The 54,831-nt window shown below is 72.1% G+C and carries 56 protein-coding genes (2 of these 56 only partly in view); 34 read left to right on the forward strand and 22 right to left on the reverse strand.

All coding sequences use genetic code 11. From position 1 onward, the window contains the following. The 3 genes from ABZX61_RS28200 to ABZX61_RS28210 all read left to right on the forward strand — a co-directional run. Window positions 1-149, forward strand: the 3' portion of a protein-coding gene (locus ABZX61_RS28200) for a pyridoxal-dependent decarboxylase (protein WP_355199055.1). 1,258 nt of this gene lie to the left of the window's left edge; only the last 149 of its 1,407 coding nucleotides appear in the window; its start codon lies beyond the left edge, outside the window; it ends in the stop codon at window positions 147-149. A gap of 85 nt (window positions 150-234) precedes the next feature. After that, window positions 235-651: a CBS domain-containing protein gene (locus ABZX61_RS28205; protein ID WP_350734769.1), complete on the forward strand. Its 417-nt coding sequence runs from the start codon at window positions 235-237 to the stop codon at window positions 649-651. Window positions 652-661: 10 nt separating this feature from the next. Further along, a complete protein-coding gene (locus tag ABZX61_RS28210; RefSeq protein ID WP_355199057.1) occupies window positions 662-1,009 on the forward strand; it encodes an MmcQ/YjbR family DNA-binding protein in 348 nt (115 codons plus the stop codon). Window positions 1,010-1,024: 15 nt separating this feature from the next. Here the strand turns inward: ABZX61_RS28210 and ABZX61_RS28215 are convergent, their stop codons facing one another. From ABZX61_RS28215 to ABZX61_RS28225, 3 genes are read right to left on the reverse strand one after another with little or no spacing between them, the layout of a single operon-like run. Beyond that, window positions 1,025-1,252, reverse strand: coding sequence for a 4-oxalocrotonate tautomerase family protein (locus ABZX61_RS28215; RefSeq protein ID WP_355199059.1), 228 nt, complete (start codon window positions 1,250-1,252; stop codon window positions 1,025-1,027). A 33-nt stretch (window positions 1,253-1,285) separates the two neighbouring features. Then, window positions 1,286-2,227, reverse strand: a complete 942-nt coding sequence (locus tag ABZX61_RS28220) for a phosphotransferase (RefSeq protein WP_355199061.1) — start codon at window positions 2,225-2,227, stop codon at window positions 1,286-1,288. Next, window positions 2,227-3,081 (reverse strand): hypothetical protein, encoded by an 855-nt coding sequence (locus ABZX61_RS28225; RefSeq protein ID WP_350734776.1) that lies wholly within the window; start codon window positions 3,079-3,081, stop codon window positions 2,227-2,229. Before ABZX61_RS28225 ends, ABZX61_RS28220 begins: the two co-directional genes overlap by 1 nt. A gap of 88 nt (window positions 3,082-3,169) precedes the next feature. On the opposite strand from ABZX61_RS28225, the gene ABZX61_RS28230 reads away from it, so the two are divergent. Genes ABZX61_RS28230 through ptsP form a run of 8 tightly spaced genes read left to right on the forward strand, consistent with a single transcriptional unit; the run spans window position 3,170 to window position 9,655 of the window. Beyond that, window positions 3,170-3,931, forward strand: a complete 762-nt coding sequence (locus ABZX61_RS28230) for a DeoR/GlpR family DNA-binding transcription regulator (protein WP_350734778.1) — start codon at window positions 3,170-3,172, stop codon at window positions 3,929-3,931. Next, on the forward strand, window positions 3,928-4,884 hold the full coding sequence (gene pfkB, locus ABZX61_RS28235) for a 1-phosphofructokinase (protein WP_350734780.1): 957 nt from the start codon (window positions 3,928-3,930) through the stop codon (window positions 4,882-4,884). Before ABZX61_RS28230 ends, pfkB begins: the two co-directional genes overlap by 4 nt. A gap of 32 nt (window positions 4,885-4,916) precedes the next feature. Then, the gene (locus tag ABZX61_RS28240) at window positions 4,917-6,026 is read left to right on the forward strand and encodes a PTS mannitol transporter subunit IICB (RefSeq protein ID WP_355199064.1); all 1,110 of its coding nucleotides are present in this window, start codon (window positions 4,917-4,919) and stop codon (window positions 6,024-6,026) included. Window positions 6,027-6,029: 3 nt separating this feature from the next. Further along, window positions 6,030-6,338: a PTS lactose transporter subunit IIB gene (locus ABZX61_RS28245; protein ID WP_225963163.1), complete on the forward strand. Its 309-nt coding sequence runs from the start codon at window positions 6,030-6,032 to the stop codon at window positions 6,336-6,338. Next, window positions 6,331-6,759, forward strand: coding sequence for a PTS sugar transporter subunit IIA (locus tag ABZX61_RS28250; protein WP_355199066.1), 429 nt, complete (start codon window positions 6,331-6,333; stop codon window positions 6,757-6,759). Before ABZX61_RS28245 ends, ABZX61_RS28250 begins: the two co-directional genes overlap by 8 nt. Next, entirely contained in the window at window positions 6,756-7,760 is a 1,005-nt protein-coding gene (locus ABZX61_RS28255) for a zinc-dependent dehydrogenase (RefSeq protein WP_355199068.1), read from the forward strand. The genes ABZX61_RS28250 and ABZX61_RS28255 overlap by 4 nt, the downstream gene beginning before the upstream one ends. A gap of 10 nt (window positions 7,761-7,770) precedes the next feature. Beyond that, window positions 7,771-8,052 (forward strand): HPr family phosphocarrier protein, encoded by a 282-nt coding sequence (locus ABZX61_RS28260; RefSeq protein ID WP_350734787.1) that lies wholly within the window; start codon window positions 7,771-7,773, stop codon window positions 8,050-8,052. After that, a complete protein-coding gene (gene ptsP, locus ABZX61_RS28265; RefSeq protein WP_355199070.1) occupies window positions 8,045-9,655 on the forward strand; it encodes a phosphoenolpyruvate--protein phosphotransferase in 1,611 nt (536 codons plus the stop codon). The genes ABZX61_RS28260 and ptsP overlap by 8 nt, the downstream gene beginning before the upstream one ends. A 132-nt stretch (window positions 9,656-9,787) precedes the next feature. On the opposite strand, the gene ABZX61_RS28270 is transcribed toward ptsP, so the two are convergent. The 3 genes from ABZX61_RS28270 to ABZX61_RS28280 form a co-directional block, all read right to left on the reverse strand. Next, window positions 9,788-12,271, reverse strand: coding sequence for an ATP-dependent Clp protease ATP-binding subunit (locus ABZX61_RS28270; RefSeq protein WP_355199072.1), 2,484 nt, complete (start codon window positions 12,269-12,271; stop codon window positions 9,788-9,790). A gap of 82 nt (window positions 12,272-12,353) precedes the next feature. Next, on the reverse strand, window positions 12,354-13,397 hold the full coding sequence (locus ABZX61_RS28275; RefSeq protein WP_350734792.1) for an aldo/keto reductase: 1,044 nt from the start codon (window positions 13,395-13,397) through the stop codon (window positions 12,354-12,356). Continuing rightward, the gene (locus ABZX61_RS28280) at window positions 13,394-14,032 is read right to left on the reverse strand and encodes an SDR family oxidoreductase (RefSeq protein WP_355199075.1); all 639 of its coding nucleotides are present in this window, start codon (window positions 14,030-14,032) and stop codon (window positions 13,394-13,396) included. Before ABZX61_RS28280 ends, ABZX61_RS28275 begins: the two co-directional genes overlap by 4 nt. A gap of 24 nt (window positions 14,033-14,056) precedes the next feature. On the opposite strand from ABZX61_RS28280, the gene ABZX61_RS28285 reads away from it, so the two are divergent. The 3 genes from ABZX61_RS28285 (at window position 14,057) to ABZX61_RS28295 (ending at window position 16,899) form a co-directional block, all read left to right on the forward strand. Beyond that, window positions 14,057-14,749, forward strand: coding sequence for an HAD family hydrolase (locus ABZX61_RS28285; protein ID WP_350734796.1), 693 nt, complete (start codon window positions 14,057-14,059; stop codon window positions 14,747-14,749). 63 nt (window positions 14,750-14,812) lie between these two features. Beyond that, window positions 14,813-16,237 carry an NADP-dependent phosphogluconate dehydrogenase gene (gndA, locus tag ABZX61_RS28290; protein ID WP_355199077.1) on the forward strand — a complete coding sequence of 475 codons (1,425 nt, stop codon included), beginning with the start codon at window positions 14,813-14,815 and terminating at the stop codon, window positions 16,235-16,237. A gap of 311 nt (window positions 16,238-16,548) precedes the next feature. Next, window positions 16,549-16,899 carry a VOC family protein gene (locus ABZX61_RS28295; protein ID WP_355199079.1) on the forward strand — a complete coding sequence of 117 codons (351 nt, stop codon included), beginning with the start codon at window positions 16,549-16,551 and terminating at the stop codon, window positions 16,897-16,899. Window positions 16,900-16,926: 27 nt separating this feature from the next. Here the strand turns inward: ABZX61_RS28295 and ABZX61_RS28300 are convergent, their stop codons facing one another. From ABZX61_RS28300 to ABZX61_RS28310, 3 genes are read right to left on the reverse strand one after another with little or no spacing between them, the layout of a single operon-like run. Then, complete coding sequence (locus ABZX61_RS28300) at window positions 16,927-18,060, reverse strand: helix-turn-helix domain-containing protein (RefSeq protein WP_355199081.1); 1,134 nt, start codon at window positions 18,058-18,060, stop codon at window positions 16,927-16,929. A 42-nt stretch (window positions 18,061-18,102) separates the two neighbouring features. After that, on the reverse strand, window positions 18,103-18,876 hold the full coding sequence (locus ABZX61_RS28305) for an acyl-CoA thioesterase domain-containing protein (RefSeq protein ID WP_355199083.1): 774 nt from the start codon (window positions 18,874-18,876) through the stop codon (window positions 18,103-18,105). Window positions 18,877-18,880: 4 nt separating this feature from the next. Then, window positions 18,881-19,825 carry a YafY family protein gene (locus ABZX61_RS28310; RefSeq protein ID WP_355199085.1) on the reverse strand — a complete coding sequence of 315 codons (945 nt, stop codon included), beginning with the start codon at window positions 19,823-19,825 and terminating at the stop codon, window positions 18,881-18,883. A gap of 51 nt (window positions 19,826-19,876) precedes the next feature. On the opposite strand from ABZX61_RS28310, the gene ABZX61_RS28315 reads away from it, so the two are divergent. Next, the gene (locus ABZX61_RS28315; RefSeq protein WP_355199087.1) at window positions 19,877-20,953 is read left to right on the forward strand and encodes an epoxide hydrolase family protein; all 1,077 of its coding nucleotides are present in this window, start codon (window positions 19,877-19,879) and stop codon (window positions 20,951-20,953) included. A gap of 13 nt (window positions 20,954-20,966) precedes the next feature. Here the strand turns inward: ABZX61_RS28315 and ABZX61_RS28320 are convergent, their stop codons facing one another. Continuing rightward, window positions 20,967-21,224: a hypothetical protein gene (locus tag ABZX61_RS28320; RefSeq protein WP_355199089.1), complete on the reverse strand. Its 258-nt coding sequence runs from the start codon at window positions 21,222-21,224 to the stop codon at window positions 20,967-20,969. Between the two features lie 13 nt (window positions 21,225-21,237). After that, entirely contained in the window at window positions 21,238-22,350 is a 1,113-nt protein-coding gene (locus ABZX61_RS28325; protein WP_350734809.1) for an inorganic phosphate transporter, read from the reverse strand. 179 nt (window positions 22,351-22,529) lie between these two features. On the opposite strand from ABZX61_RS28325, the gene ABZX61_RS28330 reads away from it, so the two are divergent. Genes ABZX61_RS28330 through ABZX61_RS28345 form a run of 4 tightly spaced genes read left to right on the forward strand, consistent with a single transcriptional unit; the run spans window position 22,530 to window position 26,010 of the window. Next, window positions 22,530-23,639, forward strand: coding sequence for a glycosyltransferase (locus ABZX61_RS28330; protein WP_355199091.1), 1,110 nt, complete (start codon window positions 22,530-22,532; stop codon window positions 23,637-23,639). Next, the gene (locus ABZX61_RS28335) at window positions 23,636-24,505 is read left to right on the forward strand and encodes an SGNH/GDSL hydrolase family protein (RefSeq protein WP_350734813.1); all 870 of its coding nucleotides are present in this window, start codon (window positions 23,636-23,638) and stop codon (window positions 24,503-24,505) included. Before ABZX61_RS28330 ends, ABZX61_RS28335 begins: the two co-directional genes overlap by 4 nt. After that, window positions 24,429-25,595 carry a glycosyltransferase family 1 protein gene (locus tag ABZX61_RS28340; RefSeq protein ID WP_355199093.1) on the forward strand — a complete coding sequence of 389 codons (1,167 nt, stop codon included), beginning with the start codon at window positions 24,429-24,431 and terminating at the stop codon, window positions 25,593-25,595. Before ABZX61_RS28335 ends, ABZX61_RS28340 begins: the two co-directional genes overlap by 77 nt. After that, on the forward strand, window positions 25,579-26,010 hold the full coding sequence (locus ABZX61_RS28345) for a type II toxin-antitoxin system PemK/MazF family toxin (RefSeq protein ID WP_350734816.1): 432 nt from the start codon (window positions 25,579-25,581) through the stop codon (window positions 26,008-26,010). Before ABZX61_RS28340 ends, ABZX61_RS28345 begins: the two co-directional genes overlap by 17 nt. Before the next feature lie 16 nt (window positions 26,011-26,026). Here ABZX61_RS28345 and ABZX61_RS28350 read toward each other — a convergent pair whose 3' ends face one another. Both ABZX61_RS28350 and ABZX61_RS28355 read right to left on the reverse strand, forming a co-directional pair. Continuing rightward, a complete protein-coding gene (locus ABZX61_RS28350; protein WP_355199095.1) occupies window positions 26,027-26,791 on the reverse strand; it encodes a PEP-utilizing enzyme in 765 nt (254 codons plus the stop codon). Between the two features lie 49 nt (window positions 26,792-26,840). Beyond that, window positions 26,841-27,839, reverse strand: coding sequence for a LacI family DNA-binding transcriptional regulator (locus tag ABZX61_RS28355; protein ID WP_355199097.1), 999 nt, complete (start codon window positions 27,837-27,839; stop codon window positions 26,841-26,843). A 378-nt stretch (window positions 27,840-28,217) separates the two neighbouring features. On the opposite strand from ABZX61_RS28355, the gene ABZX61_RS28360 reads away from it, so the two are divergent. Continuing rightward, window positions 28,218-28,799, forward strand: a complete 582-nt coding sequence (locus tag ABZX61_RS28360; protein ID WP_355199099.1) for a peptidase — start codon at window positions 28,218-28,220, stop codon at window positions 28,797-28,799. A 93-nt stretch (window positions 28,800-28,892) separates the two neighbouring features. Here ABZX61_RS28360 and ABZX61_RS28365 read toward each other — a convergent pair whose 3' ends face one another. Next, window positions 28,893-29,195 carry a hypothetical protein gene (locus ABZX61_RS28365; protein ID WP_355199101.1) on the reverse strand — a complete coding sequence of 101 codons (303 nt, stop codon included), beginning with the start codon at window positions 29,193-29,195 and terminating at the stop codon, window positions 28,893-28,895. A 528-nt stretch (window positions 29,196-29,723) separates the two neighbouring features. Next, window positions 29,724-30,056, reverse strand: a complete 333-nt coding sequence (locus ABZX61_RS28370; RefSeq protein WP_355199103.1) for a hypothetical protein — start codon at window positions 30,054-30,056, stop codon at window positions 29,724-29,726. Between ABZX61_RS28370 and ABZX61_RS28375 the strand changes: the two genes are divergently transcribed. Next, window positions 30,055-30,330 carry a hypothetical protein gene (locus ABZX61_RS28375; protein WP_355199105.1) on the forward strand — a complete coding sequence of 92 codons (276 nt, stop codon included), beginning with the start codon at window positions 30,055-30,057 and terminating at the stop codon, window positions 30,328-30,330. The genes ABZX61_RS28370 and ABZX61_RS28375 overlap by 2 nt on opposite strands. 617 nt (window positions 30,331-30,947) lie before the next feature. On the opposite strand, the gene ABZX61_RS28380 is transcribed toward ABZX61_RS28375, so the two are convergent. Both ABZX61_RS28380 and ABZX61_RS28385 read right to left on the reverse strand, forming a co-directional pair. Then, on the reverse strand, window positions 30,948-32,246 hold the full coding sequence (locus tag ABZX61_RS28380) for a UDP-glucose/GDP-mannose dehydrogenase family protein (RefSeq protein ID WP_355199107.1): 1,299 nt from the start codon (window positions 32,244-32,246) through the stop codon (window positions 30,948-30,950). Window positions 32,247-32,445: 199 nt separating this feature from the next. Further along, window positions 32,446-35,046, reverse strand: a complete 2,601-nt coding sequence (locus tag ABZX61_RS28385) for an NACHT domain-containing protein (protein WP_355199109.1) — start codon at window positions 35,044-35,046, stop codon at window positions 32,446-32,448. Between the two features lie 221 nt (window positions 35,047-35,267). Here ABZX61_RS28385 and ABZX61_RS28390 point away from each other — a divergent pair, with 221 nt between their 5' ends. Further along, window positions 35,268-35,864, forward strand: coding sequence for a hypothetical protein (locus ABZX61_RS28390; protein ID WP_355199111.1), 597 nt, complete (start codon window positions 35,268-35,270; stop codon window positions 35,862-35,864). A 6-nt stretch (window positions 35,865-35,870) separates the two neighbouring features. Next, window positions 35,871-36,296 carry a hypothetical protein gene (locus ABZX61_RS28395; protein WP_355199113.1) on the forward strand — a complete coding sequence of 142 codons (426 nt, stop codon included), beginning with the start codon at window positions 35,871-35,873 and terminating at the stop codon, window positions 36,294-36,296. A 59-nt stretch (window positions 36,297-36,355) separates the two neighbouring features. Here the strand turns inward: ABZX61_RS28395 and ABZX61_RS28400 are convergent, their stop codons facing one another. Next, a complete protein-coding gene (locus ABZX61_RS28400; protein ID WP_355199115.1) occupies window positions 36,356-37,399 on the reverse strand; it encodes a LacI family DNA-binding transcriptional regulator in 1,044 nt (347 codons plus the stop codon). Between the two features lie 124 nt (window positions 37,400-37,523). On the opposite strand from ABZX61_RS28400, the gene ABZX61_RS28405 reads away from it, so the two are divergent. From ABZX61_RS28405 to ABZX61_RS28425, 5 genes are read left to right on the forward strand one after another with little or no spacing between them, the layout of a single operon-like run. Beyond that, on the forward strand, window positions 37,524-38,864 hold the full coding sequence (locus ABZX61_RS28405; RefSeq protein ID WP_355199117.1) for an ABC transporter substrate-binding protein: 1,341 nt from the start codon (window positions 37,524-37,526) through the stop codon (window positions 38,862-38,864). After that, entirely contained in the window at window positions 38,864-39,775 is a 912-nt protein-coding gene (locus tag ABZX61_RS28410) for a sugar ABC transporter permease (protein WP_355199119.1), read from the forward strand. Before ABZX61_RS28405 ends, ABZX61_RS28410 begins: the two co-directional genes overlap by 1 nt. Beyond that, window positions 39,772-40,581 (forward strand): carbohydrate ABC transporter permease, encoded by an 810-nt coding sequence (locus ABZX61_RS28415; RefSeq protein WP_355199121.1) that lies wholly within the window; start codon window positions 39,772-39,774, stop codon window positions 40,579-40,581. The genes ABZX61_RS28410 and ABZX61_RS28415 overlap by 4 nt, the downstream gene beginning before the upstream one ends. Window positions 40,582-40,584: 3 nt before the next feature. Further along, window positions 40,585-42,708, forward strand: coding sequence for a family 43 glycosylhydrolase (locus ABZX61_RS28420; RefSeq protein ID WP_355199123.1), 2,124 nt, complete (start codon window positions 40,585-40,587; stop codon window positions 42,706-42,708). A 3-nt stretch (window positions 42,709-42,711) separates the two neighbouring features. After that, the gene (locus tag ABZX61_RS28425) at window positions 42,712-44,178 is read left to right on the forward strand and encodes an alpha-N-arabinofuranosidase (protein WP_355199125.1); all 1,467 of its coding nucleotides are present in this window, start codon (window positions 42,712-42,714) and stop codon (window positions 44,176-44,178) included. 104 nt (window positions 44,179-44,282) lie between these two features. Here the strand turns inward: ABZX61_RS28425 and ABZX61_RS28430 are convergent, their stop codons facing one another. Then, window positions 44,283-45,266 carry an alpha/beta hydrolase gene (locus tag ABZX61_RS28430; RefSeq protein ID WP_355199127.1) on the reverse strand — a complete coding sequence of 328 codons (984 nt, stop codon included), beginning with the start codon at window positions 45,264-45,266 and terminating at the stop codon, window positions 44,283-44,285. A 328-nt stretch (window positions 45,267-45,594) separates the two neighbouring features. On the opposite strand from ABZX61_RS28430, the gene ABZX61_RS28435 reads away from it, so the two are divergent. Next, window positions 45,595-47,127: a serine hydrolase domain-containing protein gene (locus tag ABZX61_RS28435; RefSeq protein ID WP_355199129.1), complete on the forward strand. Its 1,533-nt coding sequence runs from the start codon at window positions 45,595-45,597 to the stop codon at window positions 47,125-47,127. Window positions 47,128-47,137: 10 nt separating this feature from the next. Here ABZX61_RS28435 and ABZX61_RS28440 read toward each other — a convergent pair whose 3' ends face one another. Both ABZX61_RS28440 and ABZX61_RS28445 read right to left on the reverse strand, forming a co-directional pair. After that, window positions 47,138-47,389 carry a hypothetical protein gene (locus tag ABZX61_RS28440; protein WP_355199131.1) on the reverse strand — a complete coding sequence of 84 codons (252 nt, stop codon included), beginning with the start codon at window positions 47,387-47,389 and terminating at the stop codon, window positions 47,138-47,140. Between the two features lie 30 nt (window positions 47,390-47,419). Then, window positions 47,420-48,253: an oxidoreductase gene (locus ABZX61_RS28445; RefSeq protein ID WP_355199133.1), complete on the reverse strand. Its 834-nt coding sequence runs from the start codon at window positions 48,251-48,253 to the stop codon at window positions 47,420-47,422. Between the two features lie 251 nt (window positions 48,254-48,504). Here ABZX61_RS28445 and ABZX61_RS28450 point away from each other — a divergent pair, with 251 nt between their 5' ends. Further along, a complete protein-coding gene (locus ABZX61_RS28450; protein WP_355199135.1) occupies window positions 48,505-49,503 on the forward strand; it encodes an AraC family transcriptional regulator ligand-binding domain-containing protein in 999 nt (332 codons plus the stop codon). Between the two features lie 58 nt (window positions 49,504-49,561). Here the strand turns inward: ABZX61_RS28450 and ABZX61_RS28455 are convergent, their stop codons facing one another. After that, window positions 49,562-50,458 carry a hypothetical protein gene (locus ABZX61_RS28455; RefSeq protein ID WP_355199137.1) on the reverse strand — a complete coding sequence of 299 codons (897 nt, stop codon included), beginning with the start codon at window positions 50,456-50,458 and terminating at the stop codon, window positions 49,562-49,564. A gap of 149 nt (window positions 50,459-50,607) precedes the next feature. Here ABZX61_RS28455 and ABZX61_RS28460 point away from each other — a divergent pair, with 149 nt between their 5' ends. From ABZX61_RS28460 to ABZX61_RS28475, 4 genes are all read left to right on the forward strand, one after another. Then, the gene (locus ABZX61_RS28460; protein ID WP_355199139.1) at window positions 50,608-51,846 is read left to right on the forward strand and encodes an FAD-dependent oxidoreductase; all 1,239 of its coding nucleotides are present in this window, start codon (window positions 50,608-50,610) and stop codon (window positions 51,844-51,846) included. A 62-nt stretch (window positions 51,847-51,908) separates the two neighbouring features. Beyond that, complete coding sequence (locus tag ABZX61_RS28465) at window positions 51,909-52,643, forward strand: DUF3152 domain-containing protein (protein ID WP_355199141.1); 735 nt, start codon at window positions 51,909-51,911, stop codon at window positions 52,641-52,643. A 162-nt stretch (window positions 52,644-52,805) separates the two neighbouring features. After that, window positions 52,806-53,927 carry an MBL fold metallo-hydrolase gene (locus ABZX61_RS28470; RefSeq protein ID WP_355199142.1) on the forward strand — a complete coding sequence of 374 codons (1,122 nt, stop codon included), beginning with the start codon at window positions 52,806-52,808 and terminating at the stop codon, window positions 53,925-53,927. A gap of 45 nt (window positions 53,928-53,972) precedes the next feature. Beyond that, window positions 53,973-54,831, forward strand: the 5' portion of a protein-coding gene (locus ABZX61_RS28475; protein ID WP_355199144.1) for a pirin family protein. 56 nt of this gene lie beyond the right edge of the window; only the first 859 of its 915 coding nucleotides appear in the window; the start codon lies at window positions 53,973-53,975; its stop codon lies off the right edge, out of view.

Below are 54,831 nucleotides of genomic sequence, written 5' to 3' on the forward strand. Positions count from 1 at the left end.
CGGTTCAGGCGCGCGGGAACGCGTTCATCACCGGCACCCGACTGGGCGGCCGCGACGCGCTGCGCGCCTGCTTCCTGCACCCGGACACCACCGAGCGGGACCTGACCGTCCTGCTGGAGGAGATCCGCCTGGCGGCCAAGACGTTCTAGCCGAACGCAGAGACCCGGCAAAGGCCGGTGAGCCGCGCATCCGCCCGGGTAGGGGGTCGGGGACCGATCAGGCAGGAGGATCCCCATGGCCGACACCGTGGCAGAGGTCATGACGTCCCACCCGGCGGCGGTCGAGGCCGACCAGCCGGTGTCCGTCGCGGCCGCGCTGATGCGCGACCACGACACCGGTGCCGTGATCGTCAACGAGAACGGCCGGATCCAGGGCATCATCACCGACCGCGACATCGCCGTGCGCGTCGTCGCGGCCGAGAAGTCCTCCCAGACGCCGGTACGCGAGGCGTGCAGCCCGTACGTCGAGGCCATCGACCCCGACACCACCATCGACCAGGCGGTGCGGATCATGCGCTCGCACGCCGTCCGCCGCCTGCCGGTGCTGGAGGACGGCCGCGCGGTCGGCATCGTCAGCCTCGGCGACCTGGCCCTGGAGCGCGACCCGCATTCCGCGCTCGCCGACATTTCGGCCGCGGAGGGCAACCAGTAACGTTTGCCCCGTGTTCACAGTCGACGATGTACGGCAGTTCGCCCGCACGCTCCCCCGCTCGTCGGAGCACCTCATCCGGGACCGGGTCAAGTTCCGCGTAGGCAAGATCGTCTACGTGGCGTTCTCGCGCGACGAGACGCTGATGGGCTTCGGGTTCCCGAAGGAGGAGCGCGCCGCGCTGGTGGCGGCCGAGCCGGACAAGTTCCTCATGCCCGGAGAGTCCGACCTGCGCTTCAACTGGGTGGTGGCGCGCATGGACGCCCTCGACCCGGCCGAGATGCGGGAGCTGGTCCTCGAGGCGTGGCGGATGTGCGTGCCGAAGAAGGTGCGCCTGGAACAGCAGGCCCAGGCCCTGTGACGCGCCCGCGGCGGCTCATCGGGGCCGCAGGCCCGCGGCCATCGCCTTCACCTCGGCGGTCGTCATCGGCTTCCCGCCGACGCCCCAGTCGCCGCTCTTGACCTCCTCCACGATGACCAGGGTCAGCGGGCGCATGTTCTCGCCCTCGATGGCGACCATCACGTCGGTCAGCTTCTCCACCATCTCGGCCTTCTGAGCGGCGCTGAAAACGCCCTCGATGACCTTCACGTTGATGAGCGGCATGGCTTCCCCCCTCCAGCGGACCTGCCCCCGCGCCTAAGGGGCAAACCCGGCCAGCCGCCGTCGCAGCCAGTGCAGCGACGCCTTGCCCAGCGCGGTGGCCATGTCGATCAGGTGGCGATCGGCGCCCGGCCCGGCGCCGGCCGCCAGCCGCAGCAGGAAGCCGGCGTGCGTGGCGAGGAAGGCGTCGATCGCCTCCGGGGGAAGGTCGCGGGTCAGCGGATGTTCCTGGGCGAACGGCTGCGGGTCCACCCCGCTCAGTGAGGCGCTCGACAGCAGGGTGAGCACGTCGCAGTGCGCGGCCCCGACCCACGCGTGGGGCCAGTCGACGACGAGGACGCGGTCCGGGGTGAGCATGATGTTGAACGGATAGAGATCTCCGTGCAGGAGCGTCTCACCCGCCAGGGACGGTGCGGCCGCCTCCTCCAGCGCGACCAGTTCGTCCAGATGATCGCCGGCCCACCGCGACAGCATGGCGCCGCCCTCGTCCGCCAGCGCGCGCCACCCGCCGAGCCGTGGCCGGGCGAGCAGGGCCGGGTCGATCGGCGACGGTGTCAGCACCCGCGCCAGCCCGGTCGCGGCGGCGAGCACCCGGTCGAGCTCGTCGCGTACCCACGGCTGGGCCGGCAGCCGTCCCTCGACGTCCTCGAACACCAGGGCCACCCACGTGCCGTCGTCATGGGCGTGGAGCAGCCGCGGCGCGGGCACCCCGGCGGGCAGCCGCCGGGAGACCTCGATCTCCCGGCGGTGGAACCGGGCCACCCCCGGCGCCACGAGCGAGCTCGCCGCCTTGACGAACGCCCGCCCGCCGTCGGCGAGGCGCAGCCGGGCGGCCACGCCTTCGGAGAAGCCGCCCGGCTGGCCGGCCGCGCCGACCACCTTGCTTCCGAGCAGCTTCTCGATCGCCGTCCGCACCTCGGCGGGCACCTCGGCCCAGGTGATGCGCCGGCCGCCGGTGGCGTGCGGCAGGCCCGTCATCAGGAAAGGCCGCGATACAGGTCGCCCGTCAGCTTGGTGACGCGGGTGACCGAGGAGGCCCACGTGCCGCCCGCCGGGTGCGCCGTCAGCACCGCCATGACGTACCGCTCGTTCTTGCCCACCAGTCCCGTCGTGTGCAGCACCGGGCGGCCGTAGTCGGGCACGCCCGAGCCGGTGGCGCGCTGGGCGATCCACGAGATGGGCGCCCCGACCGCCCGGGCGCCGGAGCACCGCGTGGGCGGCGTGTCGCCGAACCCCGACCAGCCCTGCTTGACCGCCCACGGCCGGGGCACCGCGCCGGGGATGCCGAACGTCTGGTCGAAGCCGTCGGTCCCGCACGGCGTGGACTGCCGCAGGTGCCCCAGGATCGTGTCGCGGACCCTGGGCTCGGCCCTGTCGAGCAGGTAGCGGTACGTGCGCACGATGTCGTACGCGCTCAGCGAGGTGTAGCCCCAGAAGCCGGGCTTGGAGGCGGGCGGCGGCGCGGTGTCGGACAGGCCGAGCTTGCGCGCCATCCGCACGATGATCTGCCCCTTTCCGGCGCGGTCCCAGAACGCCGAGGCCGCGTCGTCGTCGCTGGAGCGCAGCATGATCTTCAACAGCCGCGCGTCGGCGGCCGGCACGCTCTTGCGCCGCTCCAGGTAGTCGATCGCGATGAGGATCTTGACGACCGAGGCCGAGCGGAACTTCCGGTGCGCGTTACGCGTGGCCACGAACTTGCCCGCCTGCCGGTCGAACACCAGCCACGACGCCGTGGTGCCCGCGGGCACCCGCGGGGCCGCCTGGGCGGGCGTGGCGAGCCCGACGACAAGGGGGACGGCCGCCATCGCGGCGGCCAGGGGCTTGCTTCGCATTCGCCTATACCTACCAAGCCTTGACCCGGCCAACAAAGCGGGTATAAACAAAGATGAAACCAACACGAAACGGCGGTGAACCAACATCATGTACGCCGAGGAGCGGCACCAGGAGATCCTGCGGAGGGCGCGCGCCGCGGGCCGCGTCGACGTGGTGACGCTGGCCGCCGAGCTCGACGTGACCACCGAGACGATCCGCCGCGACCTGACGTCGCTGGAGCGGGCGGGCGTGCTGCGCCGGGTGCACGGGGGCGCGATCCCCGTCGAGCGCCTGGGGTTCGAGCCCGCGCTGGCCGCCCGCGACGAGGTGATGACGGCCGAGAAGGAGCGCATCGCCAAGGCCGCGCTGGCCGAGCTGCCCGAGGACGGTTCCGTGATCATCGACGCGGGCACCACGACGGGCCGGCTGGTCAAGGTGCTGCCCGCCGACCGCGAGCTCACCGTCGTGGTGAACTCGCCGCCGCTGGCCACCGCCCTGGCCGCCCGCCCCAACCTGCACGTGATCATGCTGGGCGGCCGGGTGCGCGGCAAGACGCTCGCCACGGTCGACGACTGGGCGCTGCGCCCGCTGGCCGACCTCAACGTGGACGTGGCCTTCATGGCGGCCAACGGCTGCTCGCTCGCCAGGGGCCTGACCACGCCCGACCCGGCCGAGGCGGCGATCAAGCGGGCCATGGTCAAGGCCGCCCAGCGCAGCGTGCTGCTGGCCGACCACACGAAGTTCACGAACACGTACCTGGCCAGGTTCGCCGGCCTGGACGAGATCGACGTGCTCATCACCGACACCGGGCTGGACGTCGCCCTCGCCGCCGACCTGGCGGCGGCGGGCCCGGAGGTGATCCGGGCGTGATCCTCACCCTGACCCTGAACCCCAGCCTCGACCGCACCATCGAGATCGCCGCGCTCGACCGCGGCGCCGTCATCCGGGCCGCCGCCGCGCACCTCGACCCGGGCGGCAAGGGCGTCAACGTCTCACGCGCCCTGCTGGCCAACGCCGTGGCGAGCCGGGCGGTGGTGCCGTTCGGCGGCGACGAGGGCAGACAGCTCGTACGGCTCCTCGCGGCCGAGGGGCTCGACATGGTCACCGTCCCGGTGGCCGGCCCGACCAGGTCGAACGTCACCCTGGCCGAGCCCGACGGCACCATCACCAAGATCAACGAGCCCGGCACGGCGCTGTCGGCCGAGGAGCTGGACACGATCGCCGACGCCGTGCTCGACGCCGCCCACGAGGCCGACTGGGTGGTCGCCTCGGGCAGCCTGCCGCCCGAGGTCCCGGCCGACGTCTACGCCCGGCTGTGCCGCAGGTTCGCCGGGGCGGGCATCCACATGGCCGTCGACACCAGCGGCCCGGCGCTGGCCAGCGCGCTCGGCGCCGCGCCCGCGCTGGTCAAGCCCAACCTCGAGGAGCTGTCCGCCGCCACCGGCATGCTCATCCGCCGCCTGGGCGACGTGGTCGAGGCGGCCGGCAAGCTGCGGGCCGCGGGCGCGCGTGCCGTGCTGGCCAGCCTGGGCGCCGACGGCGCGGTGCTCGTCGAGGAGCAGGGCATCTGGTACGGCGAGGCCGCCGTCACCGAGCCGCGCAGCTCCGTCGGCGCCGGCGACGCGATGCTGGCCGGTTTCCTGGCCGGCGGCGGGCGTGGCCCCGACGCGCTGGCGCGGGCGCTGGCCTGGGGCGCCGCGGCGGTCCGCCTGCCCGGCAGCCGCATGCCCGGCCCCGCCGACATCGACCCCGTCGTCGTCGCCGTCCACCCGCCCGACCCGTCCCGCCCCCTCACCTCTCCCCTTGTCCCGCACAGCGGCTGATCAACTGCTCATCCCCCCGAAGGAGCAAGTCCATGGCCGACAGTTACACTCCCCCGGTCACCGGAACCGGTGTCAAGGCCACCATCCAGCGCATCGGCGGCCACCTGGCCGGCATGATCATGCCGAACATCGGCGCGTTCATCGCCTGGGGCCTGATCACCGCGCTGTTCATCCCGACCGGCTGGCTGCCCAACGAGACGCTCGCGAAGATGGTCGGCCCGATCATCTCGACCCTGCTGCCGATCCTCATCGCCTACACCGGTGGCCGGATGGTGCACGGGCAGCGCGGCGCGGTCGTGGGCGCGGTGGCGGTGATGGGCGTCGTGGTGGGCACGGACTCTCCGATGTTCCTCGGCGCCATGATCATCGGCCCGCTCACCGCCTTGATCCTGAAATATGTGGACAAGTTCACGGAGCAGCGGACCAAGGCCGGCTTCGAGATGCTCGTGGACAACTTCTCCGCCGGCATCGTGGGCGGCGCGATGGCCGTGGTCGGGATGTTCGGCATCGGCCCGATCGTCCAGACGGTCACCACGGCCGCGGGCAACGCGGTGAGCTGGCTCATCGGCCACAACCTGCTCCCCGTCGCCTCCGTGCTGATCGAGCCGGCCAAGGTCCTGTTCCTGAACAACGCCATCAACCACGGCGTGCTCGGCCCGCTCGGCGTCGCCCAGGCGGCGGAGACGGGCAAGTCGATCCTGTTCATGCTGGAGTCGAACCCGGGACCCGGCCTCGGGCTGCTGCTGGCGTACCTGCTGTTCGGCCCGCGCGAGCTGCGCCCGAGCACGCCCGCCGCCATGATCATCCACTTCTTCGGCGGCATCCACGAGATCTACTTCCCGTACGTGCTCATGAAGCCCCGCCTCATCCTCGCGGTCATCGCGGGCGGCGCGGCCGGCGTGTTCACGTTCATGGTCACCGGGGCGGGCCTGGTCGCCACGCCGTCCCCGGGCAGCATCTTCGCCTACATCGCGGTCACGCCGAAGGGCGGTTGGCTCGGCTCCAGCCTGGGGATCCTCGTGGCCACGGGCGTGTCGTTCGCCGTCGCCGCGATCCTGCTCGGCTTCGGCCGCGGCGAGAAGAAGGACGAGTCCACGGACTCGCAGGAAACCGTCACCGAACCCGCCACCAAGGAGGCGTGAGCCATGGCCGGCATCGACAGCAAGGACATCCACAAGATCATCGTGGCCTGCGACGCGGGCATGGGCAGCAGCGTGATGCTCGCCTCCACGCTGCGCAAGCAGCTCAAGGACACCGGCGTCAGCGTCGAGCACACGCCCGTCAACTCCATCCCCGACGATGCCGACGTGGTCCTGTGCCACGCCGGGCTGGCCGCCCGCGCCAGGGCCGCCGCCCCCGGGAAGGTCCTGGTCTCGTTCCAGATCTTCCTCGGTGACCCGGCGGTGACCCGGCTGGTCAACACCATCAAGAACGGCGGCACGGTCGATGCGTGACGGCCTGCTCGACCCGCGGGCCGTGCTGCTGAACGAGAGCGCCACCGACCGCGCCGCGGCCATCCGCCGGTGCGGGCGGGCGCTGGTCGAGGTGGGGGCGGTCGCGGAGCCGTACATCGAGGCGATGCTCGAACGGGAGCGGACGATCTCCACGTACGTCGGCGAGGGCGTGGCCATCCCCCACGGGACCAACGCCTCCAAGGAGGACGTCAAGCGCGACGCCATCTGCGTGGTGCGCTTCCCCGGCGGCATCGACTGGGACGGCGAGCAGGTCACGCTCTGCGTCGGCATCGCGGCCAAGGACGACGGGCACGTGCCGCTGCTGGCGGCGCTGGCCGAGATCCTGCTCGACCCCGACCGCGCCAGGACGCTGCGCGAGGCCACCGAAGTCTCACAAGTGATGAAGGAGCTCACAGCGTGAAAGTCGCCAGATTCCATGCTCCCGGCGACATCCGGATCGAGGACGCGCCGGAGCCCGTCGCCGGGCCCGGCGAGCTGAAGATCCGCGTACGGAACTGCTCGACGTGCGGCACGGACGCCAAGATCCTCAAGTTCGGGCACCACCACATCAGGCCGCCGCGCGTGATGGGCCACGAGATCGCCGGCGAGATCGTGGACACGGGCGAGCGGGTGCAGGTGATCGCCGCGATCCCGTGCGGCGCCTGCCCGGAGTGCCTGCGCGGCCGCCTGACCGTCTGCCCGAACCAGGAGTCGATGGGCTACCACTACGACGGCGGCTTCGCCGAGTACATGGTGATCCCGGCCAAGGTGCTGGCCGTGAACGGCGTCAACGCCATCCCGACGGGCGTCGGCTTCGCGGAGGCGTCGGTGGCCGAGCCCCTCGCCTGCGTGCTCAACGGGCAGTCGCTGGCGCGCGTGGGGGCGGGCGACGACGTGGTGGTGATGGGCGCGGGCCCGATCGGCTGCCTGCACGTACGCCTCGCGCGGGCCCGCGGCGCCGCCCGCGTCTTCCTCGTGGACGTCAACCCGCAGCGCCTGGCGATGGCCGCCGAGCTGGTGCGCCCGGACGCGGCGATCGACGCGGACCCGGTCGAGCAGGTGTTCAAGCTGACCGGCGGGCGCGGCGCCGACGTGGTGATCACGGCGGCGGCCTCGGGTGCGGCGCAGGAGCAGGCGGTACGGATGGCGGCCCGGCAGGGGCGCATCAGCTTCTTCGGCGGCCTGCCCAAGGACGACCCGCTCGTCACCCTGGACTCCAACCTCGTGCACTACCGCGAGCTGACCATCGTCGGCGCGAACGGCTCCAGCCCGGCCCACAACGCCGAGGCGCTGCGGCTCGTAGCCTCGGGGGACGTGGTGGTGTCCGACCTCATCACCCACCGGCTGCCGCTGCCCCGGGTGCTCGACGGGATCGACCTCGTCAGCAGGGGCGCGGCCATCAAGGTCACTATTGAGCCCTAGGAGGTTCGGGATGGCACAGCGAACGGTGATCGTGGCCTCTGCCAGCGGCCTGCACGCCCGGCCCGCCAAGCTGTTCGTGCAGGCGGCGGCGCGGCTGGGGGTGCCGGTGACGGTGCGGCTCGGGGAGAAGGCGGTCCCGGCGAAGAGCATGCTCGGCGTGCTGTCGCTGGGGGCCGTGCGCGGCACGGAGGTGACGCTGGAGGCGGACGGGCCGGGGGCGGAGGAGGCGCTGGACTCGCTGGCGGCGCTGCTCGCGCGCGACCTCGACGCGGAAGAGGCCCTCGATGCCTGACCGGCCCGCCTTCTCCGGTTCGGGCGGGCTGCTGACCGGCCTCGGGGTCAGCCAGGGGCGGGCGGCGGGGCCGACGATGCGGATGGCCGCCCCTCCGACGCTGCCCCCGCCGCGGCCGGTCGCCGACCCCGCCGCCGAGTCGGCCGCCGTCGCCGCCGCCCTGGAGGCGGTCGCCGCGGACCTCACCCGGCGCGCCGCCGGCGCCTCAGGCGAGGCGGCGGACATCCTCGAGGCGCTGGCCATGATCGCCGACGACCCGATGCTGCTGGAGGACGCCCAGGGACGGGCCCAGGAGGGCATGGACGCCGCCCACGCGCTGGACGCGGCCTTCGCGCAGCACCGGGACACGCTGGCCGCGCTCGGCGGCTACCTGGCCGAGCGGGCCGCCGACCTCGACGACCTCAAGCACCGGGCCGTGGCGTTCGCGCTCGGCCTCCCCATGCCGGGGCTCCCCTCCCCCGGCCACCCGTACGTGCTGGTGGCCGAGGACCTCTCCCCCGCCGACACCGCGGGCCTGGGCCCGGACGTGCTGGCGCTGGTGACCGAGCGGGGCGGGCCGACGAGCCACACCGCGATCCTGGCCCGCGGCCGGGGCCTGCCCGCCGTGGTGGCCTGCAAGGGGATCATGGACGTCCCGGACGGCACCATGGTCGGCGTGGACGGCCGCACCGGCGAGCTCGCCGTCGGCCTCACCGAGCAGCAGGCGGCCGAGGTCCAGGAGGCCGACCGCGCGGAGCGGGCCAGGCTGGCGGCCGGCCGGGGCCCGGGCCGGACGGCGGACGGCCACCCGGTGAAGCTGCTGCTCAACATCGGCTCGGCCGGGGACCTGCGGCCGGGCGCCGAGGGGGTCGGGCTGTTCAGGACGGAGTTCCTGTTCCTGGACCGTACGACGGCGCCGTCGTTCGAGGAGCAGGTGGCCGCGTACGCCGAGGTGTTCGCCCAGGCGGAGAGCGTGATCGTGCGGACGCTCGACGCGGGCACCGACAAACCCCTGCCCTTCCTCGGCCTGCCCGGCGAGCCGAACCCGGCCCTCGGCGTGCGCGGCCTGCGCGTCGACCGGCTGCTGCCGGACGTCCTGGACACCCAGCTCGACGCCATCGCCGAGGCCGCCCGCAAGACGGGCGCCGAGGCGTGGGTGATGGCGCCCATGGTCACCACGACGGCGGAGGCGACCGGGTTCGCGCGGCGCGCCCGCGCCAGGGGCATCGCCAGGGTGGGCGCGATGATCGAGGTCCCGGCGGCGGCGCTGCGGGCCGGGCGGCTGCTGCGGGAGATGGACTTCCTCAGCATCGGCACCAACGACCTGGCCCAGTACACCTTCGCCGCCGACCGCCAGCACTCCGCCCTCGCCGACCTGCTCGACCCGCGCCAGCCCGCGCTGCTGGAGCTGATCGCCATGTGCGCCACCGCGGGGCGGGAGGCGGGCAAGCCGGTCGGGGTGTGCGGGGAGGCGGCCGGAGACCCGCTGCTCGCGCCCCTGCTGGTGGGGCTCGGCGTGACCAGCCTGTCCATGGCCCCCGTGTGCGTCCCCGCCGTGCGCGAGGCCCTGGCGGACCTCACGCTGGCCGACTGCCGCGAACGCGCCGCGGCCGCCCTCGCCTGACCGCGCCCCGGCTCCCCCAGGGTCCCTCGGCGCGCGTTCGCATGATGCCGCGATGCGCGTGCGGCCGCCCGCCTCCTTTCGTCTCCCTCAAAGGACACCAGCCACGTGCGGCGGGCCGCGGGATCGCGGCGGTCAGGGGGTCGGCTGCGCGGCGGTGGCGCGGAAGGCGAGATGGTCGCCCTCGACGTCCGCCGTCACCCGGCCCCCCTCCTCGATCTCCCCGGTCAGCAGCATCGTGGCCAGCCGGTTGTCCACCTCCCGCTGCACCGTGCGGCGCAGCGGCCGGGCCCCGAACTCCGGCTGGTAGCCGCGCTCGGCCAGCCAGTCCTTGGCCGCGTCCGTGACCTCCAGCGTGACGCCCTGCCCGCGCAGCCGCTGCCGGGTGCGCTCCAGCATCAGGTCCACGATCTGGCGCAGCTGTTCCTTCTCCAGCCGCTTGAAGATGATCGTCTCGTCGATGCGGTTGAGCAGCTCCGGCCGGAGCGAGTGCCGCAGCAGGTCCATGAGCCGGTCCTCGAGCTCCTTGACGTCGCCCGGCGAGTCCAGGATGAGCTGGGCGCCGATGTTGCTGGTCATGATGACGATCGTGTTGGTGAAGTCCACCGTGCGGCCCTGGCCGTCGGTGAGGCGGCCGTCGTCGAGCATCTGCAGCAGGATGTTCATGACGTCCGGGTGGGCCTTCTCGATCTCGTCCAGCAGGATCACGCCGTGCGGGCGGCGACGGACGGCCTCGGTGAGCTGACCCGCCTCCTCGTACCCGACGTATCCGGGCGGCGCGCCGATGAGGCGGGAGACCGTGTGCCGCTCCTGGAACTCGCTCATGTCGATGCGCACCATGTGGTCCTCGCCGCCGAACAGCGCCGCGGCGAGCGCCCGGGCCAGCTCCGTCTTGCCGACCCCCGTCGGGCCGAGGAACAGGAAGCTGCCGATCGGGCGGTTCGGGTCCTTCAGGCCCGCCCGCGCCCGGCGTACTGCCTCGGCGATGGCGGTGACGGCCTCCTCCTGGCCGATCACGCGCTCGTGCAGGTGCTCCTCCAGGCGCATCAGGCGCTCGCGCTCCTGCTGGGTGAGCTGGGTGACCGGGATGCCGGTGCGGCGGGAGACGATCTCGGCGATGTCCTCGACCGTGACCAGGGGCACGCTGTCCGTGCCGTGCCGGGCGCGTTCGACCTCCGGTCTGATCTTGTCGATCTGCGTGGTGAGATCCTTGGCGCGGTCGAAGTCCTCGGCGGAGACGGCCTGGTCCTTGTCGCGGCGCAGCGCGTCGAGCCGTTCCTCCAGCTCCCGTACGTCGGCGCCGGGCGTGCGCGAGCGCAGCCGCACCCGGGCGGAGGCCTGGTCCATGAGGTCGATGGCCTTGTCGGGCAGGAACCGGTCGGAGATGTAGCGGTCGGACAGGGTCGCGGCCGCGTCGAGCGCCTCGTCGGTGATGCGGACCTGGTGGTGCGCCTCGTACGCGTCCCGCAGCCCGGCCAGGATCTCGACCGTCTCCTCCACGCTCGGCTCGGCGACCAGGATGGGCTGGAAGCGGCGTTCGAGCGCGGCGTCCTTCTCGATGTTCTTGCGGTACTCGTCGATCGTGGTGGCCGCGATGACGTGCAGCTCGCCGCGGGCCAGGGCGGGCTTGAGGATGTTGGCCGCGTCCATGGCGCCTTCGGCGGCGCCCGCGCCGACCAGGTTGTGGACCTCGTCGATGAAGACGATGATCTCGTCGGAGTGCGCGCGCACCTCGTCGATGACCTTCTTGATGCGCTCCTCGAACTCGCCGCGGTACTTCGTCCCGGCCACCATGCCGGTCAGGTCGAGGCCGACGACGCGCCGGTCCTTCAGCGTGTCGGGGACGCTGTTGTTCACGATGCGCTGGGCGATGCCCTCGACGATCGCGGTCTTGCCGACGCCCGGCTCGCCGATCAGGCACGGGTTGTTCTTGGTGCGGCGCGAGAGCACCTCGATGGCCTGCTCGATCTCCTCCTCACGGCCGACGACCGGGTCGAGTCTGCCCTGCCTGGCCTCCTCGGTCATGTCCCTGCCGTACTCGTCGAGCGTCGGCGTGTCGCTCTGGCGGCGCGGCTCGCCGTCGGTCCGGCGCGGGACGGCCGTCATGGCCTCCTGCAGCTCGTTCGCGGAGACGCCCTGGTCCTGCAGGATCTGGGCGGCGACGGAGTCGGTGCGCGCGGCGATCGCGAGCAGCAGGTGCTCGGGCCCGATGTACGACGACCGCAGCGCACGCGAGATCCGCTGGGCGTCGAGGATGGCCCTCTTGGCGGCCGGTGAGAGCGTGGCGGGCGGCTCGCCGGCCTCGCCCGGCCCGGCCACCTCGTCGATGCGGTCGCGCACCCGGCCCACGTCCACCCCGGCCGTCCGCAGCGTGTTGCGGATGGCGTCGTCCTCCGTCAGGGCGTCGAGGATGTCGAGCACGTCCAGGTCGGGGGCGCCGCGCTGACCGGCGGCGTCCATGGCCCGCGCCAGGACCTCCCTCGCCGAGGCGGACAGCAGCCGGCCGACGTCCACCCGCTGCACGCCGGGCCGGGTCGGCGGCCAGGATTCCATGCCGCCGAACACCCGGCCCGTGAGCTCTTCGAACCCTCTGAACGGGTCCCCACCGAAAAACGACATCGCATGTCCCCCCTCGATTCGGGGGACCCCTACCGCGTACGCCGAACGTCACACCCAGCGTCAGGCAAAGCCTCGGGCCAGGTCAGGGACGTCGGCGCAGGCCCGCGTCGCCCAGCTCCGGCGGCTGCCAGCCCCGGTCGGCGGGGTTGAGCGTGACGCCCGGCGGGACGATCTCGTCGATCCTGTCGAGCACGTCGTCCGTCAGCCGCACATCGGCGGCCGTGAGCTGGCCCTCCAGGTGTTCCATGGTGCGCGGCCCGATGATGGCCGACGTCACCGCCCGGTGCCTGATCGTGAACGCGATCGCCAGCTCGACCAGCGTGACGCCCGCCTCCTCGGCCAGCACGGCGAGCTGCTCGACGGCGTCCAGCTTGCGCTGGTTGACCTCCTTGGTCAGGTCGTACCGCTCGGGCAGCCGGGACGCCCTGCGCGTCTGCGGCTGCTCCTGCCCCTTGCGGTAGCGGCCGCTCAGCCAGCCGCCGGCCAGCGGGCTCCACACGATGACGCCCATGCCGTACTTCTCGGCCACGGGCAGCATGTCGGCCTCGATGCCGCGGGCGAGCAGCGAGTACGGCGGCTGCTCGCACACGAACCGCTCGAGCGAGCGCCGCTCCGCCGCCCACTGGGCCTCGACGATCTGGTGGGCGGGGAAGGTGGAGCTGCCGATGTAGCGGACCTTGCCCTGCCGTACGAGGTCGGTGAGCGCGCCGAGGGTCTCCTCGATGTCGGTGGCCGGGTCGGGCCGGTGGATCTGGTAGAGGTCGATCCAGTCGGTGCCGAGGCGGCGCAGGCTGTTCTCGACCTCCTGGATGATCCAGCGGCGGGAGTTGCCCCGCTGGTTGGGGCCCTCGCCCATGGCGCCGTGGACCTTGGTGGCCAGCACCACGTCGTCGCGTCTGCCCGACTTGGCGAGCGCCTGGCCGACGAACTCCTCCGACTGGCCCTGGGCGTAGACGTCGGCGGTGTCGATGAAGTTGATCCCCGAGTCGAGCGCGCGGTCGATGATCCTGGCGCACTCCGCGGGGTCGGATTCACCCCACCCGCCGAACATCATCGCTCCCAGGCAGAGCGGGCTTACCTTGAGTCCAGTACGTCCAAGTACGCGATATTCAGTCACAGAAGTCACTCTGTCCCAACGGCGGTCTTGATGGGAGTGTCCCCGGAGACGAGTTCCAGGGTCCTGCGGGCCGTACCGGGGGCTTCGAGCAGGGCCGCGATGACGGCGGCCACGTCGTCGCGCGGCACCGCCCCCGGCGGGACCTCGGGGGCCAGCCGCACCAGGCCCGTGCCGGGCTCGTCGGTCAGCCGTCCGGGCCGCAGGATCGTCCAGTCGAGGTCGCGGGCGCGCAGGTCCTCCTCGGCCTCGGTCTTGGCCGTGATGTACGCGGCCCAGACCTCGTCGCCACCCTGCGGCGCTCTGCCCGCGCCCATGGAGGAGACCTGGATGAACCGCCGCACACCCGCGCGCTCGGCGGCGTCGGCCAGCAGCACGGACGCGGCCCGGTCCACGGTGTCCTTGCGGGCCGCGCCGCTGCCGGGACCGGCTCCGGCCGCGAAGACCACCGCGTCGGCGCCCTCGGCGATCGCCGCCACCTCTTCGACGGTCGCCCGCTCCAGGTCGCACACCACGGCCTCGGCTCCGGTGGCCTCGATGTCGGCGACATGCGCGGGATTGCGCACGATGCCGACCGCGCCGGACTTGAGCCGCTCCTCCAGAAGCAGGGCGATCTTCCCGTGACCACCCGCGATGATGATCCGCATAATCCCTCATGGTGTCATGGACCCATGAGCGAGTTTCCGGAGGCCCCGACGCCGGCATTCCTGTTCGACCTGGACGGCACCCTGATAGACAGCGTTTACCAACACGTCATCGCATGGCGGCAGGCGTTGTCGAGCATGGGGATCGACCTGTCGGTGTGGCGGATCCACCGGCGCATCGGCATGAGCGGCGGGCTGTTCGTCAGCGCCCTGCTGCGCGAGACCGGGCTGAAGCTGACGCGGGAGCAGATCGAACAGTTGCAGACCACGCACATGGAGGCGTACGAGCAGCAGGTCCACTCCGTACGGCCGCTGCCCGGCGCGGCGGAGCTGCTGTCGGAGCTCTCCTCGCGCGGCGTGCCGTGGGCGATCGCCACCAGCGGGTACGCCCGCACGGCGCGGCTCGCGCTGGGCATGCTGGGCCTGCCGGACGACACCCCGATGATCACGCGCGACATGGTGCGCCGGGCGAAGCCGGACCCCGACCTGTTCCTGGCCGGTGCGGCACTGGTCCGGGTGGACCCCGCGCATGCCATGGTGGTGGGCGACAGCGTCTGGGACCTGCTCGCCGCCCGCCGGGCCGGCGCGCTGGGCATCGGGCTGCAGTCCGGTGGGTACGGCAGGGACGAGCTCGAACGCGCCGGCGCCTTCAGGGTCTACGCCGATCCGGCTGACATGCTGGACAGGCTCGACGAGCTGGGCGTCCGACAGTCCGACTGATGCTGGAATATCCCCTGGAACCACCGAGCTGGATCATGCGTATCCCCCACAAAGGAGCTTGAGATGGACTTGGCAGACATCGGCGTCACCGGCCTGGCCACCATGGGGCGCAACCTGGCCCGCAACCTGGCCAGGCACGGATACGCGGTTGCCGTGCACAACCGCACATATGGGCGCACGCAGCAGCTGGTCAAGGAGTTCGGCGGGGAGGGCACGTTCGTCCCGTCCGAGGACCTGGCCGCCTTCGTGGCCTCGCTGAAGCGGCCACGCCGGGCGATCATCATGGTGAAGGCGGGGGCGGGCACCGACGCGGTGATCGACCAGCTCGCCGACCTGATGGAGCCCGGCGACATGATCGTCGACGGCGGCAACGCGCACTTCGACGACACCCGCCGGCGCGAGGCGGCGCTGCGCGAGCGCGGCCTGCACTTCGTCGGCACCGGCATCTCGGGCGGCGAGGAAGGCGCGCTGAACGGGCCCAGCATCATGCCGGGCGGCTCCAAGGAGTCGTGGGAGGCGCTCGGCCCGATCCTGCAGGACATCTCGGCCAAGGTGGACGGGGTGCCGTGCTGCGTCCACGTCGGCCCCGACGGTGCCGGACATTTCGTGAAAATGGTCCACAACGGCATCGAGTATTCGGACATGCAGCTCATCGCCGAGTCGTACGACCTGCTGCGCCAGGCCCTGGGCGCGACTCCGGCGGAGCTGGCCTCGGTGTTCCGCGAGTGGAACCGGGGTGAGCTGGACTCGTACCTGATCGAGATCACCGCCGAGGTGCTCGACCAGGTTGACGCCGAGACGGGCCGGCCGTTCGTGGACGTCGTGGTGGACCAGGCCGAGCAGAAGGGCACCGGCCGGTGGACCGTGCAGAGCGCGCTCGACCTGGGCGTGCCGGTGACGGGCATCGCCGAGGCGACCTTCGCCCGCGCCCTGTCCGGCCACCCGGAGCAGCGCGCCGCCGCCGCGTCCCTGCAGGGTCCCGGCCTTTCCGGGGTCGGGGGGAGCGAGCTGGTGGAGGACGTCCGGCAGGCCCTGTACGCGTCCAAGATCGTCGCGTACGCGCAGGGCTTCGACCAGATGGCCGCCGCCTCCCGTGAGTACGGCTGGGACGTCGACCTGGGGGCCATGGCCACGATCTGGCGCGGCGGGTGCATCATCCGGGCCAAGTTCCTGGACCGGATCCGGGCCGCGTACGACGCCAACCCGGCCCTGCCGACGCTCCTGGCCGACCCGACCTTCGCGGCCGCGCTGGACGCGGGGCAGGAGGCCTGGCGGCGCGTGGTGACGACGGCGGTGCAGATCGGCGTGCCCACGCCCGGCTTCTCGTCGGCGCTGGCCTACTACGACGGCCTGCGGCGCGACCGGCTCCCGGCCGCGCTGATCCAGGGGCTGCGCGACTTCTTCGGCGCGCACACCTACCGCCGGGTGGACAAGGAGGGCTCCTTCCACACGGACTGGTCCGGCGACCGCACCGAACACCCGGCCTGACCCACACCCACCACCACCCACGCCGGACCGCCGCCCCGGAGCCCCGGCGGCCACGCCACCCGCCGGCCCAACGATCCGCCCTCCGGCCGCACCGCCACCGGCACGCGGCGACCGTGCCGGTGGGCGGCGGCCGTCTCGGGGGGCGCCTCGGGGGTGTGGCAGCCGTCTCAGGGAGCGTCTCGGGGGTCTGGCGGTCGTGTCAGGGGCGGTCGGTGCGGTTTCGGCCAGATGCGGTGGCGGTCGATGTGCGGGTGGCGGGTGGTGCAAGGATGTTCAAGACCCGGCCGCCCGGTCCCCGGGAGGCTGAGCGCATGACAGCGACACTTACCTCCATCGTCATCGACTGCGCCGACCCCGCCGCCCTGGCGTCCTTCTACGCCCAGGCCACCGGCTGGCGGATCACCCCGGGTGACCCCGACTTCGTCAGCCTCGAGGGCGGCCCGGTCTCGGTCGGATTCCAGCGGATCGACGGCTACCGCGGCCCGGCCTGGCCGGACAGCGGCAAGCACGTACACCTCGACCTCACGGTCCCCGACGTCGAGGCCGCCATGAAGGAACTGGCCGATCTCGGCGCCACCGTGCCCGACTTCCAGCCGGGCGGCGGCGACTGGACGGTGCTCCTCGACCCCGAAGGCCACCCCTTCTGCGTCATGGGCGGCTGACTCGTTGGGTGTCCCTCGCGCTCTCGTTCAGGGAGTGCGGGGGGCGAGCAGGCGGCGCAGGGCGGTCGGGGTGTGGCCGACGTGGTGGCGGATCGTACGGGTGAGGTGGGCCTGGTCGGCGAACCCGAGGTCGGCGGCCAGCCCGGCCAGGCTCGGCTCGCCGTCCTCCAGCCGGTCGAGCGCCCGGCCCACGCGCACGCGGTTGCGGAAGTGGGTCAGGGAGACGCCCAGCTCCCGGGTGAACGCCCGGCTGAGCTGGTACGGCGAGACGGCCAGGAGCTCGGCCAGCGACATCAGCCCACCGGCCGCCGGATGACCGGCGGCGATGGCCTCCCGGGCGGCGTCGGCGATCACCGCCCCGGACCTCGGCCCACCGCCGCCCCGGGAGGCGCTCCCCTTGGCTGCATACGCCTTCGCGACACCCCGCCCCCTGGTGTCGGCTTCTCCCACGCCACCGACCCCGGCGTCGTCCGTCCGAGAGGCGGCGGCGTCGGTAACCAGCCGAGGGCCGGGCATCACGCCGGCGGTGCCCGGCCGAGAAGCGAGGGCCGCGGCGGCGGTTGCCTCGGTGCCGCGCGACCCAGGAGCCGGCGCTTCGATGCTTTCCGGCCCAAGGGCGGGCGCCGTGGTCTTGGGGACGGACGCCTCGGTGGTGCTCGTTCCGGGGCGGGGCGCATCCATGGCGCCCGAGCCGGAAGAGGCCGGTGTTGGGCTTGGGGTCAGTTGGGCGAGGCTGGTGGCGACGAGGGAGAGCAGGGACTCGGCCAGCTCGAAAGCCGTGTCCCCGCCCCGCGCCGCCACCAGGAACCGCCGATGGGCGAGGTCGAGGCGGGCGTCCACGTACAGGGTCGGCCGGCCCGGCGGGCCCTCCCCCGCGAGCGTGTGCCACAGCTCCGGGGTCAGGGACACCGAGGTGCACACGTCGCCGCCCGCCGGGTGGGCGAAGTGCTCCTCCTCGCCGGGCACCCCGAGGTAGGCCATCGTCGGGTCGATCACGGCGGCCCGGCCGTCCGCCTTGCGCCGGAACAGGCCGCGGCGCACCAGCACCAGGCGGTGCGCGGAGCCCAGCTCCGCCGCCGACCACCCGCGATGGTCGTCGGCGCAGGTCACGGCATCGAGGTGGAACCCGTCCCCGGCAGCGAGACGCACAGCTGAACGCACCCGCGGAACATTACGCCGCGGGTACGACATTCTCCTGCGGCACTAGCGGCCGCCGATGCCGATCGTGTTGGCGACCGCCGTCACCACGCAGAACCCGAACGGCCCGCTCGCGTCATGCATGGTGACCTGCCCCGTGGCGACCCCGGCGGCGGACAGGTGGCCGGTGGCCTCGACCCCGATCAGCTCCGCGGACGGGAGCCGGGCGAGCGTCAGCGTGTAGTCGGCGTTGATGAAGCGCAGCCCCTCCACCCCGGAGTTGCTCAGCGGGCTGGCGAAGTCGGCGGCCAGCGCCGCGCGTACGAACGGCGTCAAAGGCTCCTCGTCCACCAGCGGATACGACTCCCGCATCCACACCCGCCCCGGCCCGGGCGCCCCCCACTCGGTCACCCGCCACAGGTCGAACGGCGGCTTCCACGTGGCCTGCCCGTCCACCGGCGGCTCGGAGGGCGCGGGCGTGTCCCACGGGGGCGTGACGAACGTCTGCTCCCCCTCCGGCTGCTCCCCCTGCCGCAGCAGGACCGCGCCGGCCCGCCCGATCACCCCCTGCTCGGTGATGATCACCGCGTCGGCCACGAGGATCCTGCGCCCGGCCCTGACCAGCGAGGTCTCCACCGTGACCGGCACCATCGGGCTGTTGCGGAACAGGTCGACCGTCAGGCGGGCGAAGTGCAGCCCCGGCTGGGCGTAGCGGCGCTCGATGGCGCGGGCGGCGAGCCCGCCGAGCAGGCGGCCGTGGAGCATGTCGGGGGACCAGGGACCTCGGGCGTGCGGCGCGGGGACCAGCTCGCCCTTCTTCTGGGTGAAGAACGCTGACACAGAATCAGATTCTAGAGGAGAGCAGCCGTTCACCGAGAGCACGCAGGTGTTCCTTCAGCTCCAGGGGCTCCAGCACCTCGAAGTCCACGTCCAGGAAGGCCACCACCATGGCCATCATGCGCAGGTCGTCGCCGCGCAGGGTGAGCAGGCAGGTGTGCTCGTCCACCGGCTCGACGGCGCCCGCCGTCCGGCCCTCGATCCGCTCGGCGGGCGCGCGCAGCAGGAAGCGGCTCTCGTATGGCCACATCTCGTGCGCCAGGCGGTGCTGCACCCAGGCGGCCACGTCGGGGGCGGGCGGCTCGCGCGGCGTGAAGCGGGGGCCGTTCGGGGTCCGCAGACGCATCCGGTCGGCCCGGTACGTGCGCCAGTCGCCACGATCGGCGTCCCAGCCGACCAGGTACCAGCGGTTGCCCTGGGTGACGAGGCTGTGCGGCTCGGCCCTCCTGAGCGCGCTCTCGCCCCGGTGGCCGGTGTAGTCGAAGCGGAGCTGCTCGTGGTCGCGGCAGGCGGCGGCCACGCCGGTGAGCACGTCGGGGTCCACGGTGGGGCCCGCGCGGTCGATGCGTACGGTGTGCCGCTGCAGCGTGTTGACCCGCTGCCGCAGGCGGGCGGGCAGGACCTGTTCGAGCTTGGCCAGCGCGCGCAGGGAGGTCTCCTCGATGCCGGTCACGGTGCCGTTCGCGGCGGTGCGCAGGCCGACCGCGACCGCCACGGCCTCCTCGTCGTCGAGCAGCAGCGGCGGCAGCTGCGCGCCCGCGCCCAGCCGGTAGCCGCCGGAGACGCCGGGCGTCGAATGGACCGGGTAGCCGAGGCTGCGCAGCCGGTCGACGTCGCGGCGCATCGTCCGGGGGGCGACGCCGAGCCGCTCCGCCAGGTCGGCGCCGGGCCACTCGCGCCGGGCCTGCAGGAGGGCCAGCAGGCGCAGCAATCTCGCCGAGGTGTCCAACACGGACACCATTGTGGCCCGAATCTGACCGCAATGGTTCTTAGCGTTGCGGGCATGGACAAATTCGTCATCGACATATCCCAGGACCGGCTCGACGACCTGCGTGAGCGGCTGGAGCGCACCCGCCGGCCCGACGCCCTCGACGGGGTCGGCTGGTCGTACGGGGTGCCGCCCGAAGCGGTCGGCGAGCTGGCCGCGTACTGGCTCGACGGCTACTCCTGGCGCGCGCACGAGGCCAGGCTCAACGCGTTCCCGCAGTACACGACCGTGATCGACGGGCAGCGCGTGCACTTCGCGCACGTGCGCTCGCCCCGGCCCGACGCGCTGCCACTGCTGCTGACGCACGGCTGGCCCAGCACGTTCGCGGACTTCTCGCGCGTCGCCGGGCCGCTCAGCCGGGACTTCCACCTGGTCATCCCGTCCATCCCGGGGTTCGCGTTCTCGGGCCCCACGACGGAGCCGGGCTGGGGCGTGCGGCGGGTCGCCGCCGCCTGGGTGGAGCTGATGGCGCGGCTCGGCTACGAGCGCTACGGCACGCAGGGCGGCGACTTCGGCGCCCTGGTCTCCCCCGCCGTCGCGCGACTGGCCCCCGAACGGGTGGTCGGCGTGCACGTGAACGCCCTCACCGCGTTCGTCACGGACGACATGTCGGGCCTGACCGAGGCCGAGACGGAGCGGGCCCGGGGCGTCGAGCGGTGGCGGAAGGAGTTCTCCGGGTACGCCGCCATCCAGAGCACCAGGCCGCAGACGCTCGCCTACGCCCTGGCGGACTCGCCGGCCGGGCTGCTCGGCTGGACCCTCGACGCGTTCGCCTCCTGGGGGCGGGACGTGGGCGGAGTGCCCGCCGACGACGTCCTCACCGACGTCTCCATCCTCTGGCTCACCGGCACCGCCGGATCCTCCACCCGCATCTACCGGGAGAGCGGCGGCGACTGGGCGGTACCGGACGCGCCGGGCAAGACCCCGACGGGCGTGGCGGTCTTCCCCGGCGACAGCACGGTCCGGCGGTACGCCGAGCAGGTGCACAACGTGGTGCACTGGTCGGAGTTCGCGACGGGCGGCCACTACGCCGCCCTGGAGGCCCCCGACCTGCTGGCCGCCGACATCAGGACCTTCTTCGCAGGGCTGTGAACGCCCCCGGAGGTCAGTGGAACTGCGGGACGATCAGGTAGATGCCGTACAGCACGACCGCGGCGCAGGCGGTGAAGCACAGGACGGCCGCGGCCAGGCCGCCCGCGCCGGTGCCGGTCCCCCGCTCCTGCGCCGACTGACGGGCCGACTGACGGGCCGACTGACGGGCCGCGAGCGCCAGCGCGCCGAGCGAGAAGACCGCGACGACGACCACGCTGACGGCCAGGCTGATGACGAAGACCTGTCCGAGGGCGTCCCATTTGATGTCCATCGGCGTCCGCCCTTCAGACCGGGGCGGGCACGTCGTTGACGTTGCCCGCGTGAACGGGTTCGCGGCGGCTGGCCGCGTACAGGCCGCCCGCCGCCGCGATCGCCACCAGCGCGGTGACGGCGACGCCGAGGGTGCCGGTGGTGGCCACTGCCGCCACGACCGCGCCCACCGCGGCGGCGGACGGCAGGGTCAGCAGCCAGGCCAGCGCCATCCGGCCCGCCACGCTCCAGCGCACCTTGGCCAGCCGGCGGCCCAGCCCGGTGCCGAGGATCGCGCCGGACACCACCTGCGTGGTCGACAGCGCGAACCCCAGGTGCGAGGAGGCGAGGATGACCGTGGTCGCGCTGGCCTCGGCGGCGAAGCCCTGCGGCGACTCGATCTCGGTGAGCCCCTTGCCCATGGTGCGGATGATCCGCCAGCCCCCGAGATACGTGCCCAGCCCGATGGCCAGCCCGGCGGTGGCGATCACCCACAGCGGCGGGTTCGAGCCGGAGGCCAGCGCCCCGGACGAGATCAGCGTGAGCGTGATGACGCCCATGGTCTTCTGGGCGTCGTTGGTGCCGTGCGCCAGCGACACCAGCGAGGCCGAGACGATCTGCCCGAACCGGAACGTGCCCGTCACCGACTCGTGCCGGGCCCTGGCGGTGAGCGAGTACGCCAGGAAGGTGGCGGTCATCGCGACGAACCCGGCGATCAGCGGCGAGGCCACCGCCGGGATGAGGATCTTCTGCACCACCGTGCCGAAGTTCACGCCCTGGATGCCGGCGCCCACCCACACCGCGCCGATGAGCCCTCCGAACAGCGCGTGCGAGGAACTGGAGGGCAGCCCCAGAAGCCAGGTGAGCAGGTTCCACAGGATCGCGCCGATCAGCCCGGCGAAGATCATCGGTGGGGTCACCAGGGTGTCGTCCACGATCCCGCCCGAGATCGTTTTGGCCACCTCGACCGACAGGAACGCGCCCACCACGTTCAGCACGCCCGAGATCGCCACCGCCACCTTCGGCCGCAGCGCGCCGGTCGCGATCGAGGTGGCCATCGCGTTGGCCGTGTCGTGGAAGCCGTTCGTGAAGTCGAACACCAGCGCCGTGATGATCACCACGACGACCAGGAACGTCACATGCTCCATGAGGGTTTCCCCATCGTCTCGACGTCACAAGAACGGTAGACCGGGGCGATGAACCGGCCGTGAACTCCTGTCGGCCATCATGCCTACCCACGGCACCGCCAAATACCGGCCAAGGAGGGTTACGGAGTGGTTCATGGTTAATTAGCCGATTAGGACATATCTCCGGCCATCATCCAGACGTGCGTATCGTTCGGTTAGCGAACTTCGTCACTCCCACGTCGGGCGGGCTGCGTACCGCCCTGCATGAGCTCGGCGCCGGCTACGCGGCGGCGGGGCACGAGCCCGTCCTGGTCGTCCCCGGCGCGGCGGCCCGCGACGAGCGGACCCCGGCCGGACGGGTCGTCACCCTGCCGGGCCCGGTGGTCCCCGGTCTCGGCGGCTACCGGGTCATCGCCGCCCGCGGCACGCTGAGACGCCTCCTGGAGGAGCTGGCACCCGACCGGATCGAGGTGTCGGACCGCACCACCCTGCGCTGGCTCGGCCCCTGGGCCAGGGCCGCGGGCGTCCGCTCGGTCATGGTCTCGCACGAGAGCCTGTCGGCGTTGCTGCGCCTGTACGGTCCCCTCGGCCGGCTGGCCGACCCCGTCAACCGCGCCACCGCGGCCCGGTTCGACACCGTGGTGTGCACGACCGCCTGGGCCGCGGCCGAGTTCGCCAGGCTGGGCGTGCCGAACCTGGTCCGGGTGCCGCTCGGGGTGGACCTCGCCACGTTCTCCCCCGAGCGCTTCGACCCCGGCCTGCGCTCCCGCCTGGCCGCGCGGGGCGAGGCGCTGCTGGTGCACTGCGGCCGCCTGTCTCCCGAGAAGCGGCCCGACCGCTCCATCCGCGCCCTCGCCGAGCTGCGCCGCAGGGGTGTCCCGGCCGTGCTGGTGGTGGCCGGCGACGGGCCGCTGCGGCCCAGGCTCACCCGGCTGGCGGACGGACTGCCGGTCCGCTTCCTCGGCCACCTCGCCGACCGGGACGCGCTGGCCGCGCTGCTCGCGACCGCGGACGTGGCCCTCGCCCCCGGCCCGGTGGAGACGTTCGGCCTGGCGGCGCTGGAGGCGCTGGCCAGTGGCACCCCGGTCGTGGCCACGCGCGACAGCGCCCTGCCCGAGGTCATCGGCCCCGCGGGGGCGGCGGTGGCCGACGACCCGGCGGCCTACGCCGGCGCGATCGAGGAGCTGCTGTCCGACCCCGCGCGCCGGGAGCGGGCCCGGGCCAGGGCCGAGCGGTACGGCTGGCCCGCCGCGGTCCGGGGCTTCCTGGACGCGCACGGCCTGATCGGCGCGCCCGCGAGGCCGCGATGACGCGGATGGTCTCCCTGGGCGACTCGGTCACGGTCGGACTGGGCGATCCGGTGCCAGGGCGCGGCTGGGCCGGGCTCCTGGCCGAGGCGCTGGCGCCCGCCGAGCTGAGCAACCTCGCCGTCTGCGGCGCCCGCGTCGCCGACGTCGTACGCGACCAGCTTCCCCGGGCGCTGGCCCTGCGCCCGTCCCTCGCCACCGTGCTCGTCGGCGTGAACGACACCCTGCGCGGCGACTTCGCCCCCCGCCAGATCCACGCGGACCTGGAACGCCTGATCACCCGGCTGCGCGCGGACCAGGTCACCGTGCTCACCGCCACGCTGCCCGACCCCGGCCTCATGCTGCGGATCCCGGAGCTGCTGCGCCGCCCCCTCGCCCGGCGCGTCCACGTGGTCAACACGATCGTGACCGGCCTCGCGCACCGCCACGGAACCATCCACCTCGATCTCGCCCGGCAACCCGCCCTGTACGAGCGGCGCATGTGGGGCGCCGACCGCCTGCACCCCAGCGAACGCGGGCACCGCCACCTGGCCCGGCTCTTCGCCGCCGAACTGCGCGAGCGCGGCGTCCCGGCGCGGCTGCCGGACCCGGAGCCCGCGAACGCCGAGCCCACCGCCTGGGCCAGCGCCTTCTGGCTGGCCACCGCGGGCACCGCCTGGCTGGTCCGGCGGTCCCGCGACTTCCTGCCCGCCTTCGCGAGGCTCGTCGCTCAGGAGATCTGGCACGAGAAATTCGCCGTACGGGCGACTGCCGGTGAACCGGACGTCGCCCCCAACCGGGATGAAACATCACATGAGGGTCGCCATTGTGGCCGAGTCGTTCCTGCCCCAGGTCAACGGGGTCACCAACTCGGTCTGCCGCGTTCTTGACCACCTGGCCGCCACCGGGCACGACGCCATGGTGGTCGCCCCGGCCCCCGCTCCCCCGTCCTACGCGGGCTTCCCGGTTCACCCGGTCCGCAGCCTCGCCCTGCCGTTCTACCGCTCCGTCACGGTGGGCCTGCCCGGCATGCGCCTGTCCCGTACGCTCGCCGGCTTCAAGCCCGACGTCGTCCATCTCGCCTCCCCCGCCCTGCTGGGCGCGGCCGGGATGGCCGCCGCCCGGCGGCTCGGCCTGCCCACCGTGGCCGTGTTCCAGACCGATCTGGCCGGATTCGCCCGCCAGTACGGCGTCCGCGGCGACCCGGTCATCTGGTCGTGGCTGCGGCGGGTGCACCGGCACGCCACCCGTACCCTCGCCCCCTCCACGCCGACCCTGCGCGAGCTGGCCGGCCACGGCATACCCCGCCTGTCGTTGTGGGGCCGCGGCGTCGACCTCGACCTGTTCCATCCCCGGCACCGCAGCGAGGAGCTGCGCCGCCGGCTCGCCCCGAACGGCCAGACCATCGTCGGATACGCCGGTCGCCTGGCCGCCGAGAAACAGCCTCAGCTGCTCGCCGCGCTCGCCGACGTCCCCGGGGTGCGGCTGGCCGTCGTGGGGACCGGCCCCATGGAGCGGCGGCTGCGCGGGCTGCTGCCCGGGGCGGAGTTCTTCGGCCTGCGCACCGGCCCCGACCTGGCCCGCGTCCTCGCCTCTCTGGACGTGTTCGTCCACACCGGCAGCAACGAGACCTTCTGCCAGGCCGTCCAGGAGGCCCTCGCCTCCGGCGTGCCGGTCGTCGCCCCGGCCGCGGGCGGCCCCCTCGACCTGGTCCGGCCGGGGGCCAACGGCCTGCTCTACGCCGGCGGCGACCCGTCGGCGCTGCGCGCGGCCGTCGCCGCCCTCGCCGGGGACCCCGATCGCCGCGCCCGCATGGCCCGGCAGGCCAGGGAGTCGGTGCGCGACCGCGACTGGGCCTCGGTGTGCGAGGAGCTGGTCGGCCACTATCACGGCGTCGTGACGGGCGAACCGGTCTCTCCGAGCCCGGCTGGATTTCGGCGGCGCGCCGCCGTAGGCTCCCCCAATGCGCGATCTAGGTGAGGACCCCCGGCCCGTCCGGGGCGCGGTACGCGAGATCCACTCCCTCGGCGACTCGGCCACCCTGTCCTACTCCCCCGACCTCGACGGCCTGGCCGACCCGGGGGAGATCGTCTGGGCCTGGGTTCCTTACGAGGAGGACCCGTCCCGCGGCAAGGACCGCCCCCTGCTGGTCGTGGGCCGGACCGGGCGCCGGCTCCTCGGCGTGATGCTCTCCAGCAAGGGCGACGACGGGCCCGACTGGGTGGAGCTCGGCGCCTGGGGCCGGGACGAGCGGGTGTCGTACGTACGGCTGGACCGGGTGTTCGTCCTGGACGAGGACGACATCCGGCGCGAGGGCGCGGTGCTCGACGGCGACCGCTTCGCGCGGGTGGCGGCCCGGCTCATGAAGACCTACGGCTGGGACGCCGGCCGGTAGCCCCCGTCACGGCGCGTCAGCCCAGGAAACCCGCCTGGCCGAGCCAGTCAAGATACCGGTCCGTCCACGAACTGCTCGGCGGGCCGGGCAGGGTCCCGGCGAACCTGTGGCCGCCCGTGGCGTAGACGTGCATCTCGGCCGGGTGGCCGGCGGCGTGCCAGGCCGCGTACAGCGCGAGACCGGACGACACGACCCCCTCGCCCACGTCGTCACCGGCGAACGAGATGAACAGCGGCGGCGCGCCGGTGCCGGGGACGGCCGGGATGCCGTATTCGCGGGCGACGATGGAGCTGTGGCTGAGCGGGCCTCCGACGTCGGTGACCACGGCGGAGGCGAGCGCGAACAGCGAGGTCCACGCGGGGGTGGTGATCCTCGCGACCAGGACGTCACCCGGGCGCATCCGGTCGAACTCGTCGGGGCCGTGGATGATCCGCGCGGGCGCGGTCACCCGTCCCGGGCTGCCGGGCACGCCCTTGATGATGCCGGAGGAGCCGTCGTCGTGGTGCCCGGGCAGGAGCCGGGAGAAGTCGATGCCCAGCAGCTTCGTGCCGCCGTCGGCCGGGAGCGAGTGCGGCGGCACGATCGCCTTCTGCGCCCGCCACGTGGCTTGCCGCTCCGCCACGACGGCACGCGAGCCGGCCGGGGAGCCCCGCCCGGAGTCCAGCACGCCCACGGCGGTTTCCAGCTCGTCCAGCCGCAGCCAGAACACGTCGTCCTGATCGGCCAGCGCCCCGGCGGCGACGAGGCGGCGGCCGATCTCGTGCAGCGCGCGGCGTGCCACCGGCCAGCCCACACCTTCGGAGGGGGGTGCGCGCTGCGGCGCGGTGGGGTTACCTGGTGGAGGCGCGTGCCACCAGATCGGGCTGGAAGATCACCTGGCGGTGCTCGTGGCCGACCGGTCGGTTGGCCTCCTCCAACAGCATCACGGCCGCCGTGTGGCCGAGCTGCTCGCGCGGCTGCCGGATGGACGACAGCGGCACGGCGGCCGCCGCAGCGAAGTCGATGTCGTCGTACCCGAGGATGGCCAGGTCGTCCGGGACCCGCAGCCCGCGCTGCGTCATCTCCTGCAGCACCCCGATGGCCACCAGGTCGTTGGCGCAGAAGACCGCGGTGGGCCGCTCGGACGGCGGCCGGGTGGCGATCTCCTCGCCAGCCAGCCGCCCGGTGGCGATGGTGAGGTCGGGCAGGGGGATGACGGTCAGCCGGTCGTCCGGCGAGAGCACGGCGGACAGCCCCTCGTGCCGCTCCCGCACCTGGCGGACGGTGAACGGCCCGCCCGCGAAGGCGATGTGGCGGTGCCCCCGCTCGCGCAGGTGCCGGCCGGCCAGCCGCCCGCCGAGCACGTCGTCGACCGCGACCGCGCAGCCGTGGCTGTGCGGGGCCGAGCTGTCGAAGCGCACCACCGGGATGCCGCGCGAGACGAGCCGGCGCAGCCGGTCCTCCTCGGCGCTGTCGTTGACCGGCGTGATCAGCACGCCCAGCGGACGCTGCTCCTCGAACGTCTCCAGCAGCCCCGCCTCGCGGCCGGCGTCCTTGTTGCTGTTGAAGACCATCACGGTGAGCTCGGCCCGCTGCGCGGCGGTCTCGACGCCGCGCAACACGTCGATGAAGAACGGGTTGGCCAGGTCGAGCGCGACCACGCCGATGGTCCGGCTGTGGCCGGCCCGCAGTTGCCGGGCGGAGCCGTTGCGGACGTAGCCGAGGCGGGCGATCGCGGCCCGCACCCGCAGCCGGGTGTCGGGGGCCACCATGTCGGGCCGGTTGAGCACATTGCTCACCGTGCCGACGGAGACCCCGGCGAGCCGGGCGACCTCTTTGATGCTCGACATCGTTCCTCGTCGCAGGCGTAATGTCGCTTTGATCATAACGCCTTCGACCAGGGGTTCGACACCAGGTGTGACAACCTCCGTCCGAGGCCGCGGCCGGGTGGGTCGAAGAAGCCGGTGTACGGAGCCGGCACCTTGCCGTCACCGCCGTTCGACATCAACCAGGTCATCGTCGAGCCTGGTAGCGGCGGCGGATCGAGATCACTTCCGGCACAATGGGCGTGGTCCTGTCCGGGGGCTGGATCTCCTGGACCACGCTCCGGTCGCCGGTCGGCCGCGCAACCGCTGTTGGGAGAGATGGTGGGGTGTCTGGCCTGCACGCCAGGAGTGGGCAGCAGTCAGCAGGCAGTTCATGAGGGTGTCACCCTGTACACCCAGTTCATGAGCGCAGATCGGATCGGCGCCATCGTCTACGACGGAGCCGATCCCGCCGACGATCCACGATGGCGCCTTTCGGGAGCACGCACCCAGGCGGAGTACGGCCGCTGGTGCCGGCACTGCTGCGGGATGGCCTGCCTGCACATGGCCCTTGATCATCGCGATGGCCACGCGCCGCCCCTTCTGGAGCTTCTGCGCGGCTGCCGCGACTACGGCGGCTACGTCGAGGACGACGACGGCCAGATCAAGGGCCTGATCTACGCCCCGTTCGCCGACTACGTACGCGCCGAGCACGGCATGCCCGCTGACGTGCACCCGCATCTCGCCGCGGCCGAACTGCCCGACCTGCTCGCGGACGGGCACCTGGTGATCGCCTCCGTCCACAAGGAGATCCGCCGGCCCGAGGTGCCCGCACCCGGCCGCGGCGGGCACCTGGTCCTCATCACCGGCCACGACCACGGGCTGCTGCATCTGCACAACCCATCCGGACACACCCCCGACGCCCGCCGGGCGAGGCTCCCCATCGAGGTGTTCGCGTCCTTCTTCGCCGGCCGGGGCATCGCCTTGAGCATGCGGCGCGTCTAGCCAGATCGCGTCGCCCGGCAAGGGGCGTTCTGCCGAGCCGGCCGCACCGCTCCGAAAAGGCGCAGTGCGGCCGCGCGGCTATGACAGCGGTGGTCAGGTCATCGCCTCGAAGGAGTAGTGCAGGCCGTATTGGGTTCTGTCGTAGGCGTGCACGAGCATGGGCTCCCCCGCACAGTCATGGTCGGCGTAGACCACGATCGGGCCGTCGGTTTCGTTGATCACGGCATGGTAGCCCGGGCCGAGGTCGTGGCAATCGCCGGGCCGTGGGTCCCCGATCCCCCACGCAGGCTCGCCGAGGTTGCTGATGATCACGGCTCCCGAGGCGGCGGTGGCCGGGGTGGCGGTGAGCGTGACGGCCGTGGCGGCCACGGTCAGCAGGGCGAGGATGGAACGCATAGCGGATCCCTTCTAAGAAGACAACCCCCTAATCATGCACAGTCAGTAGTTGATTAGTCACTTAAGGCGAGCGACACGCCAGGGTCCCAGATGGCGGGCAGAGGAACGCCTGCCGGTCGGGAGAGAGCGCGACACATGCCGCGTGGCGCGCCGCCCAGGATGAGCGTCCTCGCGCGAGCCGCAAGATCATTCCGCGAGCCACGGCACTCGCGGGCGCCGACCGGCACACCGTCGCCCGCCCACCGTGGCCTGCGCCGAACGGCGGCGAAGGCCCGTACTCACCCGTGGCAGCCCCCGTCACCTGCGGCGGGCGCGAGGGGCCATCGCGGGGTTGCGGTCGAGGCAGCCGGCGGGCCTGAGCGTGAAGCCGGCGTACTCCACGGGCATGACCAGGACGTGAGGTCGGCGACCAGCTCGGCGAACCGACGGTCACGCTCCGTGGCGGTGGTGCCGCCGCTCCAGTGGTGCGACTGCACGCCTTATGGCTCGGACCCGGACATTGGGGTCCCAGCCATAAGGCGGAGCGGGTCACCTTCCCTGGCGGGCGGCCTTGCCACCGGCACCGAAGAACAGGATGGTCGCGGCCACACCCAGCACAGCGACGAGCACGTCGGCGACCAGCGTGAGGGTGGGCAGGGTGATGAACAGGCTCACCACCTTGAACAGGACGGAGAAGATGACGATGATGGTGGCGAAGATCCGGACGGCGGTGCCGCCGCGCAGCGCCAGCCAGGCGAGCAGTACGAGCACGAGCGACCAGAAGATCGTGTTGTAGGCGAGCCCGGAGTAGATCATCTGGAGCCCCTCGAACCGGTCGCTCTGGATGTCGACCTCGTCGAGGCTCACGGGGGCAGAGCCCATGTCCGAATTCGCGGCGATCTGCTTTTTGATCGCCTCTGTGCCGGAGACGATGATTCCGATGGCGCTGATCACGTTGAGCGCCGCCGTGGCGATGGCCGCGTACACCGCTCGGGTTAAGTTCGCCGGCCTCTGGGGGGCCATGGCGGCGCGCCGGTCTTCGAATTGGGTGGGGGCTTGCCGTTCGTACATGGACATGCGGATCCCTTTCCGGAACGTTGTGTGTCTCGACGACGCGGTGATTACCGACCTCTGTCAGGCACTCCGCGGCCGTTAATGCCACGCACATTTCGCGCGGCCTTGAGAGGTATAGCAGATTCGCCCGACATCTGCGGGCGGCGGCGAATTCTGGAACCGCTCCGATAGCAATCCCCTTCGTTCGATCGGCGGAGGAAAGCGGCTTCCCAGATGGGAATTCCATCGCTGACCTGCGACGGAAGAAAGGCGGAAGAAAAACGGAAGAGCGGCACTCTAATGTCCTGCGACGTCAGCCGGGCTCACCCCAACGCCTCTTTGGAGCCGAATTTTTCGCGGCATCTCCGCTGAGTCGAGCGCGCGGATGAATGACACGCAATAAATGTCTCTCAGGGCGTTCTGTCGAGGGCCTTGCAATCGCGGGCAACGGCAAGAGCTATGACGCGACGGCGAAGGGGAGACCCGCGCAGCCCTTGGCCGGCACCGACCTCACGAGTCGGCGCCTCGTGCCGCACACGCCGTCGGCCTGGCAGTGGGGGCGGTGGGTGTGGCCCGGTGTACGTACTCGATGACGCCGCCCTTGGAGACCACCCGGGCGCGGCGGAACTCCGGATGCAGTCCGGTCGCGGCGGCGGGGCGGGCGCACCTGATCCGCCCGCCGAAGGGAACGGGCGGCTCAGGAGGCGAGCGTCATGCCCGTCAGGGCCGGCCGACGCTGAGGTAGTGGTAGCCGGCGGCCCGCATCGTCGCCGGGTCCAGCAGATTCCGGCCGTCGAACAGCACCGGCCGGCGCATCGTCGCGACGGCTTGCGTCCAGTCGACCTGGGTGAGCTGCGGCCACTCGGTGACGATGATCGCCGCGTCCGCGCCCTCCAGCGCCTGCTCCACGCTCGCATGGCGCGTTGTCGACGTCCAGGGCTCGGCCGCGGCCGGGCGGGCCATCGGATCCCAGCAGTGCACCTCGGCCCCCTCGGCGAGCAGCCGGGCCGCCAGGACGGTGCTGGGCGCCTCGCGCATGTCGTCCGTCCCCGGCTTGAACGTCAGGCCGAGCAGCGCCACCCGCGCACCCGCCAGCGTGCCGAGCTCGTCCTTGAGCTTCTGGATCGCCCGCCGCTTCTGCAGATTGTTGACCTCGATCACCGCTGACAGCAGCTGCAGGTGGTAGCCGGTGTTGTTGGCCAGCTGCCGCAGCGCCTCGCTGTCCTTGGGGAAGCACGAGCCGCCCCAGCCGATGCCGGGCCGCAGGAAGTGCGGTCCCAGGCGATGATCCAGTCCGACGGCGTGAGCCACCTCCTCGACGTCGGCCCCGGTCTTCTCGCACAAGGTGGCGATCTCATTGATAAAGCTGATCTTGGTGGCGAGCAGTGCGTTCGCCGCGAGCTTCACCATCTCCGCCGAGCGCACGCTCATCACCGCGACCGGCCCGTCCACGCCCTCGTGCAGCTCGGTGAGCAGGCGGGCGGTCGCCTCATCGGACGTCCCGATGACGATGCGGTCGGGATGCATGAAGTCGCTGACCGCGCGGCCCTCAGCGGTGAACTCCGGGTTCGCGGCATAGCCGACGTGGCCGAGCCCGGCGGCATCCAGCGCGGCTCGCACCCGGCCGCCGGTGCCCACCGGCACGGTGGATTTGACCACCACGGCCCGCAGGTGAGCGGCGTCCTTCAGGGCCGTCACCACCGACCAGACCCGTGACAGGTCCGCATCGCCGGAAGCCGACGGCGGCGTGTCCACGCAGACATAGGCGATCTCGGCACCGGTGACGGCCTCATCCAGGTCCAGCGTGAAGCTCAGCCGCTCCTTGTTCCGGGCGATCATGTCGCCCAGGCCCGGCTCGTAGATCGGCACATCGCCGGCCTGCAACAGCCTGATCTTCTCCGGGTCGATGTCCCGGACCACCACCCGGTGGCCGAGGTCGGCGAGGCAGGCACCGGTCACCAGACCGATGTATCCCGCCCCGAACACAACAACACGCCGGTAGTGCGGCTTTCCCACCATGCGGCAGCCCGTCCCCTTTCTCCGCAACGCGTGGCCGAGCAGAGCCGAGCGGCTCGGGACCTGCGTGCCGGTGTCCCTTCACAAGCTTCACAAGGAGGTCCCACCATAGCCGCCACCTCCTGCACGGCCCGGGCTGGCCCGTGTGACTTCGCGGGACTCGGCGAAGCGGCGCGGGTGGGCCTGACGCTCCACCCTGTCTTCATCGCCAGGTCGGCGGCAGAGACGTCGGGAGGGTGGCCAGATGGTCTTGGAGTTCGGCGTGCCGGAACTGGTAGATCGGGCCGACCGTGCGGAGCAGCCCGAGCCGGTGAGCGTCGTCCAGGAAGGACATCAGCGCGCGGGGAAGGATGCCGGCCAGGGCCAGGCGGGCGGTGGCGATCTGGTAGGCCATCCAGGCGTGGTGACGTCCGGCCGCGAGCCCGGCGGTGACGCCGAAGGTGAGCGCGTAGGTCAGCCCGACGGCGACTCCGAAGGCGGGGGTGTCGACGAGCCCGGCGGCGAGCCCGCCCGCCAGGCCGCCGGTCAGGGCGGCGGTGGCGCCGACGGTGGCGGCGCGGACGAGGTTGAGCGTGCGGTCCGCACGCCAACTGGTCAGGGGGGTGCTGGCCCTTCCGGCCGGGGACGGGGCCTCGGCCCATGCGGCGAATCCGGCCGCGAAACCGTGGACGAGGCCGACCGCCAGGCCGGAGGAGACCCCGGCGACGAGCGCGGCGGCGAGGGACTCGACGGTGAGCCACATCATGACCACCATCGCCAGCCCGGTGGCGAGGCCGAGGAGCAGCCCCCGTACCGGCCTGAACCTGGGTCTGAACCGGCGCCCGCGTAGCCGCAGGTCGGCGAAACCCGGTCTCTGCCGCGCCCAGGAGCGCGCCGCGAACGCGATGACGAGGCCCGCGGTGAGTCCGAACGCCAGCCCGTAGACCAGGCCGAGGACCGGGAACGGTGCGAAGCCCTCGGCGAGCCCGGTCGCGACCGTGGCGACGGTCGCGATCATGAGCGCGACGATGAGCCCCAGGGCGAGCCGGATCACGGGGGTGACGATACGGGTGCTGCCGGCCAGTCGCCACCAGGCCAGATCCCGCGTACGAGGGGTGCCGTCCGGGTTGCGGGGATGGGTGAGATGGTGGGCGAGGTAGCCGAGCACGTGCCGGACCTGGGCGGGGTCGTGGCGGCGCCGGGGCCGGAACAGGTCGGTCGGATGGGCACTGGGCGGGCGGGTGTCGATCAGCGCCGGGATGAGCCGGTCGAACAGGTGGGCACGCAGCGTGGCAGGTTCGGGGAACCGGGCGGCGTCGAGCAGGGCGGCCGGGTCGGCGTGCGGGGCGATGTAGACGGCTCGGAGCAGCCACAACCCGAGCGGGGTGGCGGTGACCCCGGCCAGCGTGCTGATGGAGCCCGCGGTGTCGGCGGGGGCGCCGGCCAGCGTGCTGATGGGGTCCGCCGTGTCGGCGGGGGCGCCGGCCAGGCCGGTGAGAATGTGCTCCCACGCCGGGTGCGGCCGGCCCGGCAGGCAGCGTCGCAGGTATCCGGCGGCCACGGCGGGGTCCAGCGGGTCGGGCTCGATGACCACCGCCGAGGTGAGCACGTCACCGGCGCCCTCGACGGCGCTGCGGTAGTCGCGGGTGCGGCCGGTCACGATGAGCTGGTCGGTTGCCCCGAGTGAACGGTTGAGCGTGGTGATGACCGCCGCCCGGGCCGCAGCGGGGAGCTCGTCCAGGCCGTCCAGCACCGGCAGGATGTGTCCGCGTGCCGCCAGAACCGCGGACGCTTCGGAGCCCAGGCTCGTGGCGCGCAGCGCCGGGTAGTCCTGCGCGAGCCGCGCCGCCAGCCAGTCGTGCATCAGCGGGAAGACCGCGGTGTCCCAGTCGGCGACCGGCAACAGCACCGGCACCGGCTCTTCCTCATGATCGTGGCGGGTGGCCAGGAGTTCCAGCAGCAGCTGAACGGCCAGCGTGGTCTTGCCCGTGCCCGGGTCGCCCAGGATCACCAGGCGTTGGCGGCGCATCGCGCGTAACCGGCCGGCCAGTGCGGAGACGTCGTCGCTCGAGGCGGTCAGCGGCAACGAGGCGGGGGTGAGGTTGGCCGGATGGTCCATCAGCCGTAGGTCGTCGGTCAGCCGCCAGCGCACCGGGATGGGGTCGGGGTCGTCCAGCGACCGCAGCGTCGCCTCCACGCGCCATTGCTGCCCGACCAGCCCGGCCAGCACCTCCTTGGCGGCCGCTATCGCCTGCGCCGTCACCGGCGCGGGGCCCGTCTTGCGCCGGAGGTGGAACGGCGCCGAGGGCGCGGGCCACCACGCCGCCTCGGCCGCCGCGCGAACGGAGGCCGGACCGGCTGAACCGTGGCCGTGCCGGATCCGCTGCCCTGTGCCGTCGGCGACCGGTTCGCCGGCGGGCCGCCCCGGTGCCTCCGGCCTGGAACGCAGCCGCTTGGCGGCCTCGCCGGCCAGCCGCCTGTCGCTGCGGGTTTCGGCCAGTCGCACCAGCAGCTCCCAGTAGGCCGCGTCCCAAGCCTGGGGCTCGCTCAGCTCGGCGGGCAGGCTCCGGCCGGATTGCCGGGCGAGGCGCAGGCAGGTGTCGACGAAGACCTCGACATGCTCCTGCTCCGGCCGAACGGGGCGGGTCTGGCTGATCATCCCGGCGATCGTGCTGCGTTTCAGCGTCAACGGCGGCTGCCCGGCACGACGGCGCGGCGTTCGGCCGCTGGCCGCCTCCAGCTCGCGGACCGAGACCGCGGCGGCGTCCTTCAACGCCCGCAGCCGCCGCGCGAACGGCAGCCGGGGATCCGAATCGTCGAGCACCCGAGCACCTCGCCCCAGCCGACCGCCGACCCCACCAGGTGTCCGGCGGCACCGGACACCCCCCGTGCCTTGAAGCGTAGGCCATCACCTGCGGCTCCACGGCTCGCTCGGACGAACTGTCCGCGTCCGTTGCCGGACAACCTTCCGGACGCCGAATGTCACTTCACACCCCGGTCGCGGCCGTCGGGCGATCCCGCGGCCCTCACGGAAGGAAGAACGCCATGAAGCACCCCGCTCCCTGGCTCATCATCGGCGGCCTGCTGCAGGCCGCGGCCGCCTTCGTCGCGGTCTTGGTCCCTCCGCTCGGTTTCGACAGCCGTTCACCCGCCTGGTGGACGGTGTGCCTGGCCGTCATGCACGTGCCCCAGGCGGCCGGGTTCTCCCTGCTGGCACGATCGGCATCCGGCCTGGTCGCCAGGGTCGGCTTCCGGACGACCGCCGTGGCCGTGGCCGTGTTCGTTCCGGCCGAGCTCGCGGCCCTCGTCTCGGCAGACGCGGCAGGCATGATCTTCGCGATCGCCTCCCCGCTGTCCGGTCTCGGCCTGCTGGTGGCGGGCGTGGCCACCGTGCGCCGCGGCGACTGGCCGGGCATCGGGCGCTTCACCCCGCTGATCACCGGCCTGTACGTCTTCGTCGTCCTCACACCATCCCTGGCGATGCTCGGACCGATCGCCGCCGTGCTCGCCATCGGCGGCTGGGGCGGGTGTTTCGCCCTGCTCGGCGCTGCCACCCGCCGGCGGCTCCTGGCGGACCGCCTTTGCGCGGACCCGTCCGATTCGTCCCAGTCAATCGCTCGACCGGCCACGGAAAGCGAGTGATCTCTCATGCTCCGCGCTCTCTCCGGCAAGGCACTCGCCGTCCTCGCGGCCCTCGCTCTGATCTCGACACTCCACAGCCCCCGGCTTCCCGCGGCGACCGCCCGGGACACGGCCGCCTCCGTGGGGCTGCAGTGCCGGGATCTCTCCTGCCGGTACTACTTCAGCCGGGCACAGACCGCGAAGATCAAGACCACCCTGGATGCCAGGGAGTGGACCGCCCAGGCCGGGGCCCAGCTCATCTGCTCCAGGATCCCGCACAAGGTGGTCGCCGCCTTCTGCCTGCTGGCCTTCGCCTATCTGTATGACAGCGCTCGGAGCCGGCTCGTCAACGCGTACGAGATGGGCGGATGCCTCGTCCTGCGGGCCCGGGTGAGCTGGCGCAGATCGATCACGTTCGCCAGCGTTCCCCCGACCCACAGCAGATGCGTGTGACCGACGTTTCCCGACGCCGCGCCGGTGAAGCACCGTCCGCCCGCCGACCGTCTCCGGCATCAAGCGTGAGCTGGGTGCCGGGGATGCTGCCCGGACAATTCCGTACTCTCCCGAAATGCCAGTCGATGCGGCACGCACACCTCGTGTGCCTTGTCCGTCCCGCCGCTCAGCCGCTCGGCCAGCAGGTCCACCGCCGACTGCGCGATCAGCGCCTTGTCGGGCGCGACGGTCGACAGCGTGGGCGTGGCGAACCGGCCGTCCTGGATGTCGTCGAACCCCATCACCAGCACGTCGCCCGGCACCTCGTACCCCCGCTTGAGCAGCGTCCGCAGGGCGCCCAGCGCGAGCGTGTCGTTGAAGCAGAAGACCGCGTCCGGCGCGCCGGATTCGAGCAGGCGGCTCATGGCCTCGGCGCCGTCGGCGCGACCCCAGCGTGCGACCGGCGCGACCAGGGACGGGTCGGCCGGGAGGCCGGCCTCGGCGAGCGCCTGCCGGTAGCCCTTCAGCCGCAGGCGGCCCGTCGCGGCGACGGCCGTGCGCTGCACGCCGATGGCGGCGATCCTGCGCCTGCCGCGCTCGGCCAGGTGCAGGGTGGCCGCCCGCGCGGCGGCCACGTTGTCGATGCCGACGTGATCGTACGGCGAGCGGCCCGTCCCGATGCGCTCCCCGAGCAGCACCATCGGCGTACGCTCGTCGCGCCCGGCCAGGTCCTTGCCCGTGAGCGCGAGCGGGCTGAACAGCAGCCCGTCGATGAGGTGGTCGCGGATCCCGGAGATCACCACGCGTTCCTTGGCCCGGTCGCCCTGGGTCTGGTCGATGAGCACGGTCCAGCCTCGCCGGTCGGCCGCCTCGATGACGTTCGTGGCCAGTTCGGCGAAGTAGGGGTTGTCCAGGTCGGGCACCGCCAGCGCGACCACGCCGGAGCGGCCTGCGCGCAGGCTGCGCGCCGACAGGTTCGGCCGGTAGGAGAGCTCGGCTATCGCCGCCTCCACCCGGGCCCGCGTCTCGCCACTGACATGGGGATAGTCGTTGACCACGTTGGACACGGTCTTGATCGACACCCCGGCCAGCTCGGCGACGTCCTTCAGCCTCGGCCGCACCATGCCCCCTTCGCCATCGGAACCCTACCTGGTTTACAACGATGTAACGAACTGGCGCCAGGCAATTTACAACGTTGGAACCAACGATGTAAAACGTCCGTAACCTCACGGTCAGGAGTGATCTGGCATGTCCCAAAACGACCTTTCCAGGCGGCGCGCACTGGGCCTGGGCCTCGGCACGCTGGTCATCGGCGCCGCGGGCTGCGGCGGAGGCGGCGGTCCCAAGCAGGCGCAGGCGCCGGCCACCGCGCCGGCCACCACGGCGGCGCCCACCGAATACACCGGTCCCTCGGTCTCGCTGGCGTTCTGGAACGGCTTCACCGGCGGCGACGGCCCGGTCATGAAGAAGCTGGTGGACCAGTTCAACACCGAGCACCCGAACATCAAGGTGTCGATGAACGTCTACAAGTGGGAAGACTATTACGCGAAGGTCCCCGCGGCCGTCTCCGCGGGTCAAGGCCCTGACCTCGGCATCATGCACGTCGACAGCGTCGCCACCAACGCGGCCCGGCAGGTGGTCCTGCCCCTCGACGACGTGGCCAACGCGCTCAACCTCACCGAGGCGGACTTCTCCCCGCCGGTCTGGAAGGCCGGCGTCTACAAGGGCGCGCGCTACTCGATCCCGCTCGACGTGCACCCGCTCGGCATGTTCTACAACAAGACGGTCATGAAGAAGGCCGGGCTCGACCCGGAGCAGCCGCCCAAGACCGGCGAGGAGTACATGGCGGCGCTGGAGGCGCTGAAGAAGGCGGGCATCCAGGGGCACTGGGCCACGCCGTTCCCGTTCACCGGAAGCATGCAGTTCGGGACGCTGCTCTACCAGAACGGCGGCCAGCTCTTCGCCGACGACGCCAGTGTCTCGCGCTTCGCCGAGGACCCTGGCGTGCAGGCCCTGACCTGGCTCGTCGACCTCGTCAACAAGGGCTACAGCCCCAAGAACGTCGGCCAGGACGCCGACTTCATCGCCCTGCAGAACGGCAAGGCCGCCTTCAACTGGAACGGCATCTGGTCCATCAACACGCTCAAAGAGATCAAGGACCTGGAGTGGGGCGTCGCGCCGCTCCCGCAGATCGGGTCGAAGCCGGCGGCGTGGGCGGGCTCGCACCAGTTCGTGGTGTTCAAGCAGCGTACGCCCGACCAGAACAAGCTGACCGCGGCCAAGGTGTTCATCAACTGGATCAGCGGCCACTCGCTGGAGTGGGCCAAGGGCGGCCAGGTGCCGGCGCGCAAGTCGATCCGCGACGGCGCGGAGTTCGCGGCGCTGAAGGAGCAGGCCACGATCGGCACCCAGATCGACTACCTGTACTTCCTGCCGTCGGTGGCGGGCATCGGGGACGCCTCCGCGGTCGTCGACCAGGCGATCAACGCGGCGATCCTGCTCAAGAAGAGCCCCAAGGACGCGCTCACGGAGGCCGCCGCCAAGGCCGACAAGATCCTTGAGGCCAACCGGAAGAAGTACGGCGCCTGATGGTCGCGATCTCAGCGGAAGAGACGCTGGGGCGGGAGGTGCGCGTTCCCCGATCGGGCAAGGCGACGCCGTACCTGTTCCTGGCGCCGTACCTGATCCTTTTCTCCGTGTTCGTGCTGGCCCCGGCCCTGTTCGGAATCTGGGTGAGCCTGCACGACTGGGACTACCTGCTCGAGGGCAAGCCGTTCGTCGGCCTGGACAACTACACGGCGCTGTTCGACGACCAGTCGCCCGTCTACGGCGACTTCTGGATGTCGATGCGGGCGACCGGGATCTTCACCGTGTTCAGCGTGCCGTTCCTGGTCGTGCTGCCGCTCGGGGTGGCGTTGCTGCTCAACCGGCCCTTCCGGGGCAGGACGCTGTTCCGGGGGCTGTTCTTCGCGCCGTTCGTGCTGGGCGTGGCGGTGGTGTGCCTGATGTGGCGGCTGCTGCTCGACCCGAACCTCGGCCTGGTCGACTGGATACTCGGCACGCCGATCCCCTGGACCACCGCGACGCCGTGGGCCTGGATCGCGCTGGTCGGGGTGACGGTCTGGTGGACGCTCGGGTTCAACGCGGTGATCTACCTGGCCGGGATGCAGGACATCCCGCGCGAGCTGTACGACGCGGCGAAGGTGGACGGCGCGGGGCGGTGGGGCGAGTTCGTCCACGTCACGCTGCCGGGGCTGCGGCCCGTCGCGCTGTTCGTGGTGACGACGACGATCCTGGCCTCGGCGAACATGTTCGGGCAGTCGTACCTGCTGACCCAGGGGGCGCCGGGCGGGGACACGCGGACCGCGATCATGTACATGCTCCAGCAGGGGCTCAGGGAGTACAAGATGGGCAGCGCCTCGGCCATGAGCTACCTGCTCACGCTGCTGCTGATCCTGATCAGCGTGGCCAACTTCCGGCTGTTCAGGACCCGGTCATGAAGCGCTACACGGGCCTGGTGGCCCTCGCCGTGCTGTTCGTGGGGCCGCTGGTGTGGGCCCTGGGCGTGTCGTTCAAGACGCAGACCGAGGCCACCCGGGTGCCGCCCACGCTGCTGCCCGCCGAGCCGACGACGTCCGCGTACGGGACGGTCTTCCAGGGCACCACGGACACGCCGGTGCTGCGCTGGTTCGCCAACAGTCTCATCGCCGCCACAGGGCACATGCTGCTGGTGCTCGCGGTGTCGTCGCTGGCCGCGTACGCGCTGGCCAGGCTGGAGTTCCGCGGCAAGAAGCTGATGTTCGGGATGATCGTCGGCACGCTGCTGGTGCCGGGGTTCGTCTTCCTCATCCCGCAGTTCCTGATCGTCGACCAGCTCGGCTGGCTGGACAGCCTGACGGCGCTCATCGTGCCGGGGGCGGCGGGCGCGTTCGGGGTGTTCTTCCTGCGGCAGTTCTTCCTCGGGCTCCCGCGTGAGCTGGACGAGGCCGCGCTGATGGAGGGCGCCAACCACTGGCACATCTTCTGGCGGGTCACGCTGCCGCTGTCGCGGCCCGCGCTGGCCACGCTGGCCGTGCTGAGCTTCCTGTCCAACTGGAACGACTTCATCTGGCCGATCTACGTGATCTTCAGTCCCGAGTACTTCACGCTGCCGCCGGGCCTGTCGATCCTGCAGGGGGCGTACACGATCCACTATCCGGTGATCATGGCGGGCGCGGTGCTGGCCAGCATCCCCGTCCTGATCCTCTTCAGTCTGACCCAGCGGTACGTCATCGAAGGCATCTCTCGTAGTGGCCTGAAGGGCTGACACATGCACCTGGCTGTCATCGCCACACTGATCCTCTCCCTCTTCACCAATCCGGTGTCCGGCTCCTTCTCCGACACGTTCGCCGACCCGTCGGTGATCCGCGGGCAGGACGGCTACTGGTACTCCTACGGCACGTCGGACCCGCTGCGCGAGGGCGAGAAGGTCCTGCACAGGCTACCGATCGCCCGCTCCAGCGACCTGGTCAACTGGACCTACGTGGGCGACGCGTTCGGGCCGGACAACCTGCCGTCGTACGCGGCGCCCGGCAGTCTCTTCTGGGCACCGGACATCCGTTACCTCGACGGCCGGTACGTCATGTACTTCACCGTCACCGACACCACCACCACGCCCGCCAACTGGGACTACTCGATCGGCGCCGCCACGGCCCCCACGCCGACCGGGCCGTGGACGCACATCGACGCCCCGGTCGTCGCCCCGCGTCCCTCGGGCAACTCGTACTGGAACACGATCGACCCCTCGCAGTTCACCGACGTGGACGGGCGCAAGTACCTGTACTTCGGCGGGTTCTTCGGCGGCCTGTGGGTGACCGAGCTGTCCGCCGACGGGCTGCGCGCCACCGGGCAGCCGCAGCAGGTCGCGATCGACAACAAGTTCGAGGGCGCGTACGTGGTGCGCCACGACGGCTACTACTACCTGCTCGGCTCCTCGGCGAACTGCTGCGCCGGGCCGACCACCGGCTACTCGGTGCTGGCCGGGCGCTCGACCAGCCCGCGCGGGCCGTTCGTCGACCGCGAGGGCGTGCCGCTGCTGGCCTCACGCGCCGGTGGCACCCCTGTCCTGGACCAGAACGGCAACCGCTTCATCGGCACCGGCCACCACGCCCAGCTCACCGACCTTTCCGGTCAGGACTGGATGCTCTACCACGCCATCGATCGAAGCGACCCGTTCCTGGACGAGCCGTACGGGATCAACGAGCGGCCCATGCTGCTGGACCGGCTGGACTGGATCGACGGCTGGCCGGCCGTGCGTGCGGGGGCCGGGCCTTCCGAGCAGTCGCGGGAGACGCCGGTGACCCGCGGGGTCGTGGACGATCGGTTCGCGGGCGATCTGTCGGGCTGGCGGAACACGGCCGGCTGGGCCGTACAGGATGGACATGTCCGTGGCCAGGGCACGCTCATCAGCCGCAAGTCGCTCGGCGGGGACGTCCGCGTCGAGACCGACCTCAAGACGGACAAGTCCGCCGGGATCCGCATCGGCGGCACAACCGCGGTCGTTTCGCCCGACGGGTTGACGCTCACCTCGGGCGGCGCGTCCCGTACGGTGGCGCTGCCCGGAGGGGCCGCGACCTGGCACAACCTGGCCGTCACCGTCAAGGGACGGACGATCACCGCCGAGGTGACCGAGGCCCGGCTCCGTGACCCGCAGGCGAGCGTCACCGTCACGGGCAGCGCGAACGGCCCGATCGGGCTGGTCTCCGACGGGGGCGCCGACTTCGACAACGTCTCCGCCGCCCCGCTGTTCAAGGCCGTCACCAAGGCTGCGCCGACGCCGCGCACGGGCAGGCTGCTGGACGCCGACGAGTTCGACGGGCCGCTCGACTCCCGCTGGACCTGGGTCCGGCAGGACGCCGCGGCCAAGAACGAGGAGGGCGTGCTGCGCTGGCCCGTCCAGGGCACCGACCTGGTCGGGACCGGCAACAAGGCGTCGGTGCTGCTGCGCGAGGCCCCCAAGGGCGACTACGTCGTGGAGACCAAGGTCACGCTCGACCTGGGCGAGGACGCCGTACGCAACTACCAGCAGGCCGGGCTGGTCGCCTACGCCTCCGACGACGACTTCGCCCGCCTGTCCCAGGTCGCCATCTGGAACACCCGCCAGGTCGAGTACGGCCGCGAGCTGACCTTCGCCGGCCGCCTGTCCTACGGCGGCAACATCGTCGGCCCGCCCGCGAAGACCACCTGGCTGCGGCTGGCGCACCACGTGGACCCGGCCAACGGGGAGCACGAGTTCCGCGCCGGATCCAGCCGCGACGGCAAGACCTGGACCTGGGGCGGCGTCTGGACCTTCCCCAAGGACACGGCCGTGCGCATCGGCCTGGTCGCCCACGGCGGGGCCCAGCCGGCCGTCAACGCCGACTTCGACTACGTACGCGTCTACCGAGGAGCCTGACCTGTGCCACAAGCACACCTGACCCTTGACCCCTCTTTCCGCATCGCGCCCGTCAACCGGCGCCTGTTCGGCTCGTTCGTCGAGCACATGGGCCGGTGCGTCTACACCGGCATCTACGAACCGGGCCACCCGGCGGCGGACGACAACGGCTTCCGCACCGACGTGCTGGAGCTGACCCGCGAGATGGGCGTGAGCGTGGTCCGCTACCCGGGAGGCAACTTCGTCTCCGGCTACCGCTGGGAGGACGGCGTCGGCCCCGACCGGCCCTCCCGGCTGGACCTGGCCTGGCGGCAGATCGAGACGAACGCGTTCGGGCTCAACGAGTTCATGACCTGGACCCGGGCCGCCGGGGTGGAGCCGATGATGGCCGTCAACCTCGGCACCCGGGGCCTCCAGGAGGCCTGTGACCTGCTCGAATACGCCAACCACCCCTCGGGTACGCGATGGTCGGACCTGCGGGTCAAACACGGAGTGACCGACCCGTACGGGATCAAGCTCTGGTGCCTCGGCAACGAGATGGACGGACCCTGGCAGATCGGCCACAAGACCGCGCACGAGTACGGACGGCTCGCGAACGAGACCGCCAAGGCCATGCGGCTCGTCGACCCCGACATCGAGCTGGTGCTGTGCGGCAGCTCCAACAGCGGGATGCCGACGTTCGGCGCGTGGGAGGCCACCGTGCTCGAACACGCCTACGACGCGGTCGACTACCTGTCGCTGCACAACTACTACGAGGAGAACGGCGACCTGCCCGGCTTCCTCTGCAGCGCCGTGGACATGGATCGCTACATCTCGGCCATCGTGGCCACGGCCGACCACATCGGGGCGAAGCTCCGGCGCAAGAAGAAGATCAACCTGTCCTTCGACGAGTGGAACGTCTGGTACCAGAGCCGGTTCGCCGGGCGCGAGCGCTCGCCGTTCCAGGAGGCGCCGGAGCTGATCGAGGACACCTTCACCGCCGCCGACGCCGTGGTGGTGGGGGACTTCCTGATCACGCTGCTGCGGCACGCCGACCGGGTGAGCATCGCCTGCCAGGCGCAGCTCGCCAACATCATCGCGCCGATCAGGACCGAGCCCGGCGGCCCGGCCTGGCGTCAGACGATCTTCCACCCGTTCGCGCTGACGGCCCGGCACGCGCGCGGCACCGTGCTGCGGGTGGAGCCGTCCGGGCCGCTCCTGGAGACCGAACGGTACGGCGAGGCGCCCGCGCTGTCGGCGGTGGCCACCGTCGACGGATCCCGGGTGGCGCTGTTCGCCGTCAACCGGTCGCCCGACCAGGACCTCGACCTCACCGCCCGGCTCCCGGCGGCGGTCAGGCCGGTGTCGGCCTCGGTGATCGCCGCCGGGGACGACCCGCACCGGGTGGAGGCCCTTCCGCAGCCGCTGACCGTGCAGGCTGACGGTGACCGGCTGACGGCGCGGCTGCCCGCCGCCTCGTGGACGATGATTCTCGCGGAGAGTGACGTGTAGACGGGAGGCCTGCCCGGCTCGCTGCTGATCACCGGCGAGCCGGGCATCGGCAAGGCGACGGCCTTGAGCGCCAGGGAGCCTGGGCGGACGCGGCAGAAGGGCCTTCATGCGATGGGCAGGGCCGTGAGCCATTCGGTCAGGAGATGGTTGACCTCCTCGGGACGTTCCTGCTGGATCCAGTGGCCGCAGCCGTCGAGGATGTGGGAGGAGACCAGCCCGGGAAGGGTGGCCGGGTAAGCGTTGATCGCGTCGGCCATCCAGGTCGTGGAGGCGTCCAGGCTGCCGCCGATGAACAGGGAGGGCTGCTTGATGGGGGCGCCGTTGAAGTCGGCAAGGTCCTTCCAGTCGCGGTCCATGTTGCGGTAGCGGTTGAGCGCGCCGGTCATGCCGGTGCGTTCGAACTCCCCGGCGTATACCTCCAGGTCGTCCTCGGCGAGCCAGGAAGGCAGCCGGCCGCTGGGGAACCGGTCGCGTAGCGTTGCGCCGGGGCTGACGAAGTGCGGGTCGGGGGCATCGGGGCCGGGCATGGTCTCGCCCGACAGCGCCGCGTAGAAGCCCGCGAGCCAGCCCCGCACGTCGGGTTCCATCTCGGCCTCGGCGCGGCCGGGCTCCTGGAAATAGGAGACGTAGAACTCCTGGTCACCGCCCAGCTGAGCGAAGACGCCGGTGGGGCGGGGGCCACCGGGTGGCGCGTAGGGCACACTCAGCAGCCCCACCGCGCGGAAGACCTCGGGGTGCAGCAGGGCGGACGTGGCCGCGATGTTCGAGCCCCAGTCGTGGCCGATGATCACTGCGGACTCCTCGCCCAGGGCGCGCAGCAGCGCGATGTTGTCCTCCACCAGAGCGAGCATCCGGTAGCTGTCCTCCGTGGCCGGCTTGGAGGATCGGCCGTAGCCGCGGACATCGAGCGCGACCGCCCGGTAACCGGCCTGCGCGAGCGCCGGGAGCTGCCGGCGCCAGGAGTACCAGGACTCGGGGAAGCCGTGGACGAGCAGCACCAGCGGTCCGCTCCCCTGCTCCGCGACATGAATCCGGCCGCCCGGCACGGACACCGAACGATGCGTGATCTCTGCGACATGCTGCGACATGGGTCTCCTCCAGATGGCGTGCCCGCTTCTGCCGGCGGCACCGGCTCCGCGTCCCCTTTTGCTCCGCGGGCGCTACCACCGATCATCCCGCCGACCTGGTCAGTCGCCTGAATCCTGTTGCCGGATCAGCAACTTCCACGATGCGACCCGCCCACCGTGCGCGATGCGACTGTCACCCGACGGGGACGGCGCCGCGCTCCCGAAGCTTCAAGCTCGCGAAGGAGCTGTGAGCCAGATCACGGTTGAGGTTGACCTTGGGTCAGGGTGGAAGCTCGGCGCAGCGGCGCGACGCCGACATGGACATAACAGATTCAAAGGACAAACCACCATGACGATCACCCTTTCCGACCAGGACAAGAGCACCCTGCGGATCGCCGCGTACGGCGCCGTGTCGCTGATGGCCGCCGCCGGCGCCGCCGGCAAGCCCCACAAGATCGCCACCACTGGCAGCATCGCGCTGGGCTCGGCCACCGGCCTGACCGGACACGTGCTCGCCGACTACCCTGAGGTCACGGACCTGACCGGCAAGTCCGTGGCCGAGATCGCCGACCGCGTGCTGCCGGCCCTGACCGCGGCCATGAACCTGCTGAAGCAGCAGGATCCGGCCGAGGCCGGCAACTTCCGCAGCACCGTTCTCATCGCTGTCGAGACCGCCCAGACGCACCAGGGCCCGCCGAGCCCCGCCACGGCCGCGATGGCCCGCAAGATCACCGAAGCCCTCGACGCTGCCAGGGCAGCCGTTGCGGACAGCGGGGCCGTGCCGGATCGCCCGGAACTGCAGAAGGCGATCGAGGAGATCGTCGAATCCGGATTCCTCGGGGTGTCGCTGCGCGTGCACGATGAGCGCGGCGAGTGGGCCGGCAGCGCCGGGGTGGCCGAGCTGGGCGGGACCGCCAAGCCGCCGATCGACGGGCATGTCCGGATCGGCAGCAACACCAAGACCTTCACCGCGACCCTGGTGCTGCAACTGGTGGCCGAGGGCAAGCTCGGGCTCGACACCCCGGCGGCGGACTACCTGCCCGAGTTCGGGCTGGACCGGCGAATCACGGTGCGGATGCTGCTGCAGCACACCAGCGGGCTGTTCAACTTCACCGGCGAGGTCTACGACGACGGGGCGATCGTGCCGGGGATCCCCATCCCCTACGGCACCACGGGCAAGGAGTGGGTGGACAACCGGCTCAAGACCTACCGGCCGCAGGAGTTGCTGGAGCTGGCGTTGTCCAAGCCGGCGCGGTTCGAGCCGGGGACGGGCTGGAGCTATTCCAACACCAACTACGTGCTGGCGAGGCTGCTGATCGAGAAGGTCACCGGCCGCTCGCTGGCCGAGGAGATGCGGCGGCTGATCCTGGGGCCGCTCAACCTGTCGGGCACGGTGGTGCCGGACGCCTCGCCGGAGATCCCCAAGCCGCACGCCCACGTCTACTACCGGTACGAGGACGCCGGCGAGCAGAAGACGATCGACATCACCCGCCAGAACCCCTCCTGGGTCTCCACCGGCGGTGACATGATCTCGACCAGCCAGGACCTGGCCACGTTCATCTCCGCGCTGCTGGGCGGCAAGCTCCTGCCGGCCCCGCTGCTGGCCGAGATGTGCACCCCGCACCCGACGGGCATCCCGAACATGGACTACGGCCTGGGAGTGTTCGTGGTGACCACGGACGACGGCGGCACGGTCATCTCCCACAACGGCGCCGCCGTGGGCCACGCGGCGCTGATGTACAGCACCCCCGACGGCAGCAAGACCCTGACCGCCGCACTGAGCTGCGTGGACGACGCCGGCCTGTCCATCGCGGCAGCCTTCCAGCAGGCCCAGCAGAGGCTCCTCAACGAGGTGTTCAGCCGGCGAGCTGAGCACCTGTGACCCGTACGCCTCAAGGGGCCACGCCGAGCTCGACGAGCTCGGCGTGGCCCGTCCACATGCTCGGCGCGCGGCGTGACACGCTGCGCCGGCTCGCCGACGGGGACCGGGCCCTGCTGCCCGGCCGCGCTGTGGCGCTGCTGGAGCGGCTGTCCGGCCTCGGCTTCTCCGCGGAGGAGGTGGCGGCCACCAGGGAGGGCTGGGTCGCGGCCTGGGGGTCGCACTCGTCGAGACCAAGCTCCGCACCGCCGGCATCCATATCCACAGACCAGGCACCCACTGACCGCGCCGTGCCTCAGGACGCGGGCACGCCGGTGACCCGGCGCATGAACGCGTCGAACGTGCGATTGGGCAGCACACCGTGCAAGAAGATCATCGGCTTGGCGGCGAAGCCGACCGCGTACCGCGTCCTGGGACGGCGCGCCTTGACGGCCTTCACGATCGTCTTGGCGATCAGCTCGGGTGCCGAGAGGCGGCCCTCGTTGGCCTCGGAGCTGAGCGAATCGGCCACGGCGTTGCCCTGCGGCGCGTAAGGGCCGGTGCCGGAGACGGCGCGGACCTTCTGCGCGGCGATGCCGCCCCACTCGGACTTGACGCCGCCCGGCTCGACCACCACGACGTCGATCCCGAAGGGCTTGACCTCCATGCGCAGGCAGTCGCTGATCGCCTCGAGCGCGAACTTGGTGGCGTGGTACCACGCGCCGAGGGAGGTGTAGATCTTGCCTCCCATGGAGGTGATGTTCACGATCGTGCCCGATCGCTGCGCGCGCATGTGCGGCAGCACCAGCTGGGTCAGGCGCGCGGCGCCGAAGACGTTGACCTCGAACTGGTCGCGGGCCTCGTCCATGGGCACGTCCTCGAGCGCGCCATAGGAGCCGTAGCCGGCGTTGTTGACCAGCACGTCGATCCGGCCGGTCGCCGCGATGATCTGCTCGACCCCGGCCTGCATGGAGGAGTCGACGGTCACGTCCATCGCGAGCAGGCGGATGCCCGACTCGGCGAGGTGTTGCATGCGCTGCACCCGCCGCGCCGCGCCGTAGACGATGTAGCCGGCCTCGTGGAGCTTGAGCGCGGTGGCCTCGCCGATGCCGGAGGAGGCGCCGGTGACCAGTGCGACCTTGGTAGTCATGGTGGTTCCTTCGAACGTGTCGGAGCTTGGTTGTCGTCGGCGCGCGGGCGCACCCGTCCTGCCGCTCCCGCCGGCCTTCCGAGGGGATCTCGACCTTCGCCACCAACGCTAGGAGCCCATCCGGGCTCGTCGGCTAGCACAGCGCGCCGATCCACTTGCATCTGGCGCCACTGCACACCGTGACGTGATCGGCAAGTATGGTGGCGTGATCCGTAAGTACCATCGGAGCTCGCGGCCTCTAGGCTGGACCGATGAGCGGCCGGCGATTCACCCTCGACCCGAGCATCAAGGCACTGCTGAACGATCTCGGCGTATCGCCGACACGCGTGCTGCGCCGCGCCCAACTGCCGACCGACCTGTTCGGCCGCGGGCCGATCGCCCTCGCGCCCGAGGAGTACTTCCGGTTCTGGGAGGCGCTCGACGCCGAGGGCGGCGATCGCGATCTCGCTGTCGCGATCGGCCGGTCGATCTCGGTCGAGATGTTCAACCCGCCCATCTTCGCCGCTCTGTGCAGCGCCGACCTCGCGACCGCCGCGCAGCGCATCGCGACGTACAAGCCGCTGATCGGCCCCATGCGGCTGGAGCTCGACCAGGGCGGCGACGGGCTGACGATCACCTGCCACTGGCCCGCCGGCATGACCCCGCCGCAGCTGCTGGCCACGGCCGAGCTGGTGTTCTGGGCCGCCCTGGCCCGGATCGCGACCCGCCACCACGTACGGCCGGTTGACGTCAGCCTCCCGCAGCCACCCGCAGACCGCCTCGCACTCGAGGGCTTCTTCGGGGTACGCGTACGCACCGGGCCCGCCCACGCCATCACCTTCGACCGCCACGACGCGCACCGCCCGTTCCTGACCGAGAACGAGCAGATGTGGCGCTTCTTCGCACCCGAACTACGCCGACGCCTTTCCGACCTGCAGGCCGCGGCCAGCGTCGCCGACCGCGTGCGCGCGGCCCTGCACGAGACACTGCCGGCCGGCGGCGCCTCCATGACGGAGGTCACCCGCCATCTCGCCGTCAGCGCGCGCACGCTGCAGCGACAGCTGCAACTTGAGGGCACCACCTTCCAAGAGGTCCTCGCCAGCACTCGCGAGGACCTCGCCCGCCACTATCTGAGCCACAGCGCGATGCGCACCGCCGAAATCGCCTACCTCCTGGGCTATGACGACTCCAACTCCTTCTACCGGGCGTTCCGCACCTGGACCGGGACAACCCCGGACACCCTCCGAGCCACCGCCGCCGCCGGCGCCTGACCGGATCCGGCGCCGCCCGGCCAGGAGGCATGAGTTCGGCTACGGAGGCACCGGCAGCTCACAACGGCACGATCAGCGCCTGGGGACGGTCAGCGGGGAAGGCCCAGATGTGCTTGCCGGCCGCGACCACCAAGGCCAGGCGGGCCTTCAGCCCCAGCCGGACCACGCGGAGGGCGGGCCCCACGGCCGGATCCAGCACGAACAGGTCGCGTTCCCCGCCCGCCAGCACCCCGTTCGCGCAGACCAGGAACGGCACCGGCCCCTTCGGCACCTTCACGAACCGGCGCGGTTCCCCCGACCAGGCGGACACCCGCTCCAGGCCGCCCGCCACGCTGACCCACAGGGAACCCGCGCAGACGGTCATGCCGCCGCGCTCGCGGGTCCAGAGGTCCACCTCCCGCGGGCCGCCGCGCAGCCAGGTGTCCCGCTTCGACGTCCACCACAGCCGCTCGCCCTCGACCGCGCACCGGTCCAGGCCGGGTAACTCCACCGGCTCGCCGAAGTCGCCGGGCGCGGTCAGCCTGCGTGCCCGCTCCGCGCCGACGGCCCAGATCTCGCCGCCGCCCGCGAGCACGCGGCCGTCGAAGGACGCGTCGGCGAGCGGGGCGCCGGTGGGGTCGAGCCAGTGGACCCGGCCCTCCGCGGTCCCCGCCAGCGTTCCCCGCAGCGGGCTTTCGGATAACGAGCCCAGGTGGGGCGGCCCGGCGAACGTCCTGGGCACGACCACGGTCTCGGGCAACGTGCCCGGCAGGCCCGCCGTGCGCGGCACGGTCGCCGGGACAGCCGCCAGGGAGCTCAGCTCCGGCAGCCGCACCGCCTCGCCGCCGTCCAGCGGTGTGCCGGAGGCGGTGTAGACCCGCATCCGGCCGGCCGCCGAGCACCAGACCGTGGTCCCGTCCGACGCGGCGACCCGGGCGGGCCACGGCAGATCGATCCTCGTGACGGCGACGTCCATGCGCTGACCATAACCGTCCAGGCCCCGCGCGCCAGCCCCCGCCCCGAACGACGTGCCCGAGCACTGAGAGGCCCGCGCGGGGGTATGCGGTAGGTAAGGGGGCGATCCCCGTATCAGCCGAGGCCAGGCGGACTGGGATCATGGGACGCATGCGTGTTGTGGTGATCGGGAGCGGCATCGTCGGGGCCGGTGCGGCCTACTACCTGAGCCGGCGGGGCGCCGCGGTGACCGTGGTGGACGGCGGATATCCGGGCGAGGCCACCCAGGCGGGGGCCGGCATCGTGTGCCCGTGGGTGGACCACCCGGAGGACGACGACTGGTATCAGCTGACCCGCGAGGGCACCCGCCGCTACCCGGGGCTGGTGGAGGCGCTGGGCGAGGACATCGGCTACGCCAAGGTGGGCGCGCTGCTGGTCGCCGCGGATCCGGTCGATCTGGAGCCGGTGCGTGCCCTGCTGCGCCGCCGGCACGCCGGCGCGCCCGAGATGGGCGACGTCGTCGACGTGGCGACCCCGTCCGAGCTGTTCCCGCCGCTGTCCGACGACCTGAGCGCCATCCTCGTGCCGGGCGCGGCGCGCGTGGACGGCTGCTCGGTCCGCGACGAGCTCCTGCGCGCCGCCGTGGCGCAGGGGGCGGAGGTACGCGTGGGCGCCGCGCGGCTCACCCCGGGCGGCGAGGTGTTCGTGCACGCCCCGGCCGGCGAGGCACACGCCGAGGGCGAGCCGTGGATCCCGGCCCACGCGGCCGCGGGCGTGCCCGGCGAGCCCCTCGATCAGGGCGGGTCCTGGCGGCAGGGCGCGCCCACCGCGCGGGCGGCCGAGCCTCCCGTGCCGACGGGGGCGCGCCGGTTCGCCGGCGAGGGGGAGCCGCTCGACGCCGACATGGTGATCGTGGCCGCCGGGGCCTGGACGGGCGAGGTGTGCCGGCCCTTGGGCGTGGAGCTGCCGGTGTTCCCCCGTCGGGGGCAGATCATGCACGTGACGCTGGAGGGCGTGGACACCGCGTGGTGGCCGATCGTGCTGCCGAGGGTCGGGCCTTACCTGCTGGGTTTCCCCGACTCCCGCGTCGTGATCGGGGCGACCGTGGAGGACGTGGGGTTCGCCCCGCGGGTCACGCTGGGCGGGCTGGACGAGGTGATCCGGGCGGGACTGCGGGTGGCGCCCGGGCTGTTCAACGCGACCGTCGCGGAGACCAGGGTCGGACTGCGTCCCGTGTACGCCCCCGGCTCCCCCCTCATCGGGCCGCTGACCGGGCGCGTGGTGGTGGCGACGGGCCTGAGCGCGTACGGGCTCACCGCGGGCCCGTTCACCGGCGAGATCGCCGCCGCGCTCGCGCTCGGCGAGGAGCCGCCGATCGACATCACGCCGTACGCGCCCGCCGTCGGATAATCACAGCAAGCACTCACGTAACATCAGATTCCTCCCCACCGTGACGCCGTGGGGAGGCCGCGTTGCCGCTGCTCGCTCTCTTGATGTTGCTCCTGCTGGTGACCTCCTGCGCCTCCGCGCCGCCCGACCCCATACCTGCTCCCGTGCCCTCGCCCCCACCGAGTCGTCCTTCCCCGACTCCGAGGAAGCGCCCGCCCGCCAAGGAGGTGTGGGTCCCGTACGCCGCCTCGGGCCGGTACACGGTCGTGCCCGGCGGCGCGCCGGCCCGGCCGGGGTCCGGGGAGGTGGTGCGGTACCTGGTGGAGGTGGAGTCCGGCCTGCCGTTCGAGCCGGCCGCGTTCGCCGCCGACGTGCATCGGGTGCTCAACGACGTACGCGGCTGGGCGCGCTTCGAACGCGTCGACCACGGCCCGGTGCAGGTCCGCGTCGCCCTGTCGAGTCCCTTGCTCACGACCCTCCAGTGCGAGCCGCTGCGCACGGGGGGCGAGCTGTCCTGCTGGAACGGCACCCGCTCGGTCATCAACGCCCTGCGCTGGGCGAAGGGCGTCCCGCAGTACCGCGGCGACCTGACCGCGTACCGGGCCTATCTGATCAGCCACGAGGTCGGGCACAGCCTGGGGCACGGCCACGAGCCCTGTCCCGGGCCCGGCCGCCTCGCCCCCGTCATGACCCAGCAGTCGAAGTCGCTGGACCGCTGCCGCCCCAACCCGTGGCCCTTCCCCGACCGGGGCCGTGAACCCGGGTGCGGCGACACCCCGCCCGGTGACGGCAGGGGCTGCCGCGAGGCGCGAGGATGACGACCGGTAGGTTCTTCCGGTCGATGAGGTCGCCGCACGCTGGGGAGCGTCGGCGAAACGATCGAAGCAGCCTGACCTATCGCGATATATCGTAGGACGGGAACACCGGGGAATCCCGCTCGGTTGAGCGGGATGCACAGACTTTCCAGGGGAGTGTGGCTGATGGCAGGAATGCGTACGGCACGGCGGGTCCTCGCGGGCGGCGTGGCCCTGGCGGCTGCGGGCTGGGCGTTGCGCGATGTCCCCGCCGAGCTGGGCGTACGGCCTCTGACGTCGGGGCCGGACCGGGCGGCGCGGATGCGCCGCTCGTCGCAGTTCAGGGACGGCACGTTCTTCAACCCGATGCCGGAGCCGACCACCATGATGACGGCCCCGCCCGCCGGCCTGCTCGGCGAGCTGGCCAAGAACAAGGAGCAGCGCCGCCCCGCGGGCCCCATCCCGCTGCGCGTCCCGCCGTCCGGCCCGCCGCCCGCCGACGGCGTGCGCGCGATCTGGTACGGCCACGCCTCGACGCTGGTGGAGATCGAGGGCAAGCGGGTGCTGTTCGACCCGGTGTGGAGCAACCGGCCCTCACCGTCGCAGTTCGTCGGCCCCAAGCGGCACCACCCGGTGCCCGTCGAGCTCGGCGAGCTGCCGATGGTCGACGCCATCGCGATCTCGCACGACCACTACGACCACCTCGACCTGGCGACCGTGCGCACGCTGCTCAGGACGCAGAAGGCCCCGTTCCTGGTGCCGCTGGGCATCGGGGCGCACCTGGAGCGGTGGGGCGTGCCGGCGTTCCGGATCATCGAGCTCGACTGGGAGGAGGAGGCCGTGGTGGCGGGGCTGCGCTTCGTCGCCACGGCGGCCCGGCACTTCTCCGGCCGGGCCTTCACCCGTAATGACACGTTGTGGGGGTCCTGGGTGGTGGCCGGGGCGAACAAGCGGGTCTTCTACGCGGGCGACTCCGGATACTTCGAGGGCTACCGGGGCATCGGGTCGGCGCACGGGCCGTTCGACCTGACGCTGATGCCGATCGGCGCCTACAGCCCCGCCTGGCCCGACATCCACATGAACCCGGAGGAGGCCGTCAACGCCCACCTCGACCTCGGTGGCTCGCTGCTGCTCCCCGTCCACTGGGCGACCTTCACGCTGGCCCTGCACCCGTGGTCCGAGCCGGTGGAACGGCTGTGGCGCGAGTCCAAGGCACGCGACGTCAAGATCGCCGTCCCCCGGCCCGGCGAGGCCGTGGACACCGCCGCCGACCAGGTGGTGGAGGGCTGGTGGGAGCTCCTCGGCTGAGCCCCTGCCCGCCGGCGGTGCCCCCGCTGCCCGTACAGTCATGGCGTGAGCAACCTGGAGCTTGACCCGCAGGAGATCCGCTGCGGCGCCGAGGCGGGCGCGGACAGCGAGGTGCTGGTGGGGCGCGAGGTGCCGCTGGGCGGGCCACGCGCGATGATGGTGAGCAGGACGCTGCCGGGCGTGCACCGGCGCATGATCGGCGCATGGTGTTTCGTGGACGCCTACGGGCCCCAGCGCGCCACGATGCGGGTGCCGCCGCACCCGCACACCGGGCTGCAGACGGTGAGCTGGCTGGTCGAGGGCGAGGTGCTGCACCGCGACAGCCTGGGCAGCCTTCAGGAGATCCGCCCCGGCCAGCTCAACCTGATGACCGCCGGCCGGGGCATCTCCCATTCGGAGGAGTCGCCGGAGACGGTGCTGCACGGGGTGCAGCTGTGGGTGGCGCTGCCCGGCGAGCACCGGCACACCGGGCCCGCGTTCGAACACCATCCGGCGCTGCCCGTGCTCGCGGGGCCCGGTTTCGAGGCGATCGTCGCCATGGGGTCGCTCGGCGGGGTCGAATCGCCGGCCACCGCGTTCAGCCCGCTGGTGGGGGCCGAGGTCGCGGTGGACGGCACGTGCGAGGTGCCGCTCTCGCCCGGGTTCGAGCACGGCGTGCTGCTGCTCGACGGCGCGGTCGAGCAGCTGGAGCCGGGGCCGCTGGTGTACCTGCCGCCGGGGCGCTCCGCGCTGCGGCTGTCGGGGCGCGGCCGGGTCCTGCTGATCGGCGGCGAGCCCTTCGGCGAGGAGATCGTCATGTGGTGGAACTTCGTCGGCCGCTCCCACGACGAGATCGCCGCGTTCCGCGAGGACTGGATGGAGGGCGAGGGGTTCGGCGCCGTCAAGGGGTTCGACGGGGCGCCGC

This window comes from Nonomuraea sp. NPDC003709 (assembly GCF_040610775.1).
In the GTDB taxonomy this organism is placed as follows: Bacteria; Actinomycetota; Actinomycetes; order Streptosporangiales; family Streptosporangiaceae; genus Nonomuraea; species Nonomuraea angiospora_A.

Coding starts and splice junctions, on each gene's coding strand:
- ABZX61_RS28270 (WP_355199072.1), bottom strand. CDS start 12,271: ATGTCGTTTTTCGGTGGGGACCCGTTCAGAGGGTTCGAAGAGCTCACG.
- ABZX61_RS28250 (WP_355199066.1), top strand. CDS start 6,331: ATGCGTGACGGCCTGCTCGACCCGCGGGCCGTGCTGCTGAACGAGAGC.
- ptsP (WP_355199070.1), top strand. CDS start 8,045: ATGCCTGACCGGCCCGCCTTCTCCGGTTCGGGCGGGCTGCTGACCGGC.
- ABZX61_RS28410 (WP_355199119.1), top strand. CDS start 38,864: ATGGTCGCGATCTCAGCGGAAGAGACGCTGGGGCGGGAGGTGCGCGTT.
- ABZX61_RS28215 (WP_355199059.1), bottom strand. CDS start 1,252: ATGCCGCTCATCAACGTGAAGGTCATCGAGGGCGTTTTCAGCGCCGCT.
- ABZX61_RS28285 (WP_350734796.1), top strand. CDS start 14,057: ATGAGCGAGTTTCCGGAGGCCCCGACGCCGGCATTCCTGTTCGACCTG.
- ABZX61_RS28405 (WP_355199117.1), top strand. CDS start 37,524: ATGTCCCAAAACGACCTTTCCAGGCGGCGCGCACTGGGCCTGGGCCTC.
- ABZX61_RS28390 (WP_355199111.1), top strand. CDS start 35,268: ATGAAGCACCCCGCTCCCTGGCTCATCATCGGCGGCCTGCTGCAGGCC.
- ABZX61_RS28205 (WP_350734769.1), top strand. CDS start 235: ATGGCCGACACCGTGGCAGAGGTCATGACGTCCCACCCGGCGGCGGTC.
- ABZX61_RS28455 (WP_355199137.1), bottom strand. CDS start 50,458: ATGGACGTCGCCGTCACGAGGATCGATCTGCCGTGGCCCGCCCGGGTC.
- ABZX61_RS28320 (WP_355199089.1), bottom strand. CDS start 21,224: ATGGACATCAAATGGGACGCCCTCGGACAGGTCTTCGTCATCAGCCTG.
- ABZX61_RS28460 (WP_355199139.1), top strand. CDS start 50,608: ATGCGTGTTGTGGTGATCGGGAGCGGCATCGTCGGGGCCGGTGCGGCC.
- ABZX61_RS28240 (WP_355199064.1), top strand. CDS start 4,917: ATGGCCGACAGTTACACTCCCCCGGTCACCGGAACCGGTGTCAAGGCC.
- ABZX61_RS28365 (WP_355199101.1), bottom strand. CDS start 29,195: ATGCGTTCCATCCTCGCCCTGCTGACCGTGGCCGCCACGGCCGTCACG.
- ABZX61_RS28355 (WP_355199097.1), bottom strand. CDS start 27,839: ATGTCGAGCATCAAAGAGGTCGCCCGGCTCGCCGGGGTCTCCGTCGGC.
- ABZX61_RS28220 (WP_355199061.1), bottom strand. CDS start 2,227: ATGACGGGCCTGCCGCACGCCACCGGCGGCCGGCGCATCACCTGGGCC.
- ABZX61_RS28260 (WP_350734787.1), top strand. CDS start 7,771: ATGGCACAGCGAACGGTGATCGTGGCCTCTGCCAGCGGCCTGCACGCC.
- ABZX61_RS28345 (WP_350734816.1), top strand. CDS start 25,579: ATGCGCGATCTAGGTGAGGACCCCCGGCCCGTCCGGGGCGCGGTACGC.
- ABZX61_RS28335 (WP_350734813.1), top strand. CDS start 23,636: ATGACGCGGATGGTCTCCCTGGGCGACTCGGTCACGGTCGGACTGGGC.
- ABZX61_RS28315 (WP_355199087.1), top strand. CDS start 19,877: ATGGACAAATTCGTCATCGACATATCCCAGGACCGGCTCGACGACCTG.
- ABZX61_RS28280 (WP_355199075.1), bottom strand. CDS start 14,032: ATGCGGATCATCATCGCGGGTGGTCACGGGAAGATCGCCCTGCTTCTG.
- ABZX61_RS28415 (WP_355199121.1), top strand. CDS start 39,772: ATGAAGCGCTACACGGGCCTGGTGGCCCTCGCCGTGCTGTTCGTGGGG.
- ABZX61_RS28340 (WP_355199093.1), top strand. CDS start 24,429: ATGAGGGTCGCCATTGTGGCCGAGTCGTTCCTGCCCCAGGTCAACGGG.
- ABZX61_RS28430 (WP_355199127.1), bottom strand. CDS start 45,266: ATGTCGCAGCATGTCGCAGAGATCACGCATCGTTCGGTGTCCGTGCCG.
- ABZX61_RS28420 (WP_355199123.1), top strand. CDS start 40,585: ATGCACCTGGCTGTCATCGCCACACTGATCCTCTCCCTCTTCACCAAT.
- ABZX61_RS28445 (WP_355199133.1), bottom strand. CDS start 48,253: ATGACTACCAAGGTCGCACTGGTCACCGGCGCCTCCTCCGGCATCGGC.
- ABZX61_RS28245 (WP_225963163.1), top strand. CDS start 6,030: ATGGCCGGCATCGACAGCAAGGACATCCACAAGATCATCGTGGCCTGC.
- ABZX61_RS28230 (WP_350734778.1), top strand. CDS start 3,170: ATGTACGCCGAGGAGCGGCACCAGGAGATCCTGCGGAGGGCGCGCGCC.
- ABZX61_RS28450 (WP_355199135.1), top strand. CDS start 48,505: ATGAGCGGCCGGCGATTCACCCTCGACCCGAGCATCAAGGCACTGCTG.
- ABZX61_RS28400 (WP_355199115.1), bottom strand. CDS start 37,399: ATGGTGCGGCCGAGGCTGAAGGACGTCGCCGAGCTGGCCGGGGTGTCG.
- ABZX61_RS28360 (WP_355199099.1), top strand. CDS start 28,218: ATGAGCGCAGATCGGATCGGCGCCATCGTCTACGACGGAGCCGATCCC.
- ABZX61_RS28380 (WP_355199107.1), bottom strand. CDS start 32,246: ATGGTGGGAAAGCCGCACTACCGGCGTGTTGTTGTGTTCGGGGCGGGA.
- gndA (WP_355199077.1), top strand. CDS start 14,813: ATGGACTTGGCAGACATCGGCGTCACCGGCCTGGCCACCATGGGGCGC.
- ABZX61_RS28375 (WP_355199105.1), top strand. CDS start 30,055: ATGTCCGAATTCGCGGCGATCTGCTTTTTGATCGCCTCTGTGCCGGAG.
- ABZX61_RS28295 (WP_355199079.1), top strand. CDS start 16,549: ATGACAGCGACACTTACCTCCATCGTCATCGACTGCGCCGACCCCGCC.
- ABZX61_RS28370 (WP_355199103.1), bottom strand. CDS start 30,056: ATGGGCTCTGCCCCCGTGAGCCTCGACGAGGTCGACATCCAGAGCGAC.
- ABZX61_RS28395 (WP_355199113.1), top strand. CDS start 35,871: ATGCTCCGCGCTCTCTCCGGCAAGGCACTCGCCGTCCTCGCGGCCCTC.
- ABZX61_RS28225 (WP_350734776.1), bottom strand. CDS start 3,081: ATGCGAAGCAAGCCCCTGGCCGCCGCGATGGCGGCCGTCCCCCTTGTC.
- ABZX61_RS28435 (WP_355199129.1), top strand. CDS start 45,595: ATGACGATCACCCTTTCCGACCAGGACAAGAGCACCCTGCGGATCGCC.
- ABZX61_RS28325 (WP_350734809.1), bottom strand. CDS start 22,350: ATGGAGCATGTGACGTTCCTGGTCGTCGTGGTGATCATCACGGCGCTG.
- ABZX61_RS28470 (WP_355199142.1), top strand. CDS start 52,806: ATGGCAGGAATGCGTACGGCACGGCGGGTCCTCGCGGGCGGCGTGGCC.